This window comes from Mesorhizobium sp. M0140 (assembly GCF_040322475.1).
Taxonomy (GTDB): Bacteria; Pseudomonadota; Alphaproteobacteria; order Rhizobiales; family Rhizobiaceae; genus Mesorhizobium.
Map to the genome: position 1 here is coordinate 1 of NZ_JAMYTM010000013.1, position 54778 is coordinate 54778.

At 62.2% G+C, this 54778-nt stretch carries 58 protein-coding genes, 1 tRNA gene and 1 pseudogene (1 of these 60 cut by a window edge); 41 read left to right on the forward strand and 19 right to left on the reverse strand.

Translation table 11 applies throughout. From position 1 onward, the window contains the following. Window positions 1-175: 175 nt before the first annotated feature. The 5 genes from urtB to NKJ37_RS15055 all read left to right on the forward strand — a co-directional run bounded on the left by urtB (window position 176) and on the right by NKJ37_RS15055 (window position 4984). The gene (gene urtB / locus NKJ37_RS15035) at window positions 176-1792 is read left to right on the forward strand and encodes an urea ABC transporter permease subunit UrtB (protein WP_352774213.1); all 1617 of its coding nucleotides are present in this window, start codon (window positions 176-178) and stop codon (window positions 1790-1792) included. Then, the gene (urtC, locus tag NKJ37_RS15040; RefSeq protein ID WP_023813008.1) at window positions 1789-3021 is read left to right on the forward strand and encodes an urea ABC transporter permease subunit UrtC; all 1233 of its coding nucleotides are present in this window, start codon (window positions 1789-1791) and stop codon (window positions 3019-3021) included. Before urtB ends, urtC begins: the two co-directional genes overlap by 4 nt. Window positions 3022-3027: 6 nt before the next feature. Continuing rightward, window positions 3028-3774 (forward strand): urea ABC transporter ATP-binding protein UrtD, encoded by a 747-nt coding sequence (gene urtD / locus NKJ37_RS15045; RefSeq protein ID WP_023813007.1) that lies wholly within the window; start codon window positions 3028-3030, stop codon window positions 3772-3774. A gap of 69 nt (window positions 3775-3843) precedes the next feature. Further along, window positions 3844-4539 (forward strand): urea ABC transporter ATP-binding subunit UrtE, encoded by a 696-nt coding sequence (gene urtE / locus NKJ37_RS15050; RefSeq protein ID WP_023813006.1) that lies wholly within the window; start codon window positions 3844-3846, stop codon window positions 4537-4539. Window positions 4540-4807: 268 nt separating this feature from the next. After that, window positions 4808-4984, forward strand: coding sequence for a hypothetical protein (locus NKJ37_RS15055; protein ID WP_023759335.1), 177 nt, complete (start codon window positions 4808-4810; stop codon window positions 4982-4984). 144 nt (window positions 4985-5128) lie between these two features. On the opposite strand, the gene NKJ37_RS15060 is transcribed toward NKJ37_RS15055, so the two are convergent. The 8 genes and pseudogenes from NKJ37_RS15060 to NKJ37_RS15095 all read right to left on the reverse strand — a co-directional run bounded on the left by NKJ37_RS15060 (window position 5129) and on the right by NKJ37_RS15095 (window position 13207). Beyond that, entirely contained in the window at window positions 5129-6280 is a 1152-nt protein-coding gene (locus NKJ37_RS15060; protein WP_023813005.1) for a GGDEF domain-containing protein, read from the reverse strand. 115 nt (window positions 6281-6395) lie between these two features. Further along, window positions 6396-7217: a DUF72 domain-containing protein gene (locus NKJ37_RS15065; protein WP_023813004.1), complete on the reverse strand. Its 822-nt coding sequence runs from the start codon at window positions 7215-7217 to the stop codon at window positions 6396-6398. A 25-nt stretch (window positions 7218-7242) separates the two neighbouring features. Next, window positions 7243-7716 (reverse strand): GNAT family N-acetyltransferase, encoded by a 474-nt coding sequence (locus NKJ37_RS15070; RefSeq protein ID WP_352774215.1) that lies wholly within the window; start codon window positions 7714-7716, stop codon window positions 7243-7245. A gap of 27 nt (window positions 7717-7743) precedes the next feature. Beyond that, window positions 7744-10665: an excinuclease ABC subunit UvrA gene (uvrA, locus tag NKJ37_RS15075; protein ID WP_023813002.1), complete on the reverse strand. Its 2922-nt coding sequence runs from the start codon at window positions 10663-10665 to the stop codon at window positions 7744-7746. A gap of 720 nt (window positions 10666-11385) precedes the next feature. Next, entirely contained in the window at window positions 11386-11682 is a 297-nt protein-coding gene (locus tag NKJ37_RS15080) for a hypothetical protein (RefSeq protein ID WP_128303588.1), read from the reverse strand. Window positions 11683-11770: 88 nt separating this feature from the next. Further along, window positions 11771-12375 (reverse strand): annotated as a pseudogene (locus tag NKJ37_RS15085) (ATP-dependent Clp protease proteolytic subunit). Between the two features lie 23 nt (window positions 12376-12398). Beyond that, complete coding sequence (locus NKJ37_RS15090; RefSeq protein WP_352442594.1) at window positions 12399-12896, reverse strand: SRPBCC family protein; 498 nt, start codon at window positions 12894-12896, stop codon at window positions 12399-12401. Then, the gene (locus NKJ37_RS15095) at window positions 12893-13207 is read right to left on the reverse strand and encodes an ArsR/SmtB family transcription factor (protein WP_013531836.1); all 315 of its coding nucleotides are present in this window, start codon (window positions 13205-13207) and stop codon (window positions 12893-12895) included. Before NKJ37_RS15095 ends, NKJ37_RS15090 begins: the two co-directional genes overlap by 4 nt. Window positions 13208-13433: 226 nt before the next feature. Between NKJ37_RS15095 and NKJ37_RS15100 the strand changes: the two genes are divergently transcribed. Together NKJ37_RS15100 and NKJ37_RS15105 are read left to right on the forward strand one after the other, a co-directional pair. After that, window positions 13434-13955, forward strand: a complete 522-nt coding sequence (locus tag NKJ37_RS15100; RefSeq protein WP_127270744.1) for a single-stranded DNA-binding protein — start codon at window positions 13434-13436, stop codon at window positions 13953-13955. A 117-nt stretch (window positions 13956-14072) separates the two neighbouring features. Beyond that, a complete protein-coding gene (locus tag NKJ37_RS15105; protein WP_023812998.1) occupies window positions 14073-14498 on the forward strand; it encodes an OsmC family protein in 426 nt (141 codons plus the stop codon). A 27-nt stretch (window positions 14499-14525) separates the two neighbouring features. On the opposite strand, the gene NKJ37_RS15110 is transcribed toward NKJ37_RS15105, so the two are convergent. Next, window positions 14526-15155, reverse strand: coding sequence for a MarC family protein (locus NKJ37_RS15110; protein WP_023670949.1), 630 nt, complete (start codon window positions 15153-15155; stop codon window positions 14526-14528). A gap of 146 nt (window positions 15156-15301) precedes the next feature. After that, window positions 15302-15832, reverse strand: a complete 531-nt coding sequence (locus NKJ37_RS15115) for a hypothetical protein (protein WP_352442595.1) — start codon at window positions 15830-15832, stop codon at window positions 15302-15304. 85 nt (window positions 15833-15917) lie between these two features. On the opposite strand from NKJ37_RS15115, the gene NKJ37_RS15120 reads away from it, so the two are divergent. Together NKJ37_RS15120 and gyrA are read left to right on the forward strand one after the other, a co-directional pair. Further along, window positions 15918-16760, forward strand: a complete 843-nt coding sequence (locus NKJ37_RS15120; protein ID WP_352774218.1) for a helix-turn-helix transcriptional regulator — start codon at window positions 15918-15920, stop codon at window positions 16758-16760. Window positions 16761-17013: 253 nt separating this feature from the next. After that, entirely contained in the window at window positions 17014-19815 is a 2802-nt protein-coding gene (gene gyrA / locus NKJ37_RS15125; RefSeq protein ID WP_352774220.1) for a DNA gyrase subunit A, read from the forward strand. Window positions 19816-19883: 68 nt separating this feature from the next. Here gyrA and NKJ37_RS15130 read toward each other — a convergent pair whose 3' ends face one another. Beyond that, window positions 19884-20036 (reverse strand): hypothetical protein, encoded by a 153-nt coding sequence (locus NKJ37_RS15130; protein ID WP_352553047.1) that lies wholly within the window; start codon window positions 20034-20036, stop codon window positions 19884-19886. A 322-nt stretch (window positions 20037-20358) separates the two neighbouring features. On the opposite strand from NKJ37_RS15130, the gene coaD reads away from it, so the two are divergent. From coaD to tgt, 7 genes are all read left to right on the forward strand, one after another. Beyond that, window positions 20359-20859 (forward strand): pantetheine-phosphate adenylyltransferase, encoded by a 501-nt coding sequence (gene coaD / locus NKJ37_RS15135; protein ID WP_023812993.1) that lies wholly within the window; start codon window positions 20359-20361, stop codon window positions 20857-20859. Window positions 20860-20968: 109 nt separating this feature from the next. Next, complete coding sequence (locus tag NKJ37_RS15140; RefSeq protein WP_245273275.1) at window positions 20969-21463, forward strand: peptidylprolyl isomerase; 495 nt, start codon at window positions 20969-20971, stop codon at window positions 21461-21463. Between the two features lie 41 nt (window positions 21464-21504). After that, window positions 21505-22017, forward strand: a complete 513-nt coding sequence (locus NKJ37_RS15145) for a peptidylprolyl isomerase (RefSeq protein WP_352442597.1) — start codon at window positions 21505-21507, stop codon at window positions 22015-22017. Between the two features lie 12 nt (window positions 22018-22029). Further along, window positions 22030-22479 (forward strand): DMT family transporter, encoded by a 450-nt coding sequence (locus NKJ37_RS15150; protein ID WP_352442598.1) that lies wholly within the window; start codon window positions 22030-22032, stop codon window positions 22477-22479. Next, the gene (gene queA / locus NKJ37_RS15155) at window positions 22479-23567 is read left to right on the forward strand and encodes a tRNA preQ1(34) S-adenosylmethionine ribosyltransferase-isomerase QueA (protein ID WP_352774222.1); all 1089 of its coding nucleotides are present in this window, start codon (window positions 22479-22481) and stop codon (window positions 23565-23567) included. Before NKJ37_RS15150 ends, queA begins: the two co-directional genes overlap by 1 nt. Then, window positions 23557-23730 carry a hypothetical protein gene (locus NKJ37_RS15160; protein WP_023812988.1) on the forward strand — a complete coding sequence of 58 codons (174 nt, stop codon included), beginning with the start codon at window positions 23557-23559 and terminating at the stop codon, window positions 23728-23730. Before queA ends, NKJ37_RS15160 begins: the two co-directional genes overlap by 11 nt. Then, window positions 23723-24853 (forward strand): tRNA guanosine(34) transglycosylase Tgt, encoded by a 1131-nt coding sequence (tgt, locus tag NKJ37_RS15165; RefSeq protein ID WP_352774224.1) that lies wholly within the window; start codon window positions 23723-23725, stop codon window positions 24851-24853. The genes NKJ37_RS15160 and tgt overlap by 8 nt, the downstream gene beginning before the upstream one ends. Before the next feature lie 4 nt (window positions 24854-24857). On the opposite strand, the gene NKJ37_RS15170 is transcribed toward tgt, so the two are convergent. Continuing rightward, a complete protein-coding gene (locus NKJ37_RS15170) occupies window positions 24858-25277 on the reverse strand; it encodes a DUF4864 domain-containing protein (protein ID WP_352774226.1) in 420 nt (139 codons plus the stop codon). 264 nt (window positions 25278-25541) lie between these two features. Between NKJ37_RS15170 and NKJ37_RS15175 the strand changes: the two genes are divergently transcribed. The 16 genes from NKJ37_RS15175 to NKJ37_RS15250 all read left to right on the forward strand — a co-directional run bounded on the left by NKJ37_RS15175 (window position 25542) and on the right by NKJ37_RS15250 (window position 42378). Then, window positions 25542-25778 (forward strand): Lrp/AsnC family transcriptional regulator, encoded by a 237-nt coding sequence (locus NKJ37_RS15175; RefSeq protein ID WP_010909609.1) that lies wholly within the window; start codon window positions 25542-25544, stop codon window positions 25776-25778. Window positions 25779-25949: 171 nt separating this feature from the next. Continuing rightward, window positions 25950-27362, forward strand: coding sequence for a circularly permuted type 2 ATP-grasp protein (locus NKJ37_RS15180; protein ID WP_023812984.1), 1413 nt, complete (start codon window positions 25950-25952; stop codon window positions 27360-27362). 135 nt (window positions 27363-27497) lie between these two features. After that, window positions 27498-28439, forward strand: coding sequence for an alpha-E domain-containing protein (locus NKJ37_RS15185; protein ID WP_127411294.1), 942 nt, complete (start codon window positions 27498-27500; stop codon window positions 28437-28439). An 85-nt stretch (window positions 28440-28524) separates the two neighbouring features. Beyond that, the gene (locus NKJ37_RS15190) at window positions 28525-29319 is read left to right on the forward strand and encodes a transglutaminase family protein (RefSeq protein WP_352774228.1); all 795 of its coding nucleotides are present in this window, start codon (window positions 28525-28527) and stop codon (window positions 29317-29319) included. A 132-nt stretch (window positions 29320-29451) separates the two neighbouring features. After that, window positions 29452-30183, forward strand: coding sequence for a proteasome-type protease (locus NKJ37_RS15195; protein ID WP_023812981.1), 732 nt, complete (start codon window positions 29452-29454; stop codon window positions 30181-30183). Window positions 30184-30284: 101 nt separating this feature from the next. Then, window positions 30285-31694, forward strand: a complete 1410-nt coding sequence (locus NKJ37_RS15200; RefSeq protein WP_352612938.1) for a pyridoxal phosphate-dependent decarboxylase family protein — start codon at window positions 30285-30287, stop codon at window positions 31692-31694. 79 nt (window positions 31695-31773) lie between these two features. Further along, window positions 31774-32541: a DeoR/GlpR family DNA-binding transcription regulator gene (locus tag NKJ37_RS15205; RefSeq protein ID WP_127258922.1), complete on the forward strand. Its 768-nt coding sequence runs from the start codon at window positions 31774-31776 to the stop codon at window positions 32539-32541. Between the two features lie 125 nt (window positions 32542-32666). Next, window positions 32667-34193 (forward strand): glycerol-3-phosphate dehydrogenase, encoded by a 1527-nt coding sequence (glpD, locus tag NKJ37_RS15210; RefSeq protein WP_023812978.1) that lies wholly within the window; start codon window positions 32667-32669, stop codon window positions 34191-34193. A gap of 42 nt (window positions 34194-34235) precedes the next feature. Next, on the forward strand, window positions 34236-35315 hold the full coding sequence (locus NKJ37_RS15215; protein ID WP_352442604.1) for an ABC transporter ATP-binding protein: 1080 nt from the start codon (window positions 34236-34238) through the stop codon (window positions 35313-35315). Between the two features lie 10 nt (window positions 35316-35325). Next, on the forward strand, window positions 35326-36393 hold the full coding sequence (locus tag NKJ37_RS15220) for an ABC transporter ATP-binding protein (RefSeq protein ID WP_023812976.1): 1068 nt from the start codon (window positions 35326-35328) through the stop codon (window positions 36391-36393). Then, window positions 36394-37260 carry a carbohydrate ABC transporter permease gene (locus NKJ37_RS15225; RefSeq protein WP_023812975.1) on the forward strand — a complete coding sequence of 289 codons (867 nt, stop codon included), beginning with the start codon at window positions 36394-36396 and terminating at the stop codon, window positions 37258-37260. A gap of 1 nt (window position 37261) precedes the next feature. Beyond that, entirely contained in the window at window positions 37262-38185 is a 924-nt protein-coding gene (locus tag NKJ37_RS15230) for a carbohydrate ABC transporter permease (protein WP_027036701.1), read from the forward strand. A gap of 2 nt (window positions 38186-38187) precedes the next feature. Further along, window positions 38188-38469: a DUF2160 domain-containing protein gene (locus NKJ37_RS15235; RefSeq protein WP_352442605.1), complete on the forward strand. Its 282-nt coding sequence runs from the start codon at window positions 38188-38190 to the stop codon at window positions 38467-38469. Between the two features lie 79 nt (window positions 38470-38548). Continuing rightward, window positions 38549-40273 carry an ABC transporter substrate-binding protein gene (locus NKJ37_RS15240; RefSeq protein WP_352442606.1) on the forward strand — a complete coding sequence of 575 codons (1725 nt, stop codon included), beginning with the start codon at window positions 38549-38551 and terminating at the stop codon, window positions 40271-40273. A 97-nt stretch (window positions 40274-40370) separates the two neighbouring features. After that, window positions 40371-41864, forward strand: coding sequence for a glycerol kinase GlpK (glpK, locus tag NKJ37_RS15245; RefSeq protein WP_352442607.1), 1494 nt, complete (start codon window positions 40371-40373; stop codon window positions 41862-41864). A 34-nt stretch (window positions 41865-41898) separates the two neighbouring features. After that, window positions 41899-42378 carry a DUF6882 domain-containing protein gene (locus NKJ37_RS15250; RefSeq protein WP_352774231.1) on the forward strand — a complete coding sequence of 160 codons (480 nt, stop codon included), beginning with the start codon at window positions 41899-41901 and terminating at the stop codon, window positions 42376-42378. Window positions 42379-42474: 96 nt separating this feature from the next. Here the strand turns inward: NKJ37_RS15250 and NKJ37_RS15255 are convergent, their stop codons facing one another. Next, complete coding sequence (locus NKJ37_RS15255; protein WP_023812969.1) at window positions 42475-42960, reverse strand: BA14K family protein; 486 nt, start codon at window positions 42958-42960, stop codon at window positions 42475-42477. A 258-nt stretch (window positions 42961-43218) separates the two neighbouring features. Here NKJ37_RS15255 and NKJ37_RS15260 point away from each other — a divergent pair. Beyond that, window positions 43219-43294: transfer RNA gene (locus tag NKJ37_RS15260), tRNA-Lys, on the forward strand. Window positions 43295-43358: 64 nt separating this feature from the next. Here NKJ37_RS15260 and NKJ37_RS15265 read toward each other — a convergent pair. The 5 genes from NKJ37_RS15265 to NKJ37_RS15285 form a co-directional block, all read right to left on the reverse strand. Then, a complete protein-coding gene (locus NKJ37_RS15265) occupies window positions 43359-43829 on the reverse strand; it encodes a nucleoside deaminase (RefSeq protein ID WP_352612933.1) in 471 nt (156 codons plus the stop codon). A gap of 252 nt (window positions 43830-44081) precedes the next feature. Further along, complete coding sequence (gene dprA, locus NKJ37_RS15270) at window positions 44082-45221, reverse strand: DNA-processing protein DprA (RefSeq protein ID WP_352774298.1); 1140 nt, start codon at window positions 45219-45221, stop codon at window positions 44082-44084. Window positions 45222-45238: 17 nt separating this feature from the next. Then, window positions 45239-45826, reverse strand: coding sequence for a glycerol-3-phosphate 1-O-acyltransferase PlsY (gene plsY, locus NKJ37_RS15275; protein ID WP_023812966.1), 588 nt, complete (start codon window positions 45824-45826; stop codon window positions 45239-45241). Window positions 45827-45883: 57 nt separating this feature from the next. After that, a complete protein-coding gene (locus NKJ37_RS15280; protein ID WP_352774232.1) occupies window positions 45884-47170 on the reverse strand; it encodes a dihydroorotase in 1287 nt (428 codons plus the stop codon). Then, window positions 47167-48126, reverse strand: a complete 960-nt coding sequence (locus NKJ37_RS15285; protein ID WP_013531794.1) for an aspartate carbamoyltransferase catalytic subunit — start codon at window positions 48124-48126, stop codon at window positions 47167-47169. Before NKJ37_RS15285 ends, NKJ37_RS15280 begins: the two co-directional genes overlap by 4 nt. Before the next feature lie 193 nt (window positions 48127-48319). Between NKJ37_RS15285 and NKJ37_RS15290 the strand changes: the two genes are divergently transcribed. The 3 genes from NKJ37_RS15290 to NKJ37_RS15300 all read left to right on the forward strand — a co-directional run bounded on the left by NKJ37_RS15290 (window position 48320) and on the right by NKJ37_RS15300 (window position 51052). Beyond that, window positions 48320-49948 carry a DNA alkylation response protein gene (locus tag NKJ37_RS15290; protein ID WP_352774234.1) on the forward strand — a complete coding sequence of 543 codons (1629 nt, stop codon included), beginning with the start codon at window positions 48320-48322 and terminating at the stop codon, window positions 49946-49948. A 193-nt stretch (window positions 49949-50141) separates the two neighbouring features. Then, complete coding sequence (locus NKJ37_RS15295; protein ID WP_023812963.1) at window positions 50142-50711, forward strand: hypothetical protein; 570 nt, start codon at window positions 50142-50144, stop codon at window positions 50709-50711. Continuing rightward, entirely contained in the window at window positions 50711-51052 is a 342-nt protein-coding gene (locus NKJ37_RS15300; RefSeq protein ID WP_023812962.1) for a DUF6105 family protein, read from the forward strand. Before NKJ37_RS15295 ends, NKJ37_RS15300 begins: the two co-directional genes overlap by 1 nt. Here the strand turns inward: NKJ37_RS15300 and ruvX are convergent. After that, window positions 50970-51476, reverse strand: coding sequence for a Holliday junction resolvase RuvX (gene ruvX / locus NKJ37_RS15305; protein ID WP_023812961.1), 507 nt, complete (start codon window positions 51474-51476; stop codon window positions 50970-50972). The genes NKJ37_RS15300 and ruvX overlap by 83 nt on opposite strands. A gap of 123 nt (window positions 51477-51599) precedes the next feature. On the opposite strand from ruvX, the gene NKJ37_RS15310 reads away from it, so the two are divergent. The 5 genes from NKJ37_RS15310 to NKJ37_RS15330 all read left to right on the forward strand — a co-directional run. Then, window positions 51600-52307, forward strand: a complete 708-nt coding sequence (locus NKJ37_RS15310; RefSeq protein ID WP_352774237.1) for a metal-dependent hydrolase — start codon at window positions 51600-51602, stop codon at window positions 52305-52307. A 24-nt stretch (window positions 52308-52331) separates the two neighbouring features. Continuing rightward, the gene (locus NKJ37_RS15315) at window positions 52332-52748 is read left to right on the forward strand and encodes a hypothetical protein (protein ID WP_352553071.1); all 417 of its coding nucleotides are present in this window, start codon (window positions 52332-52334) and stop codon (window positions 52746-52748) included. Window positions 52749-52866: 118 nt separating this feature from the next. Then, window positions 52867-53154: an Asp-tRNA(Asn)/Glu-tRNA(Gln) amidotransferase subunit GatC gene (gatC, locus tag NKJ37_RS15320; protein WP_023812958.1), complete on the forward strand. Its 288-nt coding sequence runs from the start codon at window positions 52867-52869 to the stop codon at window positions 53152-53154. Window positions 53155-53162: 8 nt separating this feature from the next. Further along, window positions 53163-53618 carry a GNAT family N-acetyltransferase gene (locus tag NKJ37_RS15325; RefSeq protein ID WP_023812957.1) on the forward strand — a complete coding sequence of 152 codons (456 nt, stop codon included), beginning with the start codon at window positions 53163-53165 and terminating at the stop codon, window positions 53616-53618. After that, window positions 53618-54778, forward strand: partial view of an amidase gene (locus NKJ37_RS15330; RefSeq protein WP_352774239.1) — the 5' portion only. The gene runs 405 nt beyond the window's last position; the window shows 1161 of its 1566 coding nt (coding positions 1-1161); the start codon lies at window positions 53618-53620; its stop codon lies off the right edge, out of view. Before NKJ37_RS15325 ends, NKJ37_RS15330 begins: the two co-directional genes overlap by 1 nt.

Sequence of the window (54778 nt, forward strand, 5' to 3'; positions counted from 1 at the left end):
CGCCGCCCACAGCCCCCGCCCCGCCCGCGCCGCCGGGCCCGCGCCCCCCTCCCTGCCCCCCCCCCCCCGCCCCCCCCCCCCCGCCCCCCCCCCCGCCCCGCCCCCGGCCCCCCGCCGCCCCCCCCCCCCCCCGCCCCCCACGCCCACTTCAACCTTCAAGGGTTACCAGAGACCGATGAACCTGTTTCGTACGATTGGTTTGATGCTGTTGTTCCTGCTGGCGACACTGTCGTCCTCCGGCGCCGGCGAAGCCGATCTGCGCGGCATCATCGCCAAATTCGCCGCGGCCAAGGGCTTTTCCGAGATCGGAGCCGTCGTCCACGAACTGGCTGCTGCCGGCGATCCGGCGGTGGAGCGGCCGCTTGCGGCACTGGCCGACGGCAACCTCTATGTCCGCAAGGCCGATTCCCTGGTGTTTGTCGGCAAGGAAGCGGGCGAAAGCGTCCAGCTTTCCGACCCGTTGAGCGGCGAGGCATCGGGCGAGGCGGCCAAGGACGACATCACCAAGATCAAGGTCAACAACACGCTGCGTCGCGTCATCCGCGATGCGTTGGGCACGCTGACGCTTGGCGCCAAGGATCCGGCCGTGCGCATCGCCGCCGCCGACACCATGTTCAAGACGCCCGACGCCGCAAACATCGGACCGCTCGACACGGCAATCGCCAGTGAGACCGTGGCCAGCGTCAAGGCGCTGCTCGAACAGGCTCGTGCCGCCTCCGTTCTGGTCTCCGACCGGCCTGAAGCCGACAAGCTCGCTGCAATTGCCCTGATCGGCGCGCGTGGCGACCGCGATGCGGTTTCCCTGCTCACCTCGGTCGAGGCGAAATCCACCGACGCGGTCAAGCAAGCGGCGACGACCGCAATCGCCAACATCAATTCGACGCTGGCCTTCTGGGATGCCGGCCAGAACATCTGGTACGGCATTTCGCTGGGCTCGGTGCTGCTGCTGGCGGCGATCGGCCTTGCCATCACCTTCGGCGTCATGGGCGTTATCAACATGGCGCACGGCGAGATGGTCATGCTCGGCGCCTACACGACCTTCGTCGTCCAGCAGGTGATCCGCACCTCCTTTCCCGGCCTGTTCGACTGGTCGCTGGTTATTGCGCTGCCGCTGGCTTTCCTCGTCTCGGCTCTGGTCGGCCTGATCATCGAGCGCGGCGTCATCCGCTTTCTCTACGGGCGGCCGCTGGAAACACTGCTTGCGACTTGGGGCGTCTCGCTGATCCTGCAACAGGCCGTGCGTTCGATCTTCGGGCCGACCAACCAGGAGGTGGGCAACCCCTCGTGGATGTCGGGCTCGTTCAATGTCGGACAGTTGGCGATCACCTGGAACCGGCTGTGGATCCTGGTTTTCGCGCTCGCTGTCTTCGGCATCCTGCTCTACGTGATGAAGCGCACGCCCTGGGGCCTTCAGATGCGCGCCGTCACCGCCAACCGGCGCATGGCCGCCTCGATGGGCATCAGGACGCCATGGGTAGACGCGCTGACTTTCGCGCTCGGCTCCGGCATTGCAGGCATTGCCGGTGTCGCGCTCAGCCAGATCGACAATGTCTCGCCCAATCTCGGTCGCGGCTACATCATCGACAGCTTCATGGTCGTCGTCTTCGGCGGCGTCGGCAATCTGTGGGGCACGCTGGTCGGCGCCTTCTCGCTTGGCATCGTCAACAAGTTCCTCGAGCCCTATGCGGGCGCGGTGCTCGGCAAGATCGTCGTGCTGGTGCTGATCATCCTGTTCATACAGAAGCGCCCGCGCGGCCTGTTCGCGCTCAAGGGCAGGGCGGTGGAAGCATGATCACGGGACGCTTCTTTGCCGCCGGCGCGGACCGCCGCATCGCCATCACGATCTTCATCCTGCTGGCGGTGGCCGTCATCGTGCCGCTGCTCAACCTTGCGGTGTCTCCTGCCAGCGCCTTCTACATCCCATCCTACATTGTCGCGCTGACCGGCAAATATCTCTGTTATGCACTGCTCGCCTTGGCGCTCGATCTTGTCTGGGGCTATTGCGGCATCCTTTCGCTTGGCCACGGCGCCTTCTTCGCGCTCGGCGGCTATGCGATGGGCATGTATCTGATGCGCCAGATCGGCTCACGCGGCGTCTACGGCAATCCCATCTTGCCCGACTTCATGGTGTTCCTGAACTACAAGGAATTGCCCTGGTTCTGGTACGGTTTCGACCATTTCTGGTTCGCCGGCCTCATGGTGCTCGCGGTGCCCGGCCTGCTCGCTTTCGTCTTTGGCTGGTTCGCCTTCCGCAGCCGCGTCACCGGCGTTTATCTCTCGATCATCACCCAGGCGATGACGTACGCGCTGCTGCTTGCCTTTTTTCGCAACGACATGGGGTTCGGCGGCAACAACGGCCTGACCGATTTCAAAGATATTCTGGGCTTCAACGTGCAGGCCGACGCGACGCGCTCGGCGCTGTTTGCCGCCAGCGCCGTGATGCTCGCGCTAGCCGTCTTCGTCACCTGGGCGATCGTCGGCTCCAAATACGGCAAGCTCTTGATGGCTGTGCGCGATGCCGAGAGCCGCACGCGCTTCCTCGGCTGGCGGGCGGAGAACGTAAAACTGTTCGCCTTCACCGTCTCGGCCGTCATGGCCGGCATAGCCGGCGCGCTCTACGTGCCGCAGGTCGGCATCATCAATCCGGGTGAATTCGAGCCGGCCAATTCGATCGAGGTCGTTGTGTGGGCCGCCGTCGGCGGGCGCGGCACCATTGTCGGACCGATCATCGGTGCGTTGCTGGTCAATGCCGGCAAATCCTGGTTCACCGGCGTGCTGCCGGAATTCTGGCTGTTTGCCTTGGGTGGGCTGTTCGTCGCCGTCACGCTCTTGCTGCCCAAGGGCATCATCGGCATGTGGGACAGCTGGCGCGGCAACGCCAGGGCGTTGCGGGCAGCTTCGATTGCCGAGGAAGCCGGCACCGATGCCGACGTCCCGCCGCCGGCGAAAATCGTTCGCAGCGAGGCGAGAAAGCCCGGCGACTGGTCCGCCAGCAACCCCGAACCGCAGCCGGCGGAGTGAGCGACCATGTCAAAGTCGAACACGATCCTTTATCTCGACGGAGTTTCGGTCTCCTTCGACGGCTTTCGCGCCATCAACAATCTGTCGCTGGTGCTCGACAAGGGTGAGATGCGCGCCATCATCGGCCCCAACGGCGCCGGCAAGACGACGATGATGGACATCGTCACCGGCAAGACGCGGCCCGACGAAGGCGACGTGTTCTTCGACGGCCAGGTCGATCTGACCAAGCATGATGAGGCCGAGATCGCCATGATGGGCATCGGCCGCAAGTTTCAGAAGCCGACCGTGTTCGAAAGCCACACGATCGAGGAAAACCTGATGCTGGCGCTGAAGGGGCCGCGCTCGATCTTCCCGGCGCTGTTCCATCGCCGCTCGGCCGCCGAGACGCGGCAGATCGATGACATCCTCGGCATCATCCGGCTTGGCGACAAGCGTGACGAACTGGCGGCCAATCTGAGCCATGGGCAAAAGCAGTGGCTCGAGATCGGCATGCTCTTGGCGCAGGACCCGAAACTGCTTCTGGTCGACGAACCGGTCGCCGGCATGACCGATGCCGAGACCGAGGAAACCGCGCGGCTGCTCAAGGATATTGCCCGCGACCATTCGGTCATCGTCGTCGAGCACGACATGCATTTCGTGCGCGAGCTCGGCGTCAAGGTCACCTGCCTGCATGAGGGCTCGGTGCTGAGTGAGGGCACACTCGATTTTGTGTCGGCCGACGAGCGTGTCGTCGAAGTCTATCTGGGGAGATGAGCATGGTTTGGCGGGTGCAGTTCCATCACTTCGATTTGTCGTTTCTGCGGTTCTGGAAAAGGCGCTGACATGCTCGAAGTTTCCAATGCCACGCTGCACTACGGCGCCGCCCAGGCGCTGCGCGGCGTGTCGCTGAAGGCGGGCGCCGGCAAGATCACCTGCGTGCTCGGCCGCAATGGCGTCGGCAAGACCAGTTTGATGAGATCGATCGTCGGCCATCACCGGCTGACGAGCGGAAGCGTTGCCTTCGAGGGGAAGGCGCTCGACCGGAGCGCGGCGTATGACCGCGCCCGGTCGGGCATCGCATTCGTACCGCAGGGCAGGGAGGTCTTTCCGCTGCTCACCGTGCGGGAGAACCTGGAATCAGGCTTCGCGCCGCTGAAACGGGCCGACCGCAACATTCCTGCACATGTCTTCGAATTGTTCCCGGTGCTGAAGCAGATGCTCGGCCGTCGCGGTGGCGATCTTTCCGGGGGCCAGCAGCAGCAGCTCGCCATCGGGAGGGCATTGGTGATGCGGCCGAAGCTGCTGGTGCTCGACGAGCCGACCGAAGGCATCCAGCCGTCGATCATCAAGGACATCGGCCGCGCCATCCGCTACCTGCGCGACCAAGCCGGCATCGCCGTGCTTTTGGTCGAACAATATCTCGATTTCTGCCGCGAACTCGCCGACGAGGTCAACATCATGGACCGGGGCGTGATCGTCCATACCGGTCCGGCGGAAGATCTGGACCGTGCCGATGTCCGGAAGTTCCTGACGGTGTAGAATCGCCGCCGCACTTCAGTTGACGATCCGAAGTCCTTGCCAAATCCAATATTTCTCCGGCCCTGCATCAGCGTCTCTGGTGCATCGGCAACTGCGTGCTAGTCTTTTCCTAGGCTTTTGTGAGTCGGCCGCTTCCGTACCAGTCTGGTTTATCGCAGATCGAGGCCGCGGCTATCACCGGCAAGTCTCACGCAAGCAAGGCTTCCTAGCTTCTCTCCTGCGATCTTTGTCGTTCAACGCGTTTGGGCACACAGGCTAAGGGACAGCCATGGAACGTTACGTCGAGGACTACCAGAAGCGGCGGCTTACCGAGCGCGTCGATATCATCACTGCCATCAACATCTTGAAGTCCCAAGGCTACGGCCATGACGACCTGATCGAGGAGATCACCAAGGTCTTCTATGTCGACCTGGATGCATTCAATGAAATCGTGATGGCGGCGTAGAGCAATTCTGGGAAAAGTGCGAAGCGCTTTCCCTGGATAATTGCATCAGACAACGGGTTAGAGCAGCTCGCCGTTTCCTTGAAACGGTGAAATGCTCTGGAAGTCGCACAGCTCATCGTGATCGTGGCTGCCACAGATGCGCGATCAGCCTGCGCGCCTGAACGGAGAGGCGGTGACGCGGTTGCGGCCACCGCGCTTGGCGTCGTAGAGCGCCTTGTCGGCGGTATTGAGCACCTTGTCGAAGCCGAGACCTTCCTTGGTGCCGAAAGCAAATCCGGCACTGACCGTGCATATCAGCGAGCCTGTCTCGGTTTCGATGCGGTGCGCGGCAAAAGCTGTCCGTATGGCCTCGGCGGTGGCCTCCACCGTTTCGGGCAAGGTCCGCTTCAGCACCAGCGCGAATTCCTCGCCGCCCATGCGCGCGGCGACGTCGCCCGGGCGGAGATTGCCGGCGAGTTCCCGTGCGAACACCTTCAGCACCTCATCGCCGGCGGCGTGGCCGAATTCGTCGTTGACGGCCTTGAAGTTGTCGAGATCGAAGACGACCACCGCCGTGAAGGCGCCGACCGGCGCATCGCCGTGCAGGTCGAACAGGGCGCGGCGGTTGAGCAGGCCGGTCAGCGGGTCGGTCAGGGCATTGTGGCGGTGATGCCGGGCCAGACGTCCCTGGTTCAGGGCCAGGGAAAGCGCCCCGATCCCGGTCATGCTGGCGATGACGATGATGAGGCTCAGTTCCTCGGCCCAGTTGCTTGGCGCATGTCCAAGGACCAGCTTTCCATCCAAGGCTAGAACCATGGCGCAGAGAGCGAAGGATGCGGCCGTGGCGGAATAGAGCGCGGTGATACCGATCGTCAGGGCAGGGGCTTCGTCGCGGCCTTTCCAGTATTCGACCGCCGTTGCGAACAGAAGCAAGGCGGCGAAGGCATTTTCGAACATGAAGCCCAGCCCGTCATAGCCTAGAGCCATCGGAGGCAACGTCACGGCCAGCGAAATGGCGCTGCCAAGCACCGTTCGCGGCACTGGCGAGCCGCCGGTTCTGAACTGGTAGGCCGCGCCCAGCATTGTCGAGAAACCGAGCAGGAGGAAAGCCAGCGTGGCGATGCCGAGCAGGCGCCCGGGCATATCGATATAGGCGTCATAGACAAAAATATCGCCGACCACGAACACCAGACTGATCGCCCATGTCAGCAGGAATTTCTCCGAGCGAGCGGTCAGCCACATGCCAAACAATGTCAGGCTCAGGCAGGCAGCGGAAAAACCGACAGCCAGCAGAAGTGAAGTGTAGTCGAGCGACATGCCCCTCGTCCTTGCCCGCGGCGGCCCAAATCTGCGACTGGTTCGGCTGGATTCATGCAGCAAGGAGGTATCGATAAGGTTACGACGGTAGCGAAGATGCCATGATTCCGCTGCGTCAGGGCACCGGCTGACCCTGGTCCACTCGCTTCATCAGTGCCATGGCGCCGAACGGCGCGCGCACCTTGCCCTCGGTGATGAAGTAGACGAACACGTCGCGCGGCTTGACCGGCGCATCGGTGGCGGGGTCGGCGCGCCGCAGGTCGGCCGGCTGCTTGCCTTGCGCCCAAATCTTTACCCGCGCGGCCCATTCATCGAGGCCTTTCGGCGTGTAGCAGTCGGGATTGTCATCGCTGCCGGTCTGCAGCCGGGCGTAGACGAAATCACCGGTGACATCGGCGATGTCGGGATATTTGGCATGGTCGGCGTAAACGATCGCGGCCTTGTATTTTCGGGCAAGTGCTGCGAATTCCGGCACGACAAAACTGTCGTTGCGGACTTCGAGCGCATGGCGCAGCCCAACGCCGTCCTGCTTTTCCGGCAGCAGTTTCAAAAAGGCTTCGAAATCGTCCGGATCGAATTTCTTGGTCGGCGCGAACTGCCACAGGATCGGCCCGAGCTTTTCACCGAGCGCGGCAACACCCGAGCCGAGGAAGCGCATCATCGATTCGCCGGCCTCGCCGAGCACGCGCCGGTTGGTGACGAAGCGGTTGCCCTTTAGCGAGTACACGAAACCGTCCGGCGCCTCGTTGGCCCATTTAACGAAGGTCGGCTCCTTGAAGCTGGAATAGTAAGTGCCGTTGACCTCGATGCTCGGCACCTGGCGAGTGGCGTAGTTCAGCTGCTTGGCCTTGGGAAGCTTGTCGGGATAGAAGGACGTATCCCAGGGCTCGAAGGTCCAGCCGCCCATGCCGGCGCGGATTGTTCCCGATGTGCTCATTGTCATCCTCCCAGTGCTGAAAAAATCAGGCCGCGGTGGTCTCATCGACGACTTTTGCCATGTCGACGAGCACCCATCCCGGCCGGTAGGGATTGGGCCGGCGACCCGTTTCGTGGAAACCGTAGGCCAGATAGAGCGCGATGTTCCGCTCCATCCTGGCGTTGGTGTAAAGCCGCACCTCGGGCAAGCGCCACAGCCGCGTCTGTTCGTCCGCGTGTTTGAGCAACGCAATACCGAAGCCTTTGCCCTGAAAGTCAGGAGAGACCGCGACGGAGAAGATCATCGCGTGATCGTCGTGCCGTTCCAGTGTGAGTACTCCGGCAATTTCGCTGCCGCTTTCCAACACCCACACCTCGCCGCGCGCGATGCGCGGCGTATAGTCTTCGGTGACTGGGATCGGCGGTGCGCCTAACAGTGCAGTGTAAGGCGCATAGGCCGCTTCCGTCAGCGAGACGACAGTTTGGAGATCACCGCAAGCGCTCTTCTGATTTTCATTCAAAAGCTCTCCAGGCGCCAACCGGTCCGATCACTCCGCCGCTTCGCGCTTGCCTCCGGGGCGCCGCTCCAGAAGCTCCTTGAGGAACTGGCCGGTGTAGCTGCGCTTCTCGCGCACGATTGCTTCCGGCGTGCCGGAGGCAACCAGTTCGCCGCCGCCGTCGCCGCCTTCGGGGCCGAGGTCGAGCACCCAGTCGGCGGTCTTGATCACTTCGAGATTGTGCTCGATGACCACCACCGTGTTGCCCTGGTCGACCAGTTCATGCAGCACTTCCAACAGCTTGGCGACGTCGTGGAAATGCAGCCCGGTGGTCGGCTCGTCGAGGATATAGAGCGTCTTGCCAGTTGCCTTGCGCGACAGTTCCTTGGCGAGCTTGATGCGCTGCGCCTCGCCGCCGGACAGCGTCGTCGCCTGCTGGCCGATGTGGATGTAGCCGAGGCCGACCTGCTTCAGCGTTTCGAGCTTGTCGCGCACGCCGGGCACGGCGGCGAAGAAGTCGACGCCTTCCTCGACCGTCATGTCGAGCACGTCGGCGATCGACTTGCCCTTGAACACGACGTCGAGGGTCTCTCTGTTGTAGCGCTTGCCGTGACAGACGTCGCAGGTGACGTAGACGTCGGGCAAAAAGTGCATCTCGATCTTGATGACGCCGTCGCCCTGGCAGGCCTCGCAGCGGCCGCCCTTCACGTTGAAGGAGAAGCGTCCCGGCTGGTAGCCGCGCGCCTTGGCTTCGGGCAGCCCAGCGAACCAGTCGCGGATCGGCGTGAAGGCGCCGGTATAGGTGGCGGGGTTCGAACGCGGTGTCCTGCCGATCGGCGACTGGTCGATGTCGATGACCTTGTCGAGGAATTCGAGACCCTCGATGCGGTCGTGTTCGGCCGGATGTTCGCGCGAGCCCATGATGCGGCGCGACGCGGCCTTGAACAGCGTCTCGATGAGGAAGGTCGACTTGCCGCCGCCCGACACGCCGGTCACGGCGGTGAAGGTGCCGAGCGGGATTTCTGCGGTGACGTTCTTCAAATTGTTGCCGCGCGCGCCGACGATTTTCAGGCGCCGGTTCTTCTTCGCCTCGCGCCTGACACCAGGCGTCGCCACTTCGAGCGCACCGGACAGGTATTTGCCGGTGATCGAATTGGGATTGGCCATGACCTGCTGCGGCGTGCCCTGGGCGATGATCTCGCCACCATGGATTCCGGCGGCCGGGCCCATGTCGACGACATAGTCGGCATGCAGGATGGCATCCTCGTCATGCTCGACGACGATCACCGTGTTGCCGATGTCGCGCAGATGCTTCAGCGTATCGAGCAGACGGGCATTGTCGCGCTGGTGCAGGCCGATCGATGGCTCGTCCAGCACATAGAGCACACCGGTAAGACCCGAGCCGATCTGCGACGCCAGCCGGATGCGCTGGCTCTCGCCGCCCGACAGCGTGCCGGAATTGCGCGACAGCGTCAGATAGTCGAGCCCGACATCGTTGAGGAAGCGCAGCCGCTCGCGGATCTCCTTCAAGACCCGCACCGCGATCTCGTTCTGCTTGTCGTTGAGCGACGCTGGCAGGTCGGTGAACCACTGGTCGGCCTTGCGGATGGAAAGCTCGGTGACTTCGCCGATGTGCTTGCCGGCGATTTTCACCGCCAGCGACTCGGGCTTCAGCCGATAGCCCTTGCAGACCGGGCAGGGCGTCGCCGACATGAAGCGCTCGATTTCTTCGCGCATCCAGGCGGATTCGGTCTCTTTCCAGCGCCGCTCGAGATTGGGAATGACGCCTTCAAAGGTCTTGGTGGTCTTGTAGGAGCGCAGGCCGTCATCATACTGGAAGGTGATTTCGCGCTCGCCCGTGCCGTGCAGGATGGCTTCCTTGGCCTCTTCGGACAAATCCTTGAACTTGTCGCCAAGCTTGAAGCCATAAGCCTTGCCCAGCGCTTCCAGCGTCTGCGCGTAATAGGGCGAGGTCGACTTCGCCCACGGGCTGACGGCGCCGTCGCGCAGCGAGATGTTCTCGTCCGGCACGATCAGATTGCCGTCGATGGCGCGCTGGCTGCCGAGACCGTCGCAGGTCGGGCAGGCGCCGAACGGGTTGTTGAACGAGAACAGCCGCGGTTCGATTTCCGGAATGGTGAAGCCGGAGACCGGGCAAGCGAACTTTTCCGAGAACAGGATGCGCTCATGCGTCTCGTTCTTCGACTTGTTGACCGAATCCTCGCCGGTCTGGCTGGCATCGAGCGGCTTGTCGGCGAATTCGGCGACCGCCAGCCCATCGGCCAGCTTCAGGGCGGTCTCGATGGAATCGGCAAGCCGCGTCGCCAGATCGCCGCGCACGACGATGCGGTCGACGACGACGTCGAGGTCATGCTTGTACTTCTTGTCCAGCGCCGGCACGTCGGCGATTTCGTAGAAGACGCCATCGACCTTGACGCGCTGAAAGCCCTTTTTTTGCAACTCCAGCAATTCCTTGCGGTATTCGCCTTTGCGGCCGCGCACCATCGGCGCCAGGATGAACAGCCGCGTGCCTTCCTCGACCGCCAGCACGCGGTCGACCATCTGCGAAACCGTCTGGCTCTCGATCGGCAGGCCGGTGGCCGGCGAATAGGGGATGCCGACGCGCGCAAAAAGCAGCCGCATATAGTCGTAGATCTCGGTGACGGTGCCGACGGTCGAACGCGGGTTCTTCGAGGTGGTCTTCTGCTCGATGGAGATGGCGGGCGACAGGCCGTCGATCTGGTCGACGTCAGGCTTCTGCATCATCTCAAGGAATTGCCGCGCGTAGGCCGACAGGCTTTCGACGTAGCGGCGCTGGCCTTCGGCATAGATCGTGTCGAAGGCAAGCGATGACTTGCCGGACCCCGACAGGCCGGTCATGACAATCAGGCTGTCACGCGGCAAGTCGAGATCGACATTCTTCAGATTGTGTTCGCGCGCCCCGCGAATGGAAAGATATTTATGGTCGGCCATAGCCGGTCGCCGCCTCAGAATCTGGAATTTCCTGGAATGGCGGGTTTTCCCGGCCATCCCCTATGTAGGTAGTTTTGCCGCCACGTCGAGAGACGCCACAATTCCCGACCAAAGCGTTTAACCGTCTTTCGCGTGAACGGGCAAGCGGAAAGAACAAAGGCCGAACACGCTCCTGACAAAGCTGTGCAAAAGCTGACCTGCACGTAACCTTCCGGCGATCACATTTTTCGGTAACCGGCTATTGATGGTTGACGCCACCAGCTGACGGGAGCAGTCTCCAGCAGTCAACGAAGACGGCCGTCTTTCGATGGCCTCGCCGCCCAAAGGCGGCCTGCGAGACGCCGCAGGCATTTGCGATTTGTGCTTCGTGACGACAACGTCGCAATGGACAAAGGAGCGGAGCTATGACGCCACCGGATCGTCCCATAGGGTTCCAGTTGTTACTGGAGCGGCGGCAGGCATAAGTGCCAGGGTTTAGCGTTTTCGCCACCCGACAAACCGTGACCTGCCATATCCCCGTAAAAATCAGAGACTGTTAGTCGGATCGTCGGTTGAACGCCGCGTTGCATCCGAAATCAAATGCCGGCAGTACACTCCCGGTAGAGATTGGATTTGAGATCCAAAAAGGCCCCGTCCGTTTGCGCAAAGCACGGCGGGGCCGTTTTCATGTGCGGATTGTCTGTTGGCGACAGGCGCAACGCAGCACGCGCCGACAGACTGTCAGTGGCGCGGCGGCCCGATCGAGCCGGCGCCGACATCGACGGTGATGCTGCCGGAAATCCTGACATCCGTATCGCCGATCTTGAACTGGCCGTTGCCGTTGCCGGGAAACGCGTCGTCGGGCTCCGGAGCCGGCTTGGCGATGCGGTAGTCACCGGTTACGCCGGGCAGGGCGCCTTTTTGCGTTGACGGCGAACTGTCTTCGGCAAGTGCCGCGCCGCTGATGAGGCCCGCAATGGCGAGCGCTACAACGGCGATGACGCGGTGCAATGATCTGGACTGATGAGTGTCGGTCATCCCAAGACTATAGTGGCGCGCCGCCGATGGAACCAGACCGGCATCGTCAAATCTTCGACAGCCGGACGGACTCCGATCCGGCCCTGGCTCACGCCGCCTTTTTTCGCGTGTCGAAAACATGGTCGACGATGCCCCATGCCTGGGCCTCGCGGGCGGTCATGAAGTGGTCGCGGTCCAGCGTGCGCTCGACCTCTTCATAGCTGCGGCCGCAATGCTGCGCGTAGAGTTCGGCCATGTGCCGTTTCGTCCGGCCGATGCCTCGGCATGGCGCTGGATGTCGGAGGCCTGGCCCTGGAACCCGCCCAGCGGCTGATGCAGCAGGATGGTGGCGTTCGGCAGCGAGATCCGGCGCCCCGGTGCGCCTGCCATCAGCAGGAACGAGCCCATCGATGCGGCAAACCCCATGCATACGGTCGACACCGGGCAGCTGATGTATTGCATTGTGTCGTAGATGGCGAAGCCGCTGGTGACCACGCCGCCCGGCGAGTTGATGTAGAGCGAGATCTCCTTGTCGGGATTGTCCGATTCCAGCGACAGAAGCTGCGCGCAGACCAACGCCGAGATGTCGTCGTTGATCTCACCGTTGATGAAGACGATGCGCTCGCGCAGCAGTCGTGAAAAGATGTCGAAGGCGCGTTCGCCGCGGCTCGATTGCTCGATCACCATCGGAACCAGATTGGCAACACCGCTCATTGTCTCTCTCCGTCTGTTTGTTTTCAGGCCGCGCGCAGCAGGAGGCGAGGCGTGTTTGCGGCGATTGGCTTAGGTGACCTGTTTGCATCGAGCGAAAGCCGGCAGCCGGCGCCTGCCATGGCGACGGCAGGCATGGCCTTGCGGGCAAAGCCGTCATGGACGATGCGCAGATGCGTGCCGCCGGAAACGGTGCGCGCAAGCGTAAAAGTGACGGTACTGTCAAGCGGATCCTGCCGCGCGCCATCGCCTGGCTGCGAGCGCTCCCGCCAGGAATAGCGCAACAGGCGTTCGGGCTCGGCGTCGAGGATTTCGCAATCGATCGGCGCATCCGGTCCGGCGAGGGCAAAACGGTTGCCCATCTCGGGTCTGATGTCGTTCGGCATCATCCAGGCGGCGAGCAATTCCGGTACGGTCAGGGCCCGCCAGACCTTTTCCGGCGGCTCGGCAAGCTCGTACTCGAACTCGAGCGCATCCGCGGCGTCGCTTTGGCCCGCGTTGGTCGTTGATCCCGCCTTCTTCATTGATCCATGTCCTTCAAAACCGCCTTCAGCCTTTCGATGCGCTCCGGCCAGAAGGTCCGGTAGCGTTCGATCCAGGAGAGCAAGGGGGCGAGCCCCTGCGGATCGGCGCGGTAATAGGCGTTGCGGCCGGCTCGCCGCTCGACCACCAGCCCGGCCCCACGCAGCACCGCCAGATGCTGCGACACCGCGGGCTGCGACACCGTCATCCCGGTGCGCAATTCCGACACGCTCATCTCGCCGGCGGCCAGCCGCTCAAAGACGGCGCGGCGCGTCGGGTCGGCCAGTGCCCGGAAAATCTCTGCTTCGATCATGCCAAAAGCATAAGTGAATACTTATTGATTTGGCAAGCGGTCTTTTCAAACCCATATGAGCGGCTTCGGCATTGCTGCCATTCCTTGACAATAAGCAGCGATGCGGATAAGAACGAAAAGGGAACAAAAACCTTGTGGGTAAAGGCAGCCATGGCAAGCGGCGATCGCCTGCAGCCTGTAAGGTGCTGCGACAAAAATTTGTTTCGGATGAGCGCGGAGAAATATCATGGCGGGTAGCGTCAACAAGGTCATTCTGGTCGGCAATCTCGGCGCGGATCCCGAAATCCGTCGCCTGAATTCGGGTGAACCGGTCGTCAACATCCGCATCGCCACATCGGAAAGCTGGCGCGACAAGAATTCCGGCGAACGCAAGGAAAAAACCGAGTGGCACAACGTCGTCATCTTCAATGAGGGCATCGCCAAGGTGGCGGAGCAGTATCTGAAGAAGGGCATGAAGGTCTATGTCGAGGGCCAGTTGCAGACGCGCAAATGGCAGGACCAGACCGGTGCCGACAAGTACACGACGGAAGTCGTGCTGCAGAAATTCCGCGGTGAGCTGCAGATGCTCGACGCACGCGGACAGGGCGAGGGCGGTCAGGTCGGCGGCTATACCGGTGGCGGCAGCAGCCGTGGTTCCGATTTCGGTCAGTCCAGCCCGAGCGAAGGCTTCAATCGCGGCGGCGGCGGTGCCAAGAGCGGCGGCGGTGGCGGTTCGTCGCGCGAATTGGATGACGAAATCCCGTTCTGATCGCAACAGTTATGTCAGACACAGTGCCCCGAGAGTCATTCATGGACTTTCGGGGTTTTGCATCGTGATTGAGGCTGACCGGGCCGATCAAGGAAATACGGTGAAAGGACGAGTTCGGTGAAAGCACGCGTAAAGTGGGTCGAGGAGCGCACCTTCGTCGGGGAATCCGGCAGCGGTCACAAGGTCGTGCTCGGAACAGCGCACGGATCGGAAGGCAAGACGCCGGGTCCAAGCCCGATGGAGCTGGTGCTGATCGGCACCGGTGGCTGTTCGGCCTATGATGTCGTGCATATCCTCGAAAAAGGCCGCGAGGCGGTCGAGGACTGCGTCGTCGAACTCGACTCCGACCGGGCCGAAACCGAGCCCAGGGTTTTTACACGCATCCATATGCATTTCGTCGTCAAGGGCAGGGCACTCTCCAGCGACAAGGTGAAACGCGCGATCGACCTTTCGATCGAAAAATATTGCTCGGCGTCTGCGATGCTGGCCAAGACCGCGACGATTACCCACGATTTCGAAGTGATCGACACGACGGTGAAATAGGGCCGGCTTCGGCGGCAGCTCGTCGCGTTACCCCGCCATCAGCGCCTTGATGCCGTCGGCCACGAATTGCACGGCCAGTGCCGCCAGGATGACGCCAAGCAGCCGGGTCAGGATCGAACGACCAGTCTGGCCGAGGATGCGGTCGATGCGTTCCGACAGCACGAACACCAGATAGGTGATGGCGAGGCAGACGAAGATGATGCCGACCAGGGCTGCCTGCGCGGCAAATCCCTGAAATGAACCGGAAAGCAGCACCGTCGCCGAAATCGCGCCGGGGCCGGCGATCAGCGGGATCGCCAGCGGGAAGGCGGCGATGTTGTGGATCATGTCCTTGGTGATGGCGACGTCGCCGATCTTCTCCTTACGGTCCTGCCGGCGCTCGAACACCATCTCGAAGGCGATGAAGAACAGCAGGAAACCGCCGGCGACGCGGAAGGCCGGCAACGTTATGCCGAACACCGACAGGATCGATGCGCCGGCAACTGCAAACAACGCCATCACCAGGAAGCCGATGATCGAGGCACGGACGGAAACCTGCTGGCGCTCCTCGCGGTTCATGCCGCGCGTTACGGCCAGGAACAGCGGCGCCAGGCCAGGCGGATCGATGGTCACGAGAATGGTGACGAAGGCGTTGAACAGGCTGTCGAAACTCGGCATCTCTGACCCTCCCGCCGGGCCGTGCCCGGACAGAATATTGGTAGAGCAAAGCCCGGTCGGTGGGAACTGTCAGCGGGAAAGTGGTTGATGCCGGCGCAAAGGATCGCGACGCTTTTATTCTGGGCTGCTGCTGCATTCCTCGGCGATCAAACCTCTCGGCGCGCCAGGAACTCGACTTCCAGCCGCCATGTCGCGCCATTGTCTTGCGAGCGTTCGCCCAGCCATCGGAAGGAGTTTTCGGTGATGCGTGAAAAGCTCCAGCGTACTGAACTGCCGGTGCCGTCGGCGCCCACTTGCATGATCGTGTCGCCCTCGGCGCGACCGAGCTGGCGGCTGTAATACTGGTTGCGCGGATCGCTCCAGAAGATGTGCCAGGCATCCGCGCCGGGGTCGTAGACGCGCAACGTCGTGCCGTAGAACGTCCAGGCGCCGAGCGAAGGCGAAGGGCCGGCGTCGCGCGCGGGCAGGATCCAGACGTCCTGGATCGCCCGGCCTTCGAGCGCCCAGCCGAAATGCACCTCGCCACGCCCGGTCAGCACCGTGCCGTCCTCGAGATGGCGCGAGGCGTCGAACGCCCAGGCGCCGGCGAAGCGCCCGTAAAGGTTCAGCTTTTCGGCGAGTCCGTCGATAGGTCCGGGGCTGTGCAAGGCTTCGGCAAAGGAGGATTGGTCAAACATGGTTCAGCTCTCTTCTTGTCAGGAGACCGGGAAGGGTAGGCGGTGAAGGGGTTCTGGGCTTGGGAAAAATTGCTATATTTCGGCCATGACAGCGACCACACATATTCTCGCCTCCGGACCTGGCTGGCACGTGACGGATGTCATCTGCACGGCCGGTGCCGGCGACCGGCCGTTCGAGGAAGCACATCAGGATTTCTGCGTGGCTGCCGTCACCAGCGGCACGTTCCGCTACCGTGCGCAACAAGGCACGGCGATGCTGGCGCCCGGCGCGCTCCTGCTCGGCAATCCCGGCACATGCTACGAATGCGGGCATGAGCATGGCGGCGGCGACCGTTGCCTGTCGTTTCATTTCGGACCGTCTTACATGGAGCGGGTCGTGGCCGGCGTGCCGGGCGCCAGGAAGCTGGCCTTCGCCACGCCGCGCCTGCCGCCTTTGCCGGTGCTGGCGCCACTGCTGGCCGAGGCGGAAGCCGCGCGCGAGACTGCTGACATGGATGCCTTCGAGGAACTTTCCCTGCGCATGGCCGGTGCCGCCGCGACGATTGCCACCGGAGCCACGCATGTCAGGCGCGCGCCGAGCCGCCGCGATCAGAAACGGGTGGCCGAAGTGGTGCGGCGGATAGAGTTGGATGCCGACGGGCCGGTCTCGCTTTCAGCGCTTGCGGATGAGACTGCGACCAGTCCTTACCATTTCCTGCGCATCTTCCGGCAGGTCGCGGGCATGACGCCCTATCAGTTCTTGCTCAAGACGCGGCTGCACAGGGCAGCGGTGCGGCTGCAGATGTCGGATGATGCGGTCTCGGCGATCGCCTTCGGGGCCGGCTTCAACGACCTGTCGACCTTCAACCGCCGGTTTCGTCGTGTCATGGGCGAAACGCCCGGTAAGTATCGCGCCCGCCGTGGCGCTATGGGCCTTCGCGTCTCGTGAATCGGCTCAGGTGCTCGCAAGGGCAGCCACAGGGTCCAATCCATCGCGCTCGTGGCTTTTCCTCGGGGAAAACGTCCATTGCAGGCTTTTGCGTCGATGGCGGCGAAACCGCCTTGGCCATATCGTCGCAATCAGTGGTATCCATTTGAAATTACCACCAAAAATGACACTGGAAAAGTGCTGGGAATGTTGGAGTTTCGGGCTTGCTTCCTATATAAGCACCAAGTGATTCCTGATTAGATTGTGATCCGATTTGACCGACCAGAAGACACCGCGCGGCGCCGACGGCGGCCCCACCGGCATCGAGCCGATATCCATCGTCGAGGAGATGCAGCGCTCCTATCTCGATTACGCCATGAGCGTCATCGTCAGCCGTGCGCTGCCGGACGTGCGCGACGGCCTCAAGCCGGTGCATCGCCGCATTCTCTTCGCCGCCCATGAGAGCGGTTACCACTGGAACCGCAAATATGTGAAGTCGGCGCGTCCTGTCGCCGACGTGATGGGTAAATACCATCCGCATGGCGACGCCTCCATCTATGATGCCTTGGTGCGCATGGCACAGGACTGGTCGCTGCGCGTTCCGTTGATCGACGGGCAGGGCAATTTCGGCTCGATCGACGGCGATCCGCCTGCGGCGATGCGCTACACGGAAGCGCGCCTGACCAAGGTCGCGCACGAGCTCCTGGAGGATATCGACAAGGATACCGTCGATTTCCAGGACACTTATGACGCGTCGGGCAGCGAACCGAAGGTTCTGCCGGCACGGTTTCCCAACCTTTTGGTCAACGGCTCGGGCGGCATCGCCGTCGGCATGGCGACCAACATCCCGCCGCACAATCTCAGCGAAATCTGCAACGGCGCCATTGCCCTAATCGACAATCCGGCGATCGACCTGCCGGCGTTGATGGAGATCATTCCGGGACCGGATTTCCCGACCGGCGGCATCGTGCTTGGCCGTTCGGGCATCTACAACGCCTATTCGACCGGCCGTGGCTCCATCGTCATGCGCGGCAAGGTCAACATCGAACAGCGCGGCAATGACCGCGAGTCGATCATCATCACCGAAGTTCCCTACCAGGTGAACAAATCGTCGATGATCGAGAAGATGGCTGAACTGGTGCGCGACAAGCGTATCGAGGGCATTTCCGATATCCGCGACGAGAGCGACCGCCAGGGCTACCGCGTCGTCATCGAGTTGAAGCGCGACGCCGTTGCCGACGTCATCCTCAACCAGCTCTATCGCTTCACGCCGCTGCAGACCTCTTTCGGCGCCAATATGGTGGCACTGAATGGCGGCAAACCGGAAGTGATGAACCTGACCGATATGCTGAAGGCGTTCGTCGCCTTCCGCGAGGAGGTGATCACAAGGCGGACAAAATTCCTGCTGCGCAAGGCGCGCGACCGCGCCCATGTGCTGGTCGGTCTCGCCATCGCCGTCGCCAATATCGACGAGATCATCAAACTGATCCGCACCGCTCCGGATCCGCAGACAGCGCGTGAGCAGTTGATGGAGCGGCGCTGGCCCTCTGGCGACGTGGAATCTCTGATCCTCCTGATCGATGACCCGCGTCATCAGATCAATGAAGACGGCACCTACAATCTGTCAGAGGAACAGGCGCGCGCCATCCTCGAACTGCGCCTGCAGCGCCTGACCGCGCTCGGCCGCGACGAGATCGCCGACGAGTTGAACACGATCGGCGCTGAAATCATTGATTATCTGGACATTTTGTCGTCCCGAGCGCGTGTCCAGAAGATCGTCAAGGACGAGCTTGCCGCCGTGCGCGACGAGTTCGGCACGCCGCGCCGCACCGAACTCACCGACGGCGGTTCGGACATGGAAGACGAGGATCTGATCCAGCGCGAGGACATGGTCGTGACGGTGAGCCATTCCGGCTACATCAAGCGCGTGCCGCTGTCGCTCTACCGGGCGCAGCGCCGCGGCGGCAAGGGCCGCTCCGGCATGTCGACCAAGGAAGAGGATTTCGTCACCCGGCTGTTCGTCGCCAACACCCATACACCGGTGCTGTTCTTTTCCTCGCGCGGCATCGTCTATAAGGAAAAGGTCTGGCGGCTGCCGATCGGCAATCCGCAATCACGCGGCAAGGCGCTGATCAACATGCTGCCGCTGGAGCAGGGCGAGCGCATCACCACCATCATGCCGCTGCCCGAGGACGAGGCCAGCTGGAGCGAACTCTACGTGATGTTCGCCACCGCACGTGGCACCGTGCGCCGCAACGATCTATCCGACTTCGTCCAGGTCAACCGCAATGGCAAGATCGCCATGAAGCTGGAGGAAGAAGGCGACGAGATCCTCGGCGTCGAGACCTGCACCGACAAGGACGACGTGCTGCTGACCGCCAGTTCCGGCCAGTGCATACGCTTCTCCGTCGGCGACGTGCGCGTCTTCCAGAGCCGCAATTCGGTCGGCGTGCGTGGCATAACCATGGCCGAGACCGACCGCATCATCTCGATGTCGGTGATAGAGCATGTCGATGCTTCGCCGGCGGAACGCGCCGCTTACCTGAAGCGCGCGGCGGCGGAGCGGCGTCTTGCCACAGAAACGGCCGGCGAAGAGGAAGAGATCGCGCTGACCAATGAGGAGATCGGCGAGGAGACGGAGCTTTCCGAAAGCCGATACGAAGAGCTCAAGGCGCACGAACAATACGTGCTGACGGTGACCGAGTTCGGCTACGGCAAGCGTTCGTCGTCTTATGATTTCCGGCTGACTGGACGCGGCGGCAAAGGCATCCGCGCCACCGACGTGTCGAAGGCAGCCGAGATTGGCAGGCTGGTGGCGACGTTCCCGGTCGGCAATGACGACCAGATCATGCTGGTGTCGGACGGCGGCACCGTCATCCGGGTGCCGGTCAACGGCATCCGTTTCGCCAGCCGCGCCACCAAGGGCGTGACCATCTTCAACACGGCTGAAGGTGAAAAGGTGGTTTCGGTCGAGCGGATATCGGAACCGCAAGCGGACGAAGAAAGCGACGAGACGGTCGAGGGCGGTCCCGATGCCGCTCCGGCGCCTGACGCCGGTCCGGAGGGTACGGACTAAGTCCGGCACCCAGGTTTTGACATGGCAACGCCGGCCAGTTGGCCGGCGCAGCAGCAAATCAGGCTTTATCAGTAGTGACGATATGGCTTGCGCGGGCCGAAGCCTTCGAAGCGCTTGGTGTTTGCCTTGACGCGGATGCGTTGTGCCTCGTGATGCAGCCCAAAGACGGTGGCGATCAGCATGGCGACGGTCATTGCGGTGGCGAGCATGTAGATCAGCATGTGCGTGTTCTCCTGCGCCTAACAACGGATAGATGGGATTTTGGTTTCATCTTATTAAGGTGCAACCTAGTGAACGCTGCGTGAAGGCTTCGTGATCAGCGTGTTCATCTGTCGTTCATGTGCCGGAAAAGGTTCATGGCCGGCGCGCCGATCGGATTTGCCTTTGCGAGAGAGGCTCGCTAGAGCCTGTTCCATCTTGATGGACGGAAGATGGAACAGGCTCTAGCTTTCATTTGAGCATGATCTCTAGGACAAACGAAAAACCGTTTGTCCGCAAAAACCGGTTTCCACTTTTTGGGATCATGCATTAGAAGCACCAGCCATGACTGAACGCATCGCCCTCTATGCCGGCTCCTTCGACCCGCTGACCAACGGCCATCTCGATGTGCTGAAGGCCTCGCTGGCCGTGGCCGATATCGTTTATGCGGCGATCGGCATCCATCCGGGCAAGCAGCCGCTGTTTTCCTTCGAGGAGCGGGTGAAGCTGATCGAGACGGCGACGAAGACGGAATTCGGCAGCGATGGTGCCCGCATCAAGGTCGTCGCCTTCGACGGGCTGGTCATCGACGCCGCCAGGAAGCACGGCGCCTCGATCATGATCCGCGGCCTGCGCGACGGCACCGACCTCGACTATGAGATGCAGATGGCCGGCATGAACGAGACCATGGCGCCTGAACTGCAGACGGTTTTTCTGCCCGCCAGTCCTTCGGTGCGCACCATTACCGCCACACTTGTCCGCCAGATTGCCTCGATGGGCGGCGACATTCGCCCCTTCGTGCCGGCGGCGGTTGCCGGCGCGCTCACAGCCAAGTTCAAGAAGTAAGTTTTCGGAGAAAACCATGCAGCTGAAAAAGCTAGCCTCGTTCCTTGTCGTGCTCGCCGGTCTTGTGGCTGCGTCGGTCTCGGCTTTCGCCGCCGACCCGGAAAACACAATGATCATCACGCTGAAGGACGGCGACGTCACCATTGCGCTGAGGCCCGATCTGGCGCCAAAGCATGTCGAGCAGATCAAGAAGCTGGTGCGCCAAGGCGCCTATGACAACGTCGCCTTCCACCGCGTCATCGACGGCTTCATGGCGCAGACCGGCGACGTCAAGTTCGGCAATATGAAAAAGGGTTTCAGCGCCGAGGCCGTTGGCACCGGCGGTTCCGACCTGCCCGACCTGCCCGCCGAATTCTCACAGACCGAACATTATAAGCGCGGCGTGGTCGGCATGGCCCGCTCGCAGGACCCCAATTCGGCCAATTCGCAGTTCTTCATCATGTTCGCTCCGGCACCGCCCCTCGATGGCCAGTACACGATCGTCGGCAATGTCGTCAGCGGCATGGAACTGGTGGATCACATCAAGAAGGGCGACCAGGCGGACAACGGCACGGTCACCGATCCCGACCGGATGATCAAGGTGCGCATCGCCGCCGACAAGTAAATTGTCGAATAACTCTGTTTTTCTGAAAAAGGATATCTGACATGGCCGAAATCAAGGACCGCGAGAACGCGCTCATCATGGAAACGACCAAGGGCAATGTGGTCATCGAACTTTTCCCCGACCTGGCGCCGGGCCATGTCGCCCGCATCAAGGAACTGGCCAGGGAAGGCGCCTATGACGGCGTGGTCTTCCACCGCGTTATCGAGGGTTTCATGGCGCAGACCGGCGACGTCAAGTTCGGCAATTCCAGCAAGCCTTCCTTCGCGCCGTCCCGCGCGGGCATGGGCGGCTCTGAAAAGCCGGATTTGAAGGCTGAATTCTCCAACGCCAATCATGCTCGCGGCACCTGCTCGATGGCCCGTTCGCAGAACCCGAACTCGGCCAATTCGCAGTTCTTCATCTGCTTCGACGATGCCGCCTTCCTCAATCGTCAGTACACGGTCTGGGGCCAGGTCATCGAAGGCATGGACAATGTCGACAAGATCAAGCGCGGCGAGCCGGTGCAGGATCCCGACAAGATCGTCTCGCTGAAGGTCGCGGCCGACGTCAAGTAAGGGCAAACGACAATGATGGGCGTCGTCTGGTCGCTTCTCGGCATCCTGTCCGGCGCCTTCATTGCCATTCAGGCGCCGATCAATTCGCAACTGGCGCGCGGCCTGGGCCTCCCGGTCGCGGCGGCTGCGTTTTCGTTCCTGTCGGGCGCGATCGTGCTCGGCATTATTTCCGTCACGGTGGTGAAGCTGCAGGGCATCTCGCTCGACTGGAAGGCGCCGGCGCCCTGGCTGTTCGTGGCCGGCGGCATGCTGGGCGGTTTCTATGTCACGCTGTCGACGATTCTCACGCCACGCATCGGTGCGGCCGCGCTGATGGCGTTTCTGGTCGCCGGCCAGTTGCTGGCCGGCATGCTCATCGACCGCATCGGCTTCCTCGGCGTCGCGGTGCGTGAAATCTCGCTCGGTCGCATCGCCGGCGCGGTGCTGCTGCTGGTCGGAGCGCTGCTCGTCCGGCTCTACTGATGCGCGTCGATCTCTTTGACTTCGACCTGCCGGAGGAGCGCATTGCGCTTCGCCCGGCAGAGCCGCGCGACAGCGCCAAGATGCTGGTGGTCAAATCAGGCGAAGGGCTCGACGACCGCAGGGTTGGCGACCTGCCCTCCTTGCTCAGGGCCGGCGACGTGCTGGTGTTCAACGACACCAAGGTCATTCCAGCGCAACTCAAAGGCATCCGGCGGCGGGGCGAGGCGACGGCGCAGGTCGAAGCCACACTGCACATGCGCATGGCGCCGGACCGCTGGCTGGCCTTCATGCGGCCGGGCAAGCGCATCGCAGCCGGCGACCGCATCCATTTCGGCCATGACGGCAATTCCTGTTTCCTCGGTCAGCTCGACGCCACTGTGATCGAGAAAGGCGAGGGCGGCGAGGCGCTGCTTGGCTTCGACCTGTCGGGCCCCTTCCTCGACGAAGCGCTGCACGCGGTCGGCCACATTCCGCTGCCGCCCTACATCGCCTCGAAGCGCGATGACGACGAACGCGACCGAGCCGATTACCAGACTATCTATGCAAGCGAGGAAGGCGCCGTCGCTGCCCCCACGGCGGGCCTGCATTTCACGCCGGAACTTTTTGCGGCGCTTGATGCCAAGGGCATCGAACGCCGCTTCGTCACCTTGCATGTCGGCGCCGGCACGTTCCTGCCGGTGAAGGCGGACGACACCGCCGACCACAAGATGCATGCCGAAACCGGTTCGGTTAGCGCAGAAACAGCCGACGCGCTCAATGCGGCCAAGGCAAGGGGCGGGCGCATCGTCGCTGTCGGCACGACCTCGCTGCGTCTGCTGGAGAGTGCGGCGCGTGAGGACGGTACTCTGGCTGCGTGGTCCGGTCCGACCGATATCTTCATCACGCCCGGCTACCGTTTTCGCACCGCCGACGTGCTGATGACCAATTTCCATCTGCCGCGCTCGACGCTGTTCATGCTGGTCTCGGCCTTCAGCGGCCTCGGCACGATGCGCGCGGCCTATGCGCATGCCATCGAGAGCCGCTACAGATTCTATTCCTATGGCGACGCAAGCCTGCTTTTCCGAGCGGAGACGAGCGATGGACGATGATCTGCAAGCCTTTGACCGTGATGCGCTGGTCGCGGAAGTGAAAAAACTGCGCGCGGGCATTCGCCAGCACCGCGATTCCACCATGCGCGGCATCCACTACCGCCAGTCGCTTGACAATCAGGCGCCGGACGCCCCGGTCCACGACAAGGAATTCAATGGCTAAGCCGTTCAGCTTCAAGGTTCTGGCAACCGACGGCAAGGCGCGACGCGGCGTGATCGACATGCCGCGCGGCGAAATCCGCACGCCGGCCTTCATGCCGGTCGGCACCGGCGGCACCGTCAAGGCGATGTATATGGACCAGGTGCGCGGTGTCGGCGCCGACATCATCCTGGGCAACACCTATCATCTGATGCTGCGGCCCGGCGCCGAGCGCGTCGCGCGGCTCGGTGGCCTGCACGAGTTCGCCCGCTGGCCGCATCCGATTCTGACCGACAGCGGTGGTTTCCAGGTGATGTCGCTGTCGAAGCTGAGAAAGCTGACCGAAAAGGGCGTCACCTTCCGTTCGCATATCGATGGCGCTGCCTACGAGATGTCGCCGGAGCGGTCGATCGAGATCCAGGGACTGCTTGATTCCGACATCCAGATGCAGCTCGACGAATGCACGGCGCTGCCGGCCGAGATGAAGGAGATCGAGCGCGCCATGGAGCTGTCGCTGCGTTGGGCCGAGCGCTGCAAGACGGCGTTCGGCGATCAGCCGGGCAAGGCGATGTTCGGCATCGTGCAAGGCGGCGACAACGCAGCGCTCAGGGTGCGTTCGGCGCAGGCGCTGAGCGCGATGGAGCTGAAGGGCTACGCGGTTGGCGGCCTGGCCGTCGGCGAGCCGCAAGCGGTGATGCTCGAGATGCTCGACATCACCTGCCCGGAACTGCCAGCGGACAAGCCGCGCTACCTCATGGGTGTCGGCACGCCGGACGATATTTTGAAATCGGTGGCGCGCGGCATCGACATGTTCGACTGCGTGATGCCGACGCGGGCCGGCCGGCACGGCCTTGCCTATACAAGGCGCGGCAAGGTCAATCTGCGCAATGCCCGCCATGCCGACGATCCGCGCCCTTTGGACGAGGAAAGCGATTGCCCGGCCGCCCGGGACTATTCGCGCGCCTATCTGCACCATCTGGTGCGCTCGCAGGAGGCGCTGGGCGCTATGCTGCTCACCTGGAACAATCTTTCCTACTATCAGAAGCTGATGCAGGACATCCGCGCTGCGATCGAGGCCGGCACCTTCGAGGCGCGCGGCGCAGAAATTACCGAGGGCTGGGCGAGGGGCGATATCCCGTTGCTGTGAAGCCTCAGGTGCTGAGCGAGTTCGAGGCACGCAGGCTGCAGCCGGTGATCTGGAACGTGCCGTCGGGCTGTTGCTGCAACGTGTAGACAGCCTCGTAGTCCTTGCCGTCCGGTCCGACGATCAGCACCTGCTGGACGATCGACCCCGGAGCCGTCTCCTCGACCTTGCCGAAGGAATAGGTCTGCGGCTTGCGCACCGGCGGGTAGCCGTTGGTCACCATGTTCATGAAGGCGTCGACGGTCGGGAAAATCCGCTTCACATTCGGGGCGGCGAAGCTGTAGGCGGTGGCGCCGTCATTGGCGATGAGGGCCTTCAACTGGCCATCAATGACGGACTGGCCTGCCTTGATCTCGGCATCGCCTGCCAATGCCGACGACACAAAGAGGAATGGAACGACTGCGATTGCGAAAAAGGCGCGGCGCATGGCCTGTCTCCGTTGTCCGGCGAATATCTTCCCTCGAAATGGCGCTGTCCGAAGGCGCATCATAACATACGCTTGGCAGCGCATCGTGGTTTCAGCGATCGCGAATAATCGCTGGCGATCGGCGGCAGGTTGCATGCTGGTGTAGCAGCTGCGGAAGGTCGCAGCCCAGGCCTGGGCCGGCTGGGTACGGATTCCAGCGCTTGAAAGCCCGCCTCCAGTCTGCCAGAAGGGCCGCTGGACTTGGACGTTTAGCGGGACGAAGCCATGAAGGCGTTTTTCGTGCAGATCAAATGCGAGCTCGGCAAATCCTATGAGGTTGCCAGCGCGCTTGCCGATGCCGAGATCGCCTCGGAAATCTACTCCACCGCCGGCAATTACGATCTGCTCGCCAAATTCTACGTCGACGACGAGGAAGACGTCGGCCATTTCGTCAACGAAAAGGTGCAGATTCTCCCCGGCATCAAGGACACGTTCACCGTCGTCACGTTCCGCGCTTTCTAGCTGGCAAACGCATTTGCCCGGGCACGAGGCAAAGGCTGACCAAGGTCATATTTCACCTGCCTCAATTTTAGGCAGGCGCAACATACTGATCGCCCGTATCTCCCAAATCACCGATTGCGCTTGATTTTCTCTGGCGACGCCAGTGAAATGGCGTCACAGGGGAGTATGCGATTGGCAGCGTTCGATGAAATGCTTCCGGAAGTCTCCGGATTGAGAAGACCGTATTCGGCTTATGATCGCTGGCTGAAGGAGCAGGACCCAGCCAGGTTGACCGAGAAGATGCAGGACGCCGAACGCGTCTTCCGCAAGACCGGTATCACCTTCGCCGTTTATGGCGAGCAGGAAGCCTCCGAGCGGCTGATCCCGTTCGACATCGTTCCCCGCATCATTTCAGGCAATGAATGGCGGCGCCTCACGCAGGGCATAGAGCAGCGCGTGCAGGCGCTGAACGCCTTCCTCGACGACATCTATCATCGCCAGGAAATCCTGCGCGCAGGGCGCGTCCCCAGGGAATTGATCGCCAGGAACGAGGCCTTCCTGCCGGAGATGATCGGGGTCAGGCCGCCGGCCGGCGTCTACACCCATATCATCGGCGTCGACATCGTCCGCATCTCGGAGGACGAATTCTACGTGCTGGAGGACAATGCGCGCACACCGTCGGGCGTCTCCTATATGCTGGAGAACCGCGAGACGATGATGCAGCTGTTCCCCGAGCTGTTCCAGAAGATCAAGGTGCGGCCGGTGGAAAACTACCCTCAGCTTCTGCGCCAGTCGCTGGCGGCGGTGCGGCCGCAAAGCACAAAGGGTGCGCCGACCATTGCGGTGCTGACGCCCGGCAGTTTCAACTCCGCCTATTTCGAACACGCCTTCCTCGCCGACCAGATGGGCGTGCAACTGGTCGAAGGCCAGGATCTGCGGGTCGTCGACGGGCATGTCGCGATGCGCACGACCGAAGGCTACAAGCAGATCGATGTGCTTTACCGCCGCGTCGATGATTCCTTCCTCGACCCGCTGACCTTCCGGCCGGACTCCGCACTTGGCATACCCGGCATCATGGATGTCTATCGGGCCGGCAACATCACCATCGCCAACGCGCCGGGCACCGGCATCGCCGACGACAAGGCGATCTATTCCTACATGCCCGAGATCATCGAATTCTACACCGGCCGCAAGGCGATCCTGGGCAACATCCCAACCTGGCGCTGCTCGGAGCCCGACAGTCTGAAATACGTGCTCGAACACATCGACGAACTGGTGATCAAGGAAGTGCACGGTTCCGGCGGCTACGGCATGCTGGTCGGGCCGGCAGCAACCAAGAAGGAATGCGAGACGTTTGCCAAGAAACTCCAGGCAAAACCTTCGAATTACATCGCCCAGCCGACGCTGGCGCTGTCGACATGCCCGATCCTGACGGAAAAGGGGTTGGCGCCGCGCCATGTCGATCTCAGGCCCTATGTGCTGGTCTCCGACCGCATCCAGATCGTGCCCGGCGGGTTGACCCGCGTCGCGCTGAAGGAAGGCTCGCTGGTCGTGAATTCCTCGCAAGGCGGCGGCACCAAGGACACATGGGTGCTGGATGATTGAAGTGAGCGAGTAGGCAGTAGGCAGTAGGCAGTAGTGGAAGCAGAGGGACAGGGAAATGCCATATTCCATTGAGATTCAAACTCTTACTATTCCCTATTGCCTATTCCCTGCTCACTAGCCCGAAGGGCCAATTCAATGCTTCTCGGCCGCACCGCCAACGGGCTCTATTGGATGAATCGCTATATCGAGCGGGCGGAAAACATGGCGCGCTTGGTCGATGCCGGTTTGCGCATGGCGCTGACTCGCACGCAGAGCGCCTCGGAAGAGTGGAATTCGGTGCTGCTCAGCGCTGGTTCCGATGTCACCTTCAGCCAGAAATATTCTGACTATACCGCTGCCAATGTCGCCGACTTCCTGTTGCGCGACACGTCGAACCCGTCGAGCACGATGGCGTCGATCGAGACGGCCCGCAACAATGCCCGCATGGTGCGTACCGCGCTGACGCGCGAAACCTGGGAAAGCATCAACGAAGCCTGGATGTCGCTGAAGCGGATGCTGGCCAGGCCGATCGACGAGCGCGACCTGCCCAGCGTGCTCGACGCCATCAAGCGCGAGACGGCGCTGATCCGCGGCTCATTCTACGGCACCATGCTGCGCAACGAGATCTTCGACTTCTCGCAGCTCGGCACTTATGTCGAGCGCGCGGACAACACGGCGCGCATCCTCGACGTGAAATATTATGTGCTGCTGCCGTCGATCTCCTGGGTCGGCTCGACGCTCGACAATTATCAGTGGGAATCGATCCTGCGTTCGGTCTCGGCGCATCGCTCCTATCGCTGGGTCTACGATGCCGATTACAAGCCGACCAACATTGCCGATTATCTGATCCTCAACGTTCGTATGCCGCGCTCGCTGATGTTCTGCTATCGCTTCCTGTCGGAGCATCTGAAATTCCTCGGCGACGATTACGGCGAACGCCATGCCTGCCACGCAACGGCCGAGAAGACGCAGACAATGCTGAGAGCCGGGTCGATCAAGGGCATATTCGACGCCGGCCTGCATGAATTCCTGGCCAATTTCATTCGCGACAACACCAAGCTGGGCGAAGAGATCGCACAAGATTATCGGTTCAATTGAGCATGGTCCCGAAAGGTGGAGCCGGTTTTCTCAGACAAATGGAAACCGTTTGTCCGGAGATCGTGCTCACAAACGGAATAGAAGCATGCGGCTGAAGATCACCCATCGGACCGAATACCGCTACGATGCGCCGGTGCACTATCTGTTGCAGCGGCTGCGGCTGCTTCCGGTCAGCGGATCGACGCAGACCATTCTGTCCTGGGCTCTGGCGATCGAAGGCGCGCGCGAAGAGGTCCGCTTCGTCGACCATTTCGGCAACGACACAAGGCTGTTGAGCGTCGAGGGCGAGCGCGACTTCATCACTGTGGAAGCATCAGGCGAAGTGGTGACGCGCGACACCGCGGGTGTCTCGGGACCACACCAGGGCTTTACGCCGCTCTGGCTGTACAGCCATGAGACACCATTGACGACGATCGGCAGCGGTGTTCGCGATCTCGCCGCGTCGGTCGGCAAGGGCAGCGACATTGAAAGGCTGCACCGGCTGATGGCCATCATCGGCGAACGCGTCGCCTACACGCCCGGCACCACCAACGCGACGACGCCGGCGGAGGAAGCCTTGGCGCTCAAGACCGGGGTCTGCCAGGATCATACCCATATCTTTGCCGCCGCCGCCCGCGCCATGGGCTTTCCAGCTCGCTATGTCAGCGGCTATCTGATGCTGGATGCCACGGTCGAGCAGGCGGCCAGCCATGCCTGGGCCGAAGCGCATGTCTCGGGTCTCGGCTGGGTTGCCTTTGATGCCGCCAATGGCATTTCACCCGACGAGCGTTATGTAAAGGTGGCAACGGGCCGCGATTACCGCGACGCCACGCCGGTGTCGGGAATTCGGCTGGGACAGGCGGAAGAACGGCTTGCGGTCACCGTCACGGTGGAGCAGTAATCCTCCGCACGATTGCTGCCGAGCGATTCATCGTTTCAAGGAACGCCGAACCGCTCTATCCCCTTGTTTTAACGCAATTCCGCACGGAAAACCGCTTCACACTTTTCCTGGAATTGCTCTAGAAGAGATTCCATGACCTATTGCGTTGGCCTGAAGATCGACCGCGGGCTCGTGTTCATGTCGGACACGCGCACCAATGCAGGCATGGATTCCATCTCCACCTTTCGCAAGATGCATGTCTGGGAAGAGCCGGGCGAGCGTGTCATCGTTTTGATGTCGGCGGGCAATCTGGCGACGACGCAGGCCGTGGTCAGCCTGCTCGACGAGCGCACCAAGGCGATCTCCGAAAGGCATTCTACGGTGCTCGAAACGCCGTCGATGTACCAAACGGTCCGCATTGTTGGCGACACGGTCAAGGAGGTCATCGCCAATTCGTCACCCGCTGGCGAAAAGGCGGATTCCTATTTCAATGCGTCCTTCATCCTCGGCGGTCAGATCAAGGGCAGCGAGCCGCGCCTGTTCATGATCTATCCCGAAGGCAATTTCATCGAATCGACCGATGACACGCCGTTTTTCCAGATCGGCGAGACCAAATACGGCAAGCCGATCATCATCCGCGCCTACGAAAGGACGATGAGCCTGGCCGAGACGGTGAAGCTGCTTTTGGTGTCGTTCGATTCGACGTTGAAGTCGAACCTGTCCGTCGGCTTGCCGCTCGACCTGCTCTTCCTGGAGAAGGACGCCTTCAAGGTCGGATTGAAGAAGCGGATCGGCCAGGATGACCAGTACTACCGCACGATCTCCGACGGCTGGTCGAATGCGCTGAAGACAGCCTTTGCCAGCCTGCCGGATTTCCCCGGCTGAGGCGTGCGGCATCCGTTGCTGGTTGCATATATTTCACGCGTTAATTAATAAGGAGGCCAGCCGCGATGGATGGTGGCGGTCGATCATGTCGGGAGGACAGGATGAACAACGATGATTTCCGGCAATGGTCGCGGCGCGCCGCCGACTGGGGCGCTGACTATCGCAACAATCTGCGCGACCGCCCCGTGCGGCCACTGGTAGAACCCGGCGCCATTTCTGGAAGCATTGAGGTTTCGCCGCCCGAAGACGCCGAACCGATGGACCGGATCTTCGCCGACTTCGAAGAGAAGATCCTGCCGGGAATGACGCATTGGCAGCATCCGCGTTTCTTCGCCTATTTCCCGGCCAATGCGGCGCCGGTCTCGGTGGTGGCGGAATATCTGGTTTCGGCGATGGCCGCGCAATGCATGCTCTGGCAAACGTCGCCGGCGGCGACCGAACTCGAAACGCGCACCGTCGACTGGATGCGCCAGGCGCTCGGCCTGCCCGAAGGGTTTTCCGGGGTGATCCAGGATTCAGCCTCGTCGGCGACACTGGCCGCGGTGCTGACCATGCGCGAGCGGGCGCTCGATTGGCAAGGCAACAAACAAGGCCTGGCAGGGCAGGCGCGGCTGCGCATCTATTCCTCCGATCAGGTGCACACGTCGATCGACCGGGCGATCTGGGTGTCCGGCATCGGCGAGGACAATCTCGTGCGCATTCCGGTCGGCGGCCGCTTTCGCGCCATGGACACGGCAGCACTCGAGGCGGCAATCGCCGCCGACCTGGAAGCCGGCATGCAGCCGGCCGGCATCATCGCTTGCGTAGGCGGCACCAGCACCGGCGGCACCGACGACATTGCAGCGGTTGTCGAGGTCGCACGGCGGCATGGGCTTTATCTTCACGTCGACGCCGCATGGGCGGGATCGGCGATGATCTGTCCGGAGTATCGGCATTTCTGGACAGGCGTCGAAGGCGCCGATTCGATCGTCTTCAATCCGCACAAATGGCTGGGCGCGCAGTTCGACTGCTCGATCCAGTTCCTGCGCGATCCCGAGAGCCATGTCAGGACGCTGGCCATCAAGCCGGATTATCTGAAGACGCACGGTCATGACGGCATCATCAACTATTCCGAATGGTCGGTGCCGCTTGGCCGGCGCTTCCGCGCGCTGAAATTGTGGTTCCTGCTGCGCGCCCATGGCCTGGAAAATCTGCGCACGATGATCCGCAATCATGTCGGGTGGAGCGAAGGGTTGGCGGCGCGGCTGGCAAGGGAGCCGGATTTCGAGATCGTCAGCGAACCGATGCTGTCGTTGTTCTCGTTCCGACACAAGACCGCAACCGATGCGGACGAGCACAATCTGCGCCTGGTCAATGCGATCAATGACGATGGCCGTATTTACCTGACGCAGACGAGGGTCGACGACAGGATCGCAATCCGGTTCCAGGTCGGACAGTTCGAGGCGACCGCCGCCGATGTCGATGCGGCTTTTGTCGTCATTACTGAAGTAGCACGTGGCCTGGATCGCTGATTTCGTTAGCCGGCTTATGCCTTTCCATCGATTTCGTTTTCGACTATAGACAAGAAAAACGAAAACGGGAGGTTGCCCCATGTATCTGTCGCCACGCCATGCCGAGATTATCCAGATGGCCAAGGATCATGGCCGCGTGCTGGTAGATGATCTGGCCACCCACTTCAATGTGACGCCGCAGACCATACGCAAGGACCTCAACGATTTGTGCGACCAGCGGCTGCTCTCGCGCATCCATGGTGGCGCGCTGTATCCCTCCGGCATCGAGAACATGGAGTATGAGGCGAGACGCAAGATCGCCGCCGACGAAAAGGAGGCGATCGGCCGTGCGGCCGCCAGACTGATTCCCGACAATGCCTCGCTGTTCATCAACATCGGCACCACGACAGAGTCGGTCAGCAAGGCGTTGCTCGATCACAACGGTCTCATGGTCATCACCAATAACATCAATGTTGCCAATAGGATGCGGATATATCCCTCGATCGAGGTGGTGATCGCCGGCGGGGTTGTGCGCGGTTCTGATGGCGGTGTGGTCGGCGAAGCGGCGGTCGACTTCATCAGGCAGTTCAAGGTCGACTACGCGGTGATCGGTGCATCCGCCATCGACCATGACGGCGCCTTGCTCGATTTCGATTTTCGCGAGGTCAAGGTGGCGCAGGCGATCATCGCCAATGCAAGGCATGTCATCCTAGTTTCCGACCAGACCAAATTCGAGCGAACCGCACCGGTGCGCATCGGCCATCTGTCGCAGGTCAACACCTTCATCACCGATCGTTGCGACATCCCGTCAGTGCGCAAGATCTGCCAGGAGGCCGAGGTTCAGCTGATCGAGACGTCGCTCGCCTAGGCGGTTTTCACCCGATATCACGCGCTCGTGATATTTCGTTTGACATTCGTTATCATTTCGAAATAATTCCGACACGGTTTCGTAAAAGCCCAAAAATGGTGCAATGCGAAATCGTTGGAGGAATTGTGGACGCATCTCCGATCCGTGACATTTTCGTCATAGGTGGCGGCATCAATGGCTGCGGCATTGCCCGTGATGCCGTCGGTCGTGGCTTTTCCGTGTTTCTCGCCGAGATGAACGACCTCGCCAGCGGAACCTCCTCGGGTTCGACCAAATTGATCCATGGCGGCCTGCGCTACCTCGAATTCTACGAATTCCGCCTGGTGCGCGAGGCGCTGATGGAGCGCGAGGTTTTGTGGAAGAACGCGCCGCACATCATCTGGCCAATGCGCTTCGTGCTGCCCTATGCCAAGGGCCTGCGCCCGGCCTGGCTGATCAGGCTCGGTCTCTTCCTCTACGACCACATTGGCGGGCGCAAATTGCTGCCCGCGACCCGGACGCTGGACATGGCCAGGGATCCGGCCGGTAAGCCTTTGAAGCCGCTGTTCAAGAAGGCCTTCGAATATTCTGATGGCTGGGTCAATGACGCGCGGCTGGTGGCGCTGAACGCACGTGATGCCGCCGACCGCGGCGCCACGGTTCGCACCCGCACGAAAGTGACCGGCGCGCGCCGCGAAAACGGCCTGTGGGCAATCCAGATCGAGGATCTGCAGACCGGCGAGACCGAGGAGATCAAGGCGCGACTGCTGGTCAATGCCGCCGGCCCCTGGGTCGATCATGTGCTGTCCGGCGTCGTCGGGCTCAACGATGTGCACAATGTTCGTCTCGTGCAGGGCAGCCACATTGTCATCGCCAGGAAGTTCGACGATCCACGCGCGTATTTCTTCCAGAACAAGGATGGCCGCATCATCTTCGCCATTCCCTATGAGGAAGAGTTCACCCTGATCGGCACCACCGACCAGGATTATCCCGGCGATCCGCATGACGTGAAGATCAGCGACACCGAGATCGATTATCTCTGCGCCGCGGCAAGCGAATATTTCGCCCAACCCGTCAAGCGCTCGGACATCGTTTGGACCTATTCGGCCGTCCGTCCGCTCTATGATGACGGCGCCTCCAAGGCGCAGGAAGCGACGCGCGACTATGTGCTCAAGGCCGATGGCGGCGAGGGTGCCGCCCCGATCGTCAACGCCTTCGGCGGCAAGATCACCACCTATCGCCGGCTGTCGGAATCGATGCTGGAAAAGATCGAGGGTTTTCTCGGCAAGCGCGGCAAGCCGTGGACGGCAAACGCGCCACTGCCGGGCGGCGATTTCCCGGCCACCGGTTTCGATGCCGAAGTGGCGAAATTGAAAACCGCTTATCCATTCCTCGACGCGCGCCTGGCTCGCCGGTTGACCCGGCTCTATGGAACCCGCGCGAGGATGCTGTTGGGGCTGGCCAAATCGAACGTCGATCTCGGCCGCAACTTCGGCGCCGATCTCTATGAGGCCGAGGTGCGCTATCTCGTTCAAAACGAATGGGCCGTGACATCAGAAGATGTATTGTGGCGCCGGACCAAGCGCGGTCTGCATCTCAGCCGCGAGCAGGTGGCGGCGCTCGATGAATTCATGCGCGGCATAAGCCGGCGCCATGTCGCGGCTGCCGAATGAAGAGGGGTTTGAGCTGATGCGGAAGGCCTGGGAGGAGGCGTCATGCTGGAACTGAGAAACGTCACCAAGACGGTCGGTGCGGTCGAGCATATAAGCGACGTGTCGCTGACGCTCCAGCACGGCTCGCTCAACGTCCTGCTCGGACCGACGCTTTCGGGCAAGACCAGCTTGATGCGGCTGATGGCCGGCCTCGATGTGCCAACCTCCGGTTCGATCTGGTTCGACGGTCAGAATGTCACCGGCGTGCCGGTGCAGAAGCGCAAGATCGCCATGGTCTACCAGCAGTTCATCAACTATCCGGCGATGACCGTCTATGAGAACATCGCTTCGCCGCTGCGGGTAGCTGGCATCGAGCAGGCCAGGATCGACAGCCAGGTACGTGAAGCCGCCGCACTTCTCAAGCTGACACCCTATCTCGACCGCACGCCGCTCAGCCTGTCCGGCGGCCAGCAGCAGCGCACCGCACTGGCGCGCGCCATCGTCAAGAACGCCAGCCTGGTCCTGCTCGATGAACCGCTCGCCAATCTCGACTACAAATTGCGCGAGGAACTGCGCGCCGAATTGCCCAGGATATTCGCCGCCGCCGGCACCATCTTCGTCTACGCCACCACCGAGCCGCACGAGGCCCTGCTGCTTGGCGGCAACACGGCGACGCTTTCGCAAGGCAAGATCACCCAGTTCGGACCGACCATCGAGGTGTTCCGCAAGCCGGTAGATCTGGTGACAGCCAGGACGTTTTCCGATCCGCCGCTTAACACCATCGTGCTCGCCAAGAAGGGTCGGGATTTCCTGCTCGAGGGCGGCGTGAACCTACCGGTGCCGGCCGAACTCTCCGGCATTGCCGACGCCATCTATACGATCGGTTTTCAGCCGCACCACTTGTCGCTCGAGCGGCCCAATGCGGCGGCGGTGCCGGTGCGTGCCAAGGTGACGATCACCGAGATCACCGGATCGGAGAGCTTCATCCATCTCGATTTCGCCGATGCGCGCTGGGTCATGCTGACCCATGGTATCAGGCATTTCGAGCCAGACGAGGTGGTCGAGGTGTTCATCGATCCGCGCCACATCATGGTTTTCGACGAGCACGGCAGCGCCGTGACTGCGTCGAAGCTGGCGGCTTGAGGGCAAAGAGATGGCACGCATCGACGTCAACCATGTCCGACATTCCTACCTGCCGAACCCGCAGAAGGATGCCGATTTCGCGCTGCGGGAAGTGCATCATGTCTTCGAGGACGGCGGCGCCTATGCGCTGCTCGGGCCCTCCGGTTGCGGCAAGACCACGCTGCTCAACATCATTTCGGGATTGTTGCACCCCTCGCACGGCCAGTTGCTGTTCAACGGCAAGGACGTGACCAATTTATCGACGCAGGAGCGCAACATCGCGCAGGTGTTCCAGTTCCCGGTCATTTACGACACCATGACCGTCTACGATAATCTGGCCTTCCCGCTGCGCAACCGCGGCGTGCCGGAAGCCGATGTCGACCGCAAGGTTCGCGAGACGTTGGAGATGATCGATCTGGCGTCCTGGGCGAAGAAGAAGGCGAGGGGCCTGACCGCCGACCAGAAGCAGAAGATCTCGCTCGGCCGCGGGCTGGTGCGCTCCGACGTCAACGCCATCCTGTTCGACGAGCCGCTGACCGTCATCGATCCGCACATGAAGTGGGTGCTGCGCTCGCAGCTGAAGCAGTTGCACCGCCGCTTTGGCTACACCATGGTCTATGTGACCCACGACCAGACCGAGGCGCTGACCTTCGCCGAGCAGGTCGTGGTCATGTATGATGGCGGCATCGTGCAGATCGGCACACCGGCCGAATTGTTCGAACGGCCACGCCATACCTTTGTCGGTTATTTTATCGGCTCGCCGGGCATGAACGTCATGCCGGTGGCAATCGACGGCAAGACGGCGACACTCGGCTCGCAGCGCATCGAACTGCCGGGCGCGCCAAAGGCAGGCAGCGGCGCCGTCGAGCTCGGCATCCGTCCCGAATATGTCCGGCTCGGCCGCGAAGGCATGGCCGTGCAGGTCAGCAAGGTCGAGGATCTCGGCCGCCACAAGGTGGTGCGCGCCAAGCTCGAAGGCCGCGATATTTCTGCCGTGATCGGTGAGGACGAGACCCTGCCCGCCGATCCGAAGGTGCGGTTCGACCCGGCCGGCATCAACATCTATGCCGATTCCTGGCGTGTCGAGATGGAGGCCTAGATGGAGAAGACCTGGAACAACAAGGCCTGGTTCATGGTGCTGCCGGTCCTCCTGCTGGTGGCGTTCTCGGCGGTGATCCCGCTGATGACGGTGGTCAACTATTCGGTGCAGGACACGTTCGGAAACAACGTCTTCTTCTGGAACGGCTCGGACTGGTACACCGAAATTCTGGAGTCGGAACGCTTCTGGCTGTCGATGGTCCGCAACCTGATCTTTTCCGCAACCATCCTCGCCATCGAGATTCCGCTCGGCATCTTCATCGCTCTCAACATGCCAAAGAAAGGCTGGGGCGTGCCGGTCTGCCTGGTGCTGATGGCTCTGCCGCTGCTGATCCCGTGGAACGTCGTCGGCACGATTTGGCAGGTATTCGGCCGCATCGACATTGGCCTGCTCGGCTACACGCTGTCGGCGCTCGGCTTCGACTACAACTACGTCAACGATCCGACTGATGCCTGGGTGACGGTCATCCTGATGGACGTATGGCACTGGACAAGCCTCGTCGTTCTGCTCTGCTACGCCGGACTGGTCTCGATCCCCGATGCTTTCTACCAGGCGGCCAAGATCGACGGCGCCTCACGCTGGGCAGTGTTCCGCTACATCCAGCTGCCGAAGATGAACCGCGTGCTTCTGATTGCAGTGCTGCTGCGCTTCATGGACTCGTTCATGATCTACACCGAGCCGTTCGTCGTCACGGGCGGAGGCCCTGGCAATTCGACGACGTTCCTGTCGATAGACCTGGTCAAGATTGCGATCGGTCAGTTCGATCTCGGGCCGGCGGCCGCCATGTCGATCATCTACTTCCTGATCATCCTTTTGCTGTCTTGGGTGTTCTACACCGTCATGACCAATGTCGATGCGGAGCGCTGAGATGAGCGGCGCCAACGAAGGAACGACGAGGCAGGACCGAGTGCGTGAGACGGCGGTTTCGGACGGGCTCGCCAGCACATTGTCGCAGGACCAGCTTGCGCGGCTGATGCGCCGGCGCGGCGAAGAATCCCGGTTCTGGTGGTTGGTGCCGACGATCTACATCATCTTTCTGATGCTGCCGATCTACTGGCTGGTCAATATGAGCTTCAAGACCAATCAGGAGATTCTGGGCGCGTTTTCGCTGTGGCCGAAGAGCCCGACCCTGGCCAACTACATCGTGATCTTCACCGACCCGTCCTGGTACAAGGGCTACATCAATTCGATCATCTATGTCGTCATGAACATGGTGATCTCGGTTTCGGTGGCGCTGCCGGCGGCCTACGCTTTCTCGCGCTACCGGTTCCTCGGCGACAAGCACCTCTTCTTCTGGCTGCTGACCAACCGCATGGCGCCGCCGGCAGTGTTCGCGCTGCCGTTCTTCCAGCTCTATTCGGCGTTCGGGCTGATCGACACGCATATCGCGGTGGCGCTGGCGCACTGCCTGTTCAACGTGCCGCTGGCGGTCTGGATCCTCGAGGGTTTCATGTCCGGCGTGCCGAAGGAGATCGACGAAACCGCCTATATCGATGGCTATTCCTTCCCGCGCTTCTTCCTGAAAATCTTCATGCCGCTGATCGCAAGCGGCGTCGGCGTGGCCTGCTTCTTCTGCTTCATGTTCTCATGGGTCGAACTGCTGATCGCGCGGACCTTGACCACGACGGCCGCCAAACCGATCGCGGCGATCATGACGCGTACGGTCTCGGCCTCCGGGCTCGACTGGGGCGTGCTGGCCGCCGCCGGCGTGCTCACCATCCTTCCAGGCGCGCTCGTGATCTGGTTCGTCCGCAACTACATCGCCAAGGGCTTTGCCCTGGGGAGGGTATGACCATGAACCTCACCTGGATGGCATGGACGCTGCCAACGGCGATCTTTTTCATCACGATCCTGGTACTGCTCTGTGGCATGGCGGTCTGGGAATACGCCTCGCCTGGCGGCAATCTCCGGGTCGGCCTCCTGCGCTTCGAGACGACGCGCGGCGACCGCCTCTTTGTTTCGCTGCTCGGCAGCGCCTTTATCCATCTCGCTTGGCTGGGTCTTGTCGGACCCAACCTGTGGTGGGCTCTCGCTCTCTCCGTAGTCTACGCCGTCGGCGTGTTCCGCTACGTATAGAGGGGGAAACTGTTGGAGCGACCGCGTGCCGACGGCCGCTCCAGATCGCACTTGAAACTTGAAAAGTGGAGGAAACGAAATGCGAAGGCAATTTTTAACATCAACGACTGCGCTTGTCCTGCTCTGGGGAGCAGGCCAGGCCTATGCCGGAATGGACGAAGCCAAGACTTTCCTCGATAACGAAATCAAGGACTTGTCGACGCTCGATCGCGGCGCCCAGGAAGCCGAGATGCAATGGTTCATCGATGCCGCGAAGCCTTTCGCCGGGATGGACATCAAGGTGGTCTCCGAGACCATCGATACGCATAGCTATGAGTCCAAGGTCTTGGCGCCCGCCTTCACCGCGATCACCGGCATCAAGATCACTCACGACCTGATCGGCGAAGGCGATGTCGTCGAGAAGCTGCAGACGCAGATGCAGTCGGGCGAAAACATTTACGACGCCTACGTCAACGACTCCGACCTGATCGGCACCCACTGGCGGTACCAGCAGGCGCGCAGCCTGACCAAGTGGATGGCGAATGAGGGCAAGGATGTCACCAATCCCAACCTCGACCTCGCCGACTTCATCGGCACCAAGTTCACGACCGCTCCGGACGGCGACCTCTACCAGCTGCCGGACCAGCAGTTCGCGAACCTCTACTGGTTCCGCTACGACTGGTTCAACGACGAGAAGAACAAGGCCGATTTCAAGGCCAAGTACGGCTACGACCTCGGCGTTCCGGTCAACTGGTCGGCCTATGAGGACATCGCCGAGTTCTTCACCGGCCGCGAAATCGACGGCAAGAAGGTCTATGGCCACATGGACTACGGCAAGAAGGACCCCTCGCTCGGCTGGCGGTTCACCGATGCCTGGCTGTCCATGGCCGGCAATGGCGACAAGGGCCTGCCGAACGGTCTTCCGGTCGACGAATGGGGCATCAAGGTCAACGAGAAGTCGCAGCCTGTCGGCTCGTGCGTCGCGCGCGGCGGCGACACCAACGGCCCGGCTTCCGTATATTCGATCCAGAAGTACCTGGATTGGCTGAAGGCCTATGCGCCGCCGGAAGCCCAAGGCATGACGTTCGGCGAATCCGGCCCCGTCCCGTCGCAGGGCACGGTCGCGCAGCAGATGTTCACCTACACCGCCTTCACCGCCTCCTTCGTCAAGGAAGGGCTGCCGGTCGTGAACGCGGACGGCACCCCGAAATGGCGCTTTGCTCCCTCGCCGCATGGCGTCTACTGGAAGGACGGCATGAAGCTCGGCTACCAGGACGTGGGTTCATGGACGCTTCTCAAGTCCACGCCTGACGATCGCGCCAAGGCCGCCTGGCTCTATGCGCAGTTCGTCGTATCGAAGACGGTCGACGTGAAGAAGAGCCATGTCGGCCTGACGCTGATCCGCGAGTCGACGATCCAGGACAAGAGCTTCACGGAACGCGCTCCGAAGCTCGGCGGCCTGATCGAGTTCTACCGCTCGCCGGCCCGTGTTCAGTGGTCGCCGACCGGAACGAACGTTCCGGACTATCCGAAGCTGGCACAGCTCTGGTGGCAGGCGATCGGCGATGCGTCGTCGGGTGCCAAGACGGCGCAGGAGGCGATGGACTCGCTTTGCTCCGAGCAGGAAAAGGTCATGGAACGCCTGGAAAAGGCCGGCATCCAGGGCGATATCGGCCCGAAGATGGCCGAAGAGCATGACCTCGCCTACTGGAACGCCGACGCGGTCAAGAAGGGCAATCTCGCTCCTCAGTTGAAGATCGAGAACGAGAAGGAAAAGCCGGTCACCATCAATTACGACGAGCTGGTGAAGAGCTGGCAAAAGTAAGACTGTTCTAAGCGGGCGTCTGCGCCCGTGTGACATTGGGGGAGGCGGCATCTTGCCGTCTCCCCTGTTTGTGTAAAAGACAAAGCGGGGAGGCATAATGACCGGATATATCCTTGCCATCGACCAGGGCACGACTTCGACCCGGGCGATACTGTTCGACGGCGAGATGAAGGTCGCCGGCAGCGGGCAAAAGGAATTCGCCCAGCACTATCCGGCTTCCGGCTGGGTCGAGCACGATCCCGAGGATATCTGGGCGAGTGTGGTGTCGACCGTGAAGGCGGCGCTGAAGAAGGCCGGCCGGAATGCTTCCGACGTGGCCGCGATCGGCATCACCAATCAGCGCGAAACCGTGGTCATCTGGGACAGAGCGACCGGCAAGCCAATCCACAATGCCATTGTCTGGCAGGACCGGCGCACCGCGCCGCTGTGCCAGAAACTCAAGAAGCAAGGGTTGGAGAAGACATTCACTAAGAAAACCGGGCTGCTGCTCGATCCCTATTTTTCCGGCACCAAGATCGCCTGGATGCTGGACAAGGTGAAGGGCGCCAGAAAACGCGCCGAGAAAGGCGAACTGCTCGCCGGCACCATCGACAGTTTCCTGATCTGGCGGCTGACCGGCGGCAAGGTTCACGCCACAGACGCCACCAACGCCTCGCGCACGCTGGTCTACAACATCGCTGAGAATGCCTGGGACGACGAGCTGCTGTCGATCCTCAACATCCCGGCAAAAATGCTTCCCGAGGTGAAGGACTGCGCCGATGATTATGGAATCACGGAGAAAAATCTCTTTGGTGCCGAGATTAAAATCCTCGGTGTCGCTGGCGACCAGCATGCGGCGACCATCGGCCAGGCCTGCTTTGAGCCGGGCATGATGAAATCGACCTACGGCACTGGCTGTTTTGCGCTGCTCAACACCGGCAGCGATCTGGTGCGCTCGAAGAACCGGCTCTTGACCACCATTGCCTACAGGCTGAACGGCAAGACGACCTATGCACTGGAAGGCTCGATCTTCATTGCCGGTGCAGCGGTCCAATGGTTGCGCGATGGCATCAAGGTGATCGGCAAGGCCGAGCAGAGCGGCAAACTGGCTGATGAAGCCGATCCGACCCAAAACGTCTACCTGGTGCCGGCCTTTGTCGGGCTCGGTGCACCGCATTGGGACGCGGAGGCACGCGGTGCCATTTTCGGGCTGACGCGCAATTCCGGTCCGGCGGAGTTTGCCCGCGCCGCGCTCGAATCCGTCGCCTACCAGACACGCGACCTGCTCGACGCCATGCGCAAGGACTGGAAGGGTGCTTCTGCCAAGACCGTGCTGCGGGTCGACGGGGGCATGGTGGCGTCGGACTGGACGATGCAGCGTCTGGCCGACATCCTCGATGCACCGGTCGACCGCCCGACCATTCTGGAGACGACGGCGCTCGGTGCCGCCTGGCTGGCTGGCTCGAAGGCAGGTGTGTGGCCGGATGCCAAGAAGTTTGCGAAGAGTTGGGCACTCGAACGGCGCTTCAAGCCGGACATGGATGGCTCCGTGCGCGCAGCCAAGCTCGCTGGTTGGCGCGATGCTGTGCGCAGGACGCTCAGCGTGTCATAAACAGCCATCAGTGGCGGGTGATGGGGCGCGAGGAATGCAGCCAGACTGGTATCCTGCTTGGCGCGACGAGGCTATCGAACAGCTGAAGGCCAAGAATGCACGCTTGAAAAAAGATCTCCACCTCGGTAGCTGGTTGCGCTATGACTATGACCTGAGGGCCGGAACGCTTCTGTTCTCGCAAGACGGGGTCGCCAAGGTCGTCACCGAAATCCAGATTGTCGGCTCAACGAGCACGGAGGCCGGAAACTGGCTGTGGGCTTGGGCAAATTCCAGCCTGCCCAGCGAGCTCCTCAGCGATGCAAAGCTAGTCCGATCCTTCGGAGAGCAGAATGGCATCGACGAACTGGCCCAAGCCTATGCGACGGATGCGGACAGTGCGCTGGAAGTGGTTGGTTGGGAACTCAGTGCGGTGATGGCCCGTATCTGCAATGGGTTGGGTATCTATCGTTGTCCCAGCAGAGAGGACGGCGGTGGCTTTTATCTGATGCTCAAGAGCATCAACTGGGCAAGCTGACGGCAACTGTTCGTCTTCCGGCCAAAGGATCAAAAGCCCGCGCCGTTGCCGGCGCGAGCTCCACTAACGCATATCAGCTACTTAAACGCGCCTTGATCAGTAAGGCGAACGGCACTCCTTGCGAGGGCCGTAATTCGGCTGGAACGTGTTGTCCGAAGCACGGTAGCTGCGATAGCGGTCGTAGCACCATTGGACGTGGGCGTTGCCTCCGTAGACGCGGTTGTTTTCGTTGTTGATGATTGCGCCGGTAATCAGCGCGCCAGTAGCGAAGGCGGCAAGCGGGAACCAATAATCGCCGTGACGACGGTAGCCGGGGCGATATTCGCGATAGCCGCGATGGCCGTTCCAATATGCGCCGCGATTGCGGGAAAAATTGCGGTCACGCGAAAAACTGCGGTCACGCGAAAAATTGCGATTGTGGCGGTCCTTACGCCACTCCCGGTACTGGACTGTCTGCACATCCGGCACCGCGACCTGGGATTGCGGCACATAGTTCGGTTGGGCATTAACGGACACCGCCTCCGCCGCAACGAATGTGACGGAGAGAGTGGCCGCCAGCAGGCTCGTTGTGATTCTGTTCATTGGTCTTCTCCTCGATAGTTTGGCGGACGTCCCTGTGCCGGGAAAACGAGCGGCGCATACAATTGTTCCCCAGACTGGATGCCGCTGTCGGGCAGAAATGCCAGTGTTCCCTTGGCTGTTCTCCCACCGATGGCGCGGCTGGCAAGTGTCGCGACAGGGCGAAGCCGCCCGTGTTTGCGAGCCCTCTTTTTCCGGTTGACCGGTCGAGGCACTCTCCCTATGTTCCGCGCAATTTCGAGGGCCGCCTTTCGCCCGCGGGAGCGCGTAGCTCAGCCGGTAGAGCAACTGACTTTTAATCAGTAGGTCATGGGTTCGAATCCCATCGCGCTCACCAAATCCACGCGATAAACTGTCACCCATCTCTCGGGAAGGGCACACCACAACCGGTGGGGAAGCCGTCAACGCTTCCAGAAAGCGCGGTGCGGTGCGAGCATCTCGTCGGCGATTTCGGGGAAGGGGCCAAAGACCTCGATCTTTTTCTGGCCGGAGTCGAGGACGGTGCGCGAAGAGAGGCTCATCGTCGGATTCTCTGCGTGATCCCCGGTGAGCGCCAGCAGCTCGGTCTCCTCGAAGCCGTAGACCAGCCGGCCGATATTCGCCCAGTAGAGCGTTCCGGTGCACATCGCGCAGGGCTCACCGGTTGAGACCAGCGTGCATTGCCATAAGAACTCCGGCTCGTAGGCTGCCGCGGCGCGCCGGGCGAGCTCCGTCTCGGCGTGGCGCACCGTGTCGAGATTGCCTTGCCGCATCAGCACCCGATCGTCCGGCCCGACCAGCACGCAACCAAACGGATGATGCCCATGCGCCGCCGCCTCGCGCGCGACCGCGTCGGCGGATCGAAGGTGGGCGAGCATCTGATCGCGTGTCATGGCAAGATCCTGTCATGCCGACATCCACCGATGAGCGGCTGAGCGAGATTGGTGCCAACGGACGCGAGTGGCAAGAGCCAACTTTTGCTTGAGACCTTTGCCTCGGGATATCAGACCTTTGCCCTACAATCCGCCGGCCGGTCTTGGCGTCGAACAGATGAGCACAGGCGCGGCAAAGCGGAAAGCCGGCTGAAAAGGCCATCCTCGCCGAGCTTCTCGAAGGAGTTCGGCGGCGCGAAAATGCGAACAGCGTCAGACCGAAGGCTCCCCGAACACCAGCGAAACATTGGCGCCGGCGTGGCGTTCGAGCCGGCCGGCGAGGTCGAGTTCCAGCAGCACCATGAAGACCTGGGCCGGCTGCAGGCCGGTGTGGCGGATGATCTCGTCGACCGCCACTGGCGTCGGGCCGAGCGCCTCGATGACGCGGGCGCGGTCGCTTTCGCCGGGCGGTGGCGTGGCCGAGAAGTCGGGCGGCTCTTCGAACGGCGGCACGTCGGGCGCCCGCATGCCGGTCAGCGGGGCGATCGCCCTGGAAATATCCGATGCCTCGGTGACCAGGGTGGCACCATCCTTGAGCAGGCCGTTGGTACCGGCGGCGCGTGGATCGAGCGGTGAGCCCGGCACGGCAAAGACCAGCCGGCCCATTTCGCCGGCAAGCCTGGCGCTGATCAGGGAGCCGGAGCGTTGCGCTGCCTCGACCACCACCAGCCCAAGGACCGCACCCGCAACAAGGCGGTTGCGGCGCGGAAAATCCTGGGCGCGCGGCTGCCAGCCGAACGGCATCTCCGAAATGATGGCGCCACGCTCGGCGATTTCCTCGCACAGGCCGGCATTTTCAGGCGGGTAAGGCAGGTCGAGACCGCCAGCCAGGACGCCGATCGTGCCGGTCGCAAGACTGCCCTGATGCGCCGCGGTGTCGATGCCGCGCGCCAGGCCGGAGACGATTGCGTAGCCGTCGCGGCCGAGGTCGGCTGCCAGCATGCGTGCCATCTTGATGCCGGCCAGCGACGCGTTGCGTGCCCCGACGATGGCGACACCCGGCAGCCGGAAAACAGCTGCGTTGCCCTTTACCGCCAGCAGGGGCGGCGGATGGTCCATGTTGCGCAACAGGGGTGGGTAGTCTGTCTCACCGATCCCGACAAAGCGGGCGCCGGCCTTTCCGGCTAGTTCCAGTTCCGCCTCGGCTTCGGCAACGGAAGGGATGCGAGCGATCCGGATGGCGCCGCCCGAAATCATCAGTTCCGGCAATATCTCCAGCGCCACCTCGGCCGAACCGAAACGGTTGATGAGGTCGCGAAAGGATGCGGGGCCGACATTCTGGGTGCGGATCAGCCGCAGCCAGCTCAGCCGCTGCCGGTCGCTGAGCCGCGGCCCGGCGGCCGGCCCACTCACCACGGCGGCAGGCTCGCTCACCCCTTGGCTCCGATCTTGCCCTCGGTGCCGGTAAGCAGGCGCGAAATGTTTTCCCGGTGCTTGATGAAAACGATGATGCTCATCACCACGAACAAGGCCGCATTCTGTGGTGTGCTCAGCACATAGAGGGCGATCGGCACGATGACCGCCGCTGTCAGCGCCGCAAGCGAGGAATACCGGAAGAGGAATGCCATCACCAGCCAGGCGACGGCGAAGATCAGCGCCACCTGCCAGGCAAGGCCGATCAGCACACCGAGATAGGTGGCGACGCCCTTGCCGCCCTTGAAACCGAGCCAGACCGGGAAGAGATGACCGAGAAAGGCGCCGAGACCGGCCCAGATCGCCAGGTCAGGCGCGAAATGGCCTGCTATCAGCACGGCGGCCGTGCCCTTCAGCGCGTCGAGTAGCAGCGTCGCGGCGGCAAGGCCCTTGTTGCCGGTGCGCAGAACGTTGGTGGCGCCGATATTGCCGGAGCCGATCTTGCGCACATCGCCAAGGCCAGCGGCGCGAGTGAGCAGGAGCCCGAACGGAATCGAGCCAAGCAAATAGCCGAACACGAGCGCTGGGATGAGGCTGTAAATCATTGTTTCCCCCGCATTTCCCCAGTTCGGCCGGATCAGGCGCGGTGCGCCGTGGCCGGTTCAGGCGGAAAACACTGTGCGGCCCGCAATCAGCGTTTGCAAGACCTTGCCTTGCAGTCGCGCGCCTTCGAAACAGGTGTTTTTCGACCGCGAACGAATGCCGCTTTCGCTGACGATCCAGGGTCCGTCGAGGTCGACAAGCGCAAGATCGGCGACAGCGCCCGGCTTCAGCGTGCCGCCGGGCAGGCCGAACAGTTTTGCGGGAGCGGTGGACAGGGTTTCTATCAGCCGCAGCAACGGCACATCGCCATTGTGGTAGAGCCGCAGTGCGGCGCCCAGAAGCGTCTCCAACCCTATGGCGCCGGCCGCCGCATCGGCGAAGGGCAGGCGCTTGGTGTCGACATCCTGCGGATCATGCGAGGAGACGATGATGTCGATCGTGCCGTCCCTGACCGCCTCGATCATCGCCAACCGGTCTTCCTCGGCGCGCAAAGGTGGCGTCAGGCGGAAGAAGGTGCGGTATTCGCCGACATCGTTTTCATTCAGCGACAGATTGTGGATCGCCACGCCTGACGTCACCGTCGCGCCGTCGGCTTTCGCACGCGTTATGGCGTTTGCCGCCATCGCCGTCGAGATCTTTGCTGCATGGTACGAACCACGCGTCAGCCGGGCCAAGGCCAGATCGCGCTCCAGCGGGATGGATTCGGCTTCGCGCGGAACGCCGGAGAGGCCGAGCCAACTGGCGTAGAGGCCTTCATTCATCACGCCGGATGAACCGAGGTCCGCATCCTGCGTCTCATGCACGATGGTGGCGCCGAAGTCGCGCGCATAGGTCAGCGCGCGGCGCATCACCAGCGCGCTCGATATGGTGTGACGGCCATCGGTGAAGGCGACGGCGCCGGCTTCGCGCAGCAGGCCGAACTCGGTCATTTCGCGCCCGTCGAGGCCCTTGGTGATCGCCGCAGCCGGAAAGACGTTGACGATGGCCGTGTCCTTGGCGGTGCGCAGCACGAATTCGACCAGCGCCACATTGTCGATCACCGGATCGGTATCGGGCATCATGACGATGGATGTGACGCCGCCGGCCGCCGCCGCGACACTTGCCGACGCAATGGTCTCGCGATGCTCGCCGCCCGGTTCGCCGATGAAGACACGGCCGTCGATCAGGCCTGGAATGATCGCCTTGCCGGCGCAGTCGATAACGGTGGCGCCCTCGGGCGCGCCCTGGTTCAGCGCTGCTTTGCCGGCGGCTACGATCTTGCGGCCATCGACGAAGACGGCGCCGACTTCATCGATGCCGCGCGAGGGGTCGACAACGCGGGCGCGCTCAAAGACCGTTATGCTCATGCGCCGCGGCCCTCTTGATTACGGCGCGGGTCAAGAAGCGCTTCCATCACCGCCATGCGCACGGCGACGCCCATTTCAACTTGTTCCTGGATGACGCTTTGCGGACCGTCGGCGATTTCCGAGGCGATCTCGACGCCGCGGTTCATCGGCCCGGGATGCATCACCAGCGCGTCATCCTTGGCGGCCTTCAGTTTCTCGGCATCGAGGCCGAAATAGCGGAAATATTCGCGGACCGAAGGCACGAAGGCGCCCTCCATGCGCTCGCGCTGCAGGCGCAGCATCATCACCACATCGGCGTCCTTGAGGCCCTCGGCCATCGAGCGGGTGACGATGACGCCCATCTTCTCGATGCCGGTGGGCAGCAGCGTCGACGGTGCGACGACGCGCACCTGCGCGCCGAGCGCGTTGAGCAGCATGATGTTGGAACGCGCCACGCGCGAATGCAGGATGTCGCCGCAGATTGCCACGATGAGCTTCGACAGCGGACCCTTGGCGCGACGAATGGTCAGCGCATCGAGCAGCGCCTGTGTCGGGTGTTCATGCGCGCCGTCGCCGGCGTTGACGACGGAGCAGCCGACCTTCTGCGCCAGAAGGGCGGCAGCACCGGCCGATTGGTGGCGGATGATCAGGATGTCGGGCCGCATGGCGTTCAGCGTCATCGCCGTGTCGATGAGCGTTTCGCCCTTCTTCACCGAAGAGCTTGCCACCGACATGTTCATGACATCGGCGCCGAGCCGCTTTCCGGCAAGCTCGAACGACGACTGTGTGCGCGTCGAGGCTTCATAGAAGAGGTTGATCTGGGTGCGGCCGCGCAGCGTCGAGGTTTTCTTCTCGGACTGCCGCGAGATCGCGACCGCCCGGTCCGCCCTGTCGAGCAACAGCTCGATATCGGCGGGGGAAAGGTCGCGGATGCCCAGAAGATGGCGATGAGGATAGGGGGACGAAGCGTCGGTCATCTCAAGGCGCTGCTATAGGGTGGAGATATTGCGGCTGCAAGCGCCAGCTTTGCATTGCAGCCGTTCTCCTCAATTTTTTCGTGTAGATAGCCGATTGTATCGGCCGGTATTTTCATCGCGCGCGCTGCATGGCTTGGCTATATCTAGCCGACAGCCTCGGATTCGTGGCTTTCTGACGATAGAAGGATTGGGCGTGACCGACGACGTGACGAACCAGCCGCCGCCGCTGACGGGCGGCAACGCCTGGCGGGGCGATCCGTTGCTGATCCAGCTCGCGGAGCGTTTTTCCGATCCGGTGCGCAAGGATCTCGACGGTCTCGGCCGCTTTGTGCTGACGCAGGAGGCGCAGGAATTGGCGCGCCTCGCCAATGTCGAGACGCCGAAGCTCAAGACGCATGATCGCCAGGGACGGCGCATCGACGTGGTCGAGTTCCATCCCGCCTATCATGCCTTGATGCGCCGCTCTGTGGCCAACGGGCTGCATTCCTCGGTGTGGGAAAACGGCGACACCGAGATCGGCCGCCGCCATCAGGTCCGCGCCGCCCGGTTTTATCTGACGGCTGAGCTCGAGACCGGGCATCTGTGCCCCATCACCATGACCAACGCTTCGCTGGCGGCCTTGATGGCCAGCCCGAAACTGTTTCGCGAATGGGCGCCGCGCGTGACGACGCGCAAATACGACCAGAGCCAAAAGCCGCCGGTCGAGAAGACCGGGCTGACGCTCGGCATGGGCATGACCGAGAAACAGGGCGGCACCGATGTGCGCGCCAATGTGACGAGGGCGGAACGCGCCGGCAGCGGTTTTTATCGTCTGAACGGGCACAAATGGTTCATGTCGGCGCCGATGTCGGATGCCTTCCTGGTGCTGGCGCAGGCGCCTGAGGGACTATCGTGCTTCCTCGTGCCGCGCGTTCTCGGTGACGGCTCGGGCAACGGCTTCCGCTTTCAGCGGCTGAAGGACAAGCTCGGCAATCGTTCGAACGCCTCCTCCGAAGTCGAATTTGTCAATGCCATCGGCGAGATGGTCGGCGAAGCCGGTGCCGGTGTGAAGACGATCATGGACATGGTCACCCTGACCCGGCTCGATTGTGCCATCGCATCGTCGGCGATCATGCGCGCGGGCCTGGCCGAGGCCGTTCACCACGCCCGCCATCGCCAGGTGTTCGGTTCGACCCTGATCGAGCAGCCGTTGATGCAGCGCGTTCTGGCCGACATGGCGCTCGATGTCGCCGCCGCCACCGCGCTGTCGTTCCGGTTGGCGCGCTCCTTCGACGAGGCGGCCGGCGATCGCGGCGAGGCGGCGTTTGCTCGGGCCATGACGCCGGTCGTCAAATACTGGGTCTGCAAGATCGCGCCGCCTTTGCTCTATGAGGCTATGGAGTGCCTCGGCGGCAATGGCTATGTCGAGGAGGCGCCACTCGCCCGCTACTATCGCGAGGCCCCGGTCAATGCGATCTGGGAAGGCTCGGGCAATGTCATGGCGCTTGATGTGCTGCGCGTGCTCGGCCGTGCGCCCGGCCTGTTCGAGGATGTGCTGGCCGGCATCGACCGTGATCTCGGCGCCGGCGGACGCGGCACGATCGGCGTGCTGAAGGCGGCGATGCAGGTTGCTTCAACCGACGAAGGTTCTGCCCGGCTGCTGACCGAGCAGCTGGCACTGTCGGCTGCGGCGGCGGAATTGCGCCGTCTGGGGGCAGGGCGGATCGCCGACGCTTTCGTCGAGACGCGTTTGGCCGGCCAATGGCGCAACACCTATGGCATGATCGATTCGCGCCACGATGCACGCATGATCATCGACACGCTCTATCCGCCGGTGAACTGAGCACGAGCATCGCAAAAACCGGCGCCATCCACAGTTTTGACGTGTTGGCGGGCATCCTCACGCGTATGGCTAATCGTCGTTAACCTTAACAAATGGTTTCCGTTGCGATGGCGGACGGCAAGGCCCACTGTCCTAGTGCAAGCAGGGAATGGTTCAGATTGGCCGTCTCTTGCTTTGCGAAGCAGGAACACCGATGCGACAGGTACTGACCTCTTTTCTGGCCTTGCACTGGGCGATTGTTTTCGCCCTGCTTGCGCTAATCTGCATCGACGGAAACCGGGGTGTGGCGGCGGCGCTCGGCGTGCTGGGCACTACAATCGAGGGTACCCGCTTCGTCGACCTCGACAATTTCGTCGTCGTGGCGCCGCTCGCCACCGCATTGCTTGTCGTCGCGGTTCTGTTTTTCTGGGCCTTTGTCGAAGCCCTGGTCAACGACGCGACCAGCGCGGGCGCCGACAGCGTCGCCCGCATCGCCTTCATATGCGCGTCCGGCGTGTTGTCGCTGATCGTCGTCGGTGGCGCCGCGCAAGGCATCAACGGGCTCTTCATGGCTGTCGCCGTGCAACTGGCGGCACTTCTGGCGTCCTATGTCGCCATGCTTGCCGAGCGGCGGTCCGTGGTTGCGGCAGCGGCTTCCGGCGAAAGCGAGATCCATGCCGTCGCGCATGGCATGGCAAAAGCCGCGGCCCACAATTCGCTGCTTTCACTCATATCAGGCCGAACGGTCTCCAAGACCGGCTCCAATCCCAGGGGAGGCCGCTGATGCGCTACATCTTCGGATTTTGGGCGGCGCCGATGGCGATTTTCTGGGGCTGGTTCTATCTGTCGGCCAATGACATCAATTTCGGCTACACGATGCTCAGCCGACAGATGCACGACTTCTTCTTCCAGCTCTATGGCCAGATGCTCGGCATCGATCCGGCGATCATTCCCGGCATGGTGGCGAAGACGTGCGTCTTCGACGGGTTGCTGCTGATGGCGCTTTGGGCCTTCCGCCGTCGCCGCGAAATCGCCGGCTGGGTCAGACAGCGCTGGGCGGGTCCGGTTCCGTTCGAGCGGATGCGTGGAGCGACTGAAGCCGGTCCAAAACTCCCTGCAGAATAAACGCGGCTGCCGCCGAATCGATCTTGCCGGCGCGCTTGCGGCGCGAGAAATCCATCTCGATCAGCGTCCTTTCGGCCGCGACCGTCGATAGTCTTTCATCCCAGAGCACGAAGGGCAGGTCGCTCATCTGGGCCATGTTGCGGACGAAGGCGCGCGATTTCTGCGCACGCGGCCCTTCCGAACCGTCCATGTTGATCGGCAGCCCGATCACCACCGCGCCGGCATTCTCCTTCCGCAGCAAGGCGAGCAGCACCGCCGCATCGAGCGAGAATTTCCTTCGCATGATGACCGGGCGCGGATGGGCGAAGGAAAACCTCTGGTCCGAGACCGCGACGCCGATCGTCTTGTCGCCGAGGTCAAGCCCCGCCAGCGTCTTGCCGCCGGTCAGCCGCGCCGGCAATTCCTCGATCGTGATAATGCCCACCGGCCGTCCTTCGCCTTTCACCGCCACGTGTTTTGTCAAACGCGTGGCGGACACAGTAACCCTTTGATCTCCGGGCCGTCGGCGTTCTATCCTTTGGCAAGATAAAAATCGAGGAATGCATTCATGAAACTGACCTGGTACGGCCACTCGGCCTTTCGCATCGAGACCGCTGATGCCAAGATCCTCATCGATCCCTATCTGATCGGCAATCCGTCCTGGACGGGCGGCTGGGAGGGACCGGCCGAGGGGATCACGCATGTGCTGCTGACGCATGGCCATAGCGACCACATCAGCGGCGCCGTGGAAGTGCTCGGCAAAAGCGGCGCCCAATTGGTCGCCAATTTCGAGATCTGCATGTATCTGGTCGGCAAGGGTGTCAGCGACAAGAAGATCAACCCGGGCAACATCGGCGGCACCGTCGATTGCGGCAGCTTCACCACCACTTTTGTCCAGGCGCTGCACTCATCCTCGTTCCCCGGCGAGGGCGGCCAGAACACCTATCTCGGCAATCCGGGCGGCCTCGTCCTGCATTTCCCGGAAGACAAGACGCTCTATCACATGGGCGACACCGACATCTTCTCCGACATGGCGCTGATCAACGAGTTGCATGAACCCAAGGTCGGCCTGGTGCCGATCGGCGACCGCTTCACCATGGGCGGCGCGGTGGCTGCACTTGCCTGCCGGCGTTTCTTCAAATTCGATACCGTGGTTCCCTGTCACTTCGGCACGTTTCCGATGATCGATCCGACCGCCGACAAGTTCGAGGCCGGCATGGAAGGGTCCAGCGTGACGGTGGCATCGCCTGATATCGGTGAGACGATTACGATCTAGGCGTGGCGAAAGCGGAATAAGACCATGGCTTTGAGGAAATCTCTTTGTGTATCGATGTTGGTCGCGGCGTCGCCCGCGCTCGCCGCGGATGATTTCATCGAGGGCGTCTACCTGCAATCCGAGGAGCTTTGCAAACAGGCCAAAAAGGACACGCTGCAAACGCTGATCGACGCAGGCAACATCGTGCTTTCGGCGCACGGCCTGCAGAGCGTCGAATACAATTGCGAGTTTCTGCAGATCAGCAAGGCCACGGCTTCGCCGAGCTGGGCGGTGACGGCCATCTGCCAGGAACCGGGTTATGTCTTTCCCGACGTTCTCTCCGTGACGCAAATGAACGCCAAGCAGATCGATCTCGTGTCGGTTCGGCCCGTCGACGACGAAAGCGAAGCAAGCGGCAACAGCGGCAGCTACTATCTGTGCGAAGGCGTTGCTCTGCCATAGACGTATTCTGAGGGCCCACGAGCGGGCCGCCGGCACAGCCTGGTCTCTCGCACGATGCATGTTGCGCAGCGCGCGCGGCGCCGCTATAGCCCGAACTGGTTTTCCCCGAGGCAAAAACATGTCCGTAGATCTTCAGACAGTGAAGCGCGTCGCGCATCTCGCCCGCATCGCGGTGAGCGAAGAAGATGCCGAACGGATGACCGGGGAGCTGAACGCCATTCTGGGCTTCGTCGAGCAGCTGAACGAGGTCGATGTTTCCGGTGTCGAACCAATGACCTCGGTAACGCCGATGGACATGAAGAAGCGCAGCGATGTCGTCACCGACGGCGGCAAGGCCGCCGACATCGTCGCTAACGCGCCGGCGACCGAAGAGAATTTCTTCCTCGTGCCGAAGGTCGTGGAGTAAACCGGCCGATGGCAATCGAGATCGCCATTGAGAAGCCGCTCCAGGACGACGTGCGCAGGCTGGTCACGGAACTCAACGAGACCTTGCTCGAACTGACGCCGCCGGAGCATTGCTACCATTTGACGGTCGAGCAGATGGCCGGTGAGGACACGACGGTTTTCATCGCCCGCGATAATGGCCTGGCCATTGGCTGCGGCGCGCTGAAGCGTCATGACGGCGCCATTGGCGAGGTCAAGCGCATGTATATCAGGCCGTCGCATCGCGGGCAGAAGATCGGCGCGAAAATCGTTGAGCGGGTCGAATCGCTGGCGCGCAACGAGGGGCTGAAGCGCCTGGTGCTGGAGACGGGCGATCGTCATCCCGCGGCGTGGACAGTCTACGAACGCGCCGGGTTTTCGCGCTGCGGCCCGGTGCTGGATTATCCCGATTCTGAGTGGTCGGTGTTTTACGAAAAGAGCCTTTGATGAGCGACCTGACCCAGCTGACGATTTCACAGGCCCGCGCCAAGCTGCGCGACAAGGAAATCACCGCGACCGAGATCACCGAGGCCTATCTCGGCGCTATCGAGCGCGCCAATCCGGCGCTCAATGCCTATGTCGCCGTGACCGGCGACAAGGCGCGCGACATGGCCAAGGCGTCCGACGCCAGGCTGGTCAAGGGCGAGGGCGGTGCGCTGGAAGGCATTCCGTTGGGGATCAAGGACCTGTTCGGCACCGAAGGCGTCCACACGCAGGCTTGCAGCCATGTGCTCGACGGGTTCAAGCCGCGCTACGAATCGACCGTTACGTTAAATCTGTGGGCCGACGGCGCCGTTATGCTCGGCAAACTCAACATGGACGAGTTCGCCATGGGCTCGTCCAACGAGACGTCCTACTATGGCCCGGTCATCAATCCGTGGCGGCGCTCGCGCCTCGATACTGCGGTGATGCCCACGACGCATCAGGGCGACGGCGGCTTCGTTTCGGCCGGCGGCACGAGGACCGTGCACAGCCTGGACAATGCGCAGTTGGTGCCGGGTGGCTCTTCTGGCGGGTCGGCCACGGCAGTCTCCGCCTTCCTGTGCGCCGGCGCGACCGCGACGGACACTGGCGGCTCGATCCGCCAGCCGGCCGCCTTCACCGGGACGGTCGGCATCAAGCCGACCTATGGCCGCTGCTCACGCTGGGGTATCGTCGCGTTCGCCTCGTCGCTCGACCAGGCCGGCCCGATCGCGCGCGACGTACGCGATGCCGCGATCCTGTTGAAATCGATGGCCTCTGTCGATCCGAAGGACACGACGTCGGTCGACCGGCCGGTGCCGGATTATGAGGCGGTGATCGGCAAGCCGATCAAGGGCATGAAGGTCGGCATTCCCAGGGAATACCGCGTCGACGGCATGCCCGAAGAGATCGAAGCGCTGTGGCAGAAGGGCATTGCCTGGCTGAAGGACGCCGGCGCCGAGATCGTCGACATTTCCCTGCCGCATACGAAATACGCGCTGCCCGCCTATTACATCGTGGCGCCGGCCGAGGCTTCGTCCAACCTCGCCCGCTATGATGGCGTCCGCTACGGCTTGCGCGTGCCGGGCAAGGATATCGTCGACATGTATGAGAAGACCCGCGCCGCGGGTTTCGGCCGCGAGGTC

What these genes read in the sequence shown, in the direction of transcription:
- urtB (WP_352774213.1), top strand. Translation starts at nt 176, where the DNA reads ATGAACCTGTTTCGTACGATTGGTTTGATGCTGTTGTTCCTGCTGGCG.
- urtC (WP_023813008.1), top strand. Translation starts at nt 1,789, where the DNA reads ATGATCACGGGACGCTTCTTTGCCGCCGGCGCGGACCGCCGCATCGCC.
- urtD (WP_023813007.1), top strand. Translation starts at nt 3,028, where the DNA reads ATGTCAAAGTCGAACACGATCCTTTATCTCGACGGAGTTTCGGTCTCC.
- urtE (WP_023813006.1), top strand. Translation starts at nt 3,844, where the DNA reads ATGCTCGAAGTTTCCAATGCCACGCTGCACTACGGCGCCGCCCAGGCG.
- NKJ37_RS15055 (WP_023759335.1), top strand. Translation starts at nt 4,808, where the DNA reads ATGGAACGTTACGTCGAGGACTACCAGAAGCGGCGGCTTACCGAGCGC.
- NKJ37_RS15060 (WP_023813005.1), bottom strand. Translation starts at nt 6,280, where the DNA reads ATGTCGCTCGACTACACTTCACTTCTGCTGGCTGTCGGTTTTTCCGCT.
- NKJ37_RS15065 (WP_023813004.1), bottom strand. Translation starts at nt 7,217, where the DNA reads ATGAGCACATCGGGAACAATCCGCGCCGGCATGGGCGGCTGGACCTTC.
- uvrA (WP_023813002.1), bottom strand. Translation starts at nt 10,665, where the DNA reads ATGGCCGACCATAAATATCTTTCCATTCGCGGGGCGCGCGAACACAAT.
- NKJ37_RS15080 (WP_128303588.1), bottom strand. Translation starts at nt 11,682, where the DNA reads ATGACCGACACTCATCAGTCCAGATCATTGCACCGCGTCATCGCCGTT.
- NKJ37_RS15090 (WP_352442594.1), bottom strand. Translation starts at nt 12,896, where the DNA reads ATGAAGAAGGCGGGATCAACGACCAACGCGGGCCAAAGCGACGCCGCG.
- NKJ37_RS15095 (WP_013531836.1), bottom strand. Translation starts at nt 13,207, where the DNA reads ATGATCGAAGCAGAGATTTTCCGGGCACTGGCCGACCCGACGCGCCGC.
- NKJ37_RS15100 (WP_127270744.1), top strand. Translation starts at nt 13,434, where the DNA reads ATGGCGGGTAGCGTCAACAAGGTCATTCTGGTCGGCAATCTCGGCGCG.
- NKJ37_RS15110 (WP_023670949.1), bottom strand. Translation starts at nt 15,155, where the DNA reads ATGCCGAGTTTCGACAGCCTGTTCAACGCCTTCGTCACCATTCTCGTG.
- NKJ37_RS15115 (WP_352442595.1), bottom strand. Translation starts at nt 15,832, where the DNA reads ATGTTTGACCAATCCTCCTTTGCCGAAGCCTTGCACAGCCCCGGACCT.
- NKJ37_RS15120 (WP_352774218.1), top strand. Translation starts at nt 15,918, where the DNA reads ATGACAGCGACCACACATATTCTCGCCTCCGGACCTGGCTGGCACGTG.
- NKJ37_RS15130 (WP_352553047.1), bottom strand. Translation starts at nt 20,036, where the DNA reads ATGCTGATCTACATGCTCGCCACCGCAATGACCGTCGCCATGCTGATC.
- coaD (WP_023812993.1), top strand. Translation starts at nt 20,359, where the DNA reads ATGACTGAACGCATCGCCCTCTATGCCGGCTCCTTCGACCCGCTGACC.
- NKJ37_RS15140 (WP_245273275.1), top strand. Translation starts at nt 20,969, where the DNA reads ATGATCATCACGCTGAAGGACGGCGACGTCACCATTGCGCTGAGGCCC.
- NKJ37_RS15145 (WP_352442597.1), top strand. Translation starts at nt 21,505, where the DNA reads ATGGCCGAAATCAAGGACCGCGAGAACGCGCTCATCATGGAAACGACC.
- NKJ37_RS15150 (WP_352442598.1), top strand. Translation starts at nt 22,030, where the DNA reads ATGATGGGCGTCGTCTGGTCGCTTCTCGGCATCCTGTCCGGCGCCTTC.
- queA (WP_352774222.1), top strand. Translation starts at nt 22,479, where the DNA reads ATGCGCGTCGATCTCTTTGACTTCGACCTGCCGGAGGAGCGCATTGCG.
- NKJ37_RS15160 (WP_023812988.1), top strand. Translation starts at nt 23,557, where the DNA reads ATGGACGATGATCTGCAAGCCTTTGACCGTGATGCGCTGGTCGCGGAA.
- tgt (WP_352774224.1), top strand. Translation starts at nt 23,723, where the DNA reads ATGGCTAAGCCGTTCAGCTTCAAGGTTCTGGCAACCGACGGCAAGGCG.
- NKJ37_RS15170 (WP_352774226.1), bottom strand. Translation starts at nt 25,277, where the DNA reads ATGCGCCGCGCCTTTTTCGCAATCGCAGTCGTTCCATTCCTCTTTGTG.
- NKJ37_RS15175 (WP_010909609.1), top strand. Translation starts at nt 25,542, where the DNA reads ATGAAGGCGTTTTTCGTGCAGATCAAATGCGAGCTCGGCAAATCCTAT.
- NKJ37_RS15185 (WP_127411294.1), top strand. Translation starts at nt 27,498, where the DNA reads ATGCTTCTCGGCCGCACCGCCAACGGGCTCTATTGGATGAATCGCTAT.
- NKJ37_RS15190 (WP_352774228.1), top strand. Translation starts at nt 28,525, where the DNA reads ATGCGGCTGAAGATCACCCATCGGACCGAATACCGCTACGATGCGCCG.
- NKJ37_RS15195 (WP_023812981.1), top strand. Translation starts at nt 29,452, where the DNA reads ATGACCTATTGCGTTGGCCTGAAGATCGACCGCGGGCTCGTGTTCATG.
- NKJ37_RS15200 (WP_352612938.1), top strand. Translation starts at nt 30,285, where the DNA reads ATGAACAACGATGATTTCCGGCAATGGTCGCGGCGCGCCGCCGACTGG.
- NKJ37_RS15205 (WP_127258922.1), top strand. Translation starts at nt 31,774, where the DNA reads ATGTATCTGTCGCCACGCCATGCCGAGATTATCCAGATGGCCAAGGAT.
- NKJ37_RS15215 (WP_352442604.1), top strand. Translation starts at nt 34,236, where the DNA reads ATGCTGGAACTGAGAAACGTCACCAAGACGGTCGGTGCGGTCGAGCAT.
- NKJ37_RS15220 (WP_023812976.1), top strand. Translation starts at nt 35,326, where the DNA reads ATGGCACGCATCGACGTCAACCATGTCCGACATTCCTACCTGCCGAAC.
- NKJ37_RS15225 (WP_023812975.1), top strand. Translation starts at nt 36,394, where the DNA reads ATGGAGAAGACCTGGAACAACAAGGCCTGGTTCATGGTGCTGCCGGTC.
- NKJ37_RS15230 (WP_027036701.1), top strand. Translation starts at nt 37,262, where the DNA reads ATGAGCGGCGCCAACGAAGGAACGACGAGGCAGGACCGAGTGCGTGAG.
- NKJ37_RS15235 (WP_352442605.1), top strand. Translation starts at nt 38,188, where the DNA reads ATGAACCTCACCTGGATGGCATGGACGCTGCCAACGGCGATCTTTTTC.
- NKJ37_RS15240 (WP_352442606.1), top strand. Translation starts at nt 38,549, where the DNA reads ATGCGAAGGCAATTTTTAACATCAACGACTGCGCTTGTCCTGCTCTGG.
- glpK (WP_352442607.1), top strand. Translation starts at nt 40,371, where the DNA reads ATGACCGGATATATCCTTGCCATCGACCAGGGCACGACTTCGACCCGG.
- NKJ37_RS15250 (WP_352774231.1), top strand. Translation starts at nt 41,899, where the DNA reads ATGCAGCCAGACTGGTATCCTGCTTGGCGCGACGAGGCTATCGAACAG.
- NKJ37_RS15255 (WP_023812969.1), bottom strand. Translation starts at nt 42,960, where the DNA reads ATGAACAGAATCACAACGAGCCTGCTGGCGGCCACTCTCTCCGTCACA.
- NKJ37_RS15265 (WP_352612933.1), bottom strand. Translation starts at nt 43,829, where the DNA reads ATGACACGCGATCAGATGCTCGCCCACCTTCGATCCGCCGACGCGGTC.
- plsY (WP_023812966.1), bottom strand. Translation starts at nt 45,826, where the DNA reads ATGATTTACAGCCTCATCCCAGCGCTCGTGTTCGGCTATTTGCTTGGC.
- NKJ37_RS15280 (WP_352774232.1), bottom strand. Translation starts at nt 47,170, where the DNA reads ATGAGCATAACGGTCTTTGAGCGCGCCCGCGTTGTCGACCCCTCGCGC.
- NKJ37_RS15285 (WP_013531794.1), bottom strand. Translation starts at nt 48,126, where the DNA reads ATGACCGACGCTTCGTCCCCCTATCCTCATCGCCATCTTCTGGGCATC.
- NKJ37_RS15295 (WP_023812963.1), top strand. Translation starts at nt 50,142, where the DNA reads ATGCGACAGGTACTGACCTCTTTTCTGGCCTTGCACTGGGCGATTGTT.
- NKJ37_RS15300 (WP_023812962.1), top strand. Translation starts at nt 50,711, where the DNA reads ATGCGCTACATCTTCGGATTTTGGGCGGCGCCGATGGCGATTTTCTGG.
- NKJ37_RS15310 (WP_352774237.1), top strand. Translation starts at nt 51,600, where the DNA reads ATGAAACTGACCTGGTACGGCCACTCGGCCTTTCGCATCGAGACCGCT.
- NKJ37_RS15315 (WP_352553071.1), top strand. Translation starts at nt 52,332, where the DNA reads ATGGCTTTGAGGAAATCTCTTTGTGTATCGATGTTGGTCGCGGCGTCG.
- gatC (WP_023812958.1), top strand. Translation starts at nt 52,867, where the DNA reads ATGTCCGTAGATCTTCAGACAGTGAAGCGCGTCGCGCATCTCGCCCGC.
- NKJ37_RS15325 (WP_023812957.1), top strand. Translation starts at nt 53,163, where the DNA reads ATGGCAATCGAGATCGCCATTGAGAAGCCGCTCCAGGACGACGTGCGC.